This window comes from Aquimarina gracilis (assembly GCF_035285365.1).
GTDB lineage: Bacteria > Bacteroidota > Bacteroidia > Flavobacteriales > Flavobacteriaceae > Aquimarina > Aquimarina gracilis.
This window is the reverse complement of record NZ_JAYKLX010000007.1, coordinates 346,029-403,699: the sequence shown is the minus strand read 5'-3', so window position 1 is coordinate 403,699 and position 57,671 is coordinate 346,029. Positions and strand designations below refer to the sequence as shown.

Below are 57,671 nucleotides of genomic sequence, written 5' to 3'. Positions count from 1 at the left end.
GTATACCCCGTGTCCTTTTGCAAATCAGGAAGACGATAGGATACTTTGTTGTCTGCATTCGTATAGTTAAAAGCAGATTGCTTTTCCTCACCGCTTAGATCAATATACTTCACCTCACTTTTCCATTGGGTATTGTCAAAAAGATAATCTTGTCCCCGCCTCAGTTGGATGTATCCGGTAGTATATTCATTTCTATAGAAGTGTTGTTGGGCTACTACCGGGTATGAATACTGGATGTTATGTAAAGGAATATGATCTGGAGCTGTACCTGTAGTAAAATTACGTTCTTCCTTTTCAATGGCTTTTTTACCATCGACCATTACCGTTTTATACACTCCATTCACACGCTCTTGAAAACTCAACGCTACCAATACTTTTAACTTGGTGTTGGGGGGTAGAATATCTTCAGAAATCAACGTAGCTCTATCGTTCATACGTCCCCATTCGATGTCTGCTACGATTTCTTTTCCGGTTTGATCGGTAATCATAAAGGTATCTAAGATTACTTTATAGGTCTTATCGCCATCATCTTCAGGAATAACAATGGGTTTGTTGACAGGCATCGCAAACGCAGCCTGTGGTGCTGTAAACACATCTATATTATCAGAACCATCTTTTGGAGTAAGATCAGTGATCATTTTAATTCCTCCCAATGGAGCTACATTATCCAATACGCATTCTTCTCCCAAAGTGACTTTTAATCGGAACCTGCCTTTTACCAATCCTCCTAACAAATCGTAATATCCTGCCGCATATCCCTTTAACCAGAAAGGATTTGGCCCCTTGGCCTGCATTAAAACAGCTGCTCCTCCTTTAATGATCGGTATTTTTTTACGTACAAAGAATAGTTTTATGTTAATTCCGAGTTCCCCTTGCAAATACGCATAGGCTTGCCCGTTGGCATACCACCCATTGATACCAATACGATCTCCGGTATTTACACAACGTGCTGATCCATAGTCTTTGACCATGATATCAAAACCTACTCCTGCTCTAAAACGCGCATACAACAATAAAAAGTTAATGTCCCCAGTATCCATCTTGAAGTTTGTACCAAAGGCAAATCCTTTTCCTTCACCCAAAGCACTTTCATCACGCATATAATCAAGCTTTGCCAAATCCACACCTAGAATATCTGCTACTTCTGGAGGTGGTGGCGGACTCCCAGGAATCCTATCCCCGATCATAAAATATGCTCCGGTTTCCAAGCTCACTGGGCCAATACCCATTCGAAGGCCCAGACGATCGGTAGGGGTTCCGATATGGATATACCATTCTGAAGGAGCGAAGTGAAAAACTGCCCATCCCGCTCTGCCTTCAGGGCCAATACCACTGACCATTCCATCAATGAGTGAAATATAGATGTTAGATTCCCCATGTAATGTTGAATTTCGGAAGTCGTAAGAGATATTTAGATCTGCTTTTATACTGGATTTTGCAAATTCCTTTTTAAAATCCACTACTTGTATTTCGGTTTCATCGGGGGTAATCTTATTTAGAAATTCTGGTAATCCCAATGCTTCTTTTAATGCTTTTAAATCCAGTCTTACTGATACATTTGCACCGATCGAAGCAGATGCCATAAACTCACCGGACCCATCAAACCCGATTCTATTTAAACCACCATGTTTATTGAATAACATACTAAACATGATCTTTCCTCTAAAAGCTTGAGTCCCTTGCATGGTTAAAAAAGCCATCGCCCTTAGATCTAAACCGACTTCGTTATTAGGTACATATCGAATCCCCGAAAGGGATAAGCCAATATCCTGAGAAGCCATATTTTCTTGTGAAGTATCAGTAAAAGCATGTTCTGCTCGTTCCATATTATACGATAAGCCTCCTCCAATAGCAGACATGCCCACTGGTGGAATAATGGGCACTGTGGTAGGTAAGACTCCTATAAAATCAACATAGAAATAACGATAGCCATCTTTATTTCCAAATAATCCCTTCGCTTCGATCAAACCTTCAGTATCAAACATATCCAGAGATAGTTTACCCATGAACCCATCATTGTATTCCTGGTCTCTCTCGAACAATGCCAATGCACCAGAGAATCCTACTTTTCCCACTGTGGCATCGATCAAAATCTCAGAAAAATCAGTTTTGTCATATTCCCATCGCTGTCGGTATTGTTCTTCTTTTAATTTTCCATAGATGCCTAATCGAGAGGTTGCTGCAAATCCTTTACTTTCTTTATTCATTAGATTGATCATCAGGTCAAATTCGACACCTACCTGGTAATCATTTCCTGTAAAGGCAATATCGGCTATGGAAACCGGAAAATTGGCAATCTTTACTTCATCACGATACCCAAAATAACCTACCTGAATTACCGGAGATTCTGTTTGAAGTACTAAATTCTGAAATTCAATCCCTTTAAATTGAATGGCATGCTTTTCTTCATATCCTTGCGCATTAGTGACTGTATAGTCTTCACCTTCATGTATTAAAGATTCTTTTTGGCTTGTAGAAATGGCCATACGACCATTTAAAACTGCTACAGGTCTAAAATTACCATCAATAACATTTAATTGTACTCCTGAGTTAGGTAATAACTGCGCCCTGGCTTTGAATATATCAAAAGATACTGTATCCAAGGTAGATACGGTGAGGGAATACTCATCTTCCGAAATGATACCAACATATGTCAATCCGAATTTTTTCTTGCCTTCTTGTTGACCGGATTGTTCTACTTTCTTAGAAATGGGCAGTAATATTCTCCCGGTCAGATCAGCACCTATCAATTTGTTGGAGGCAATCTCGACACCAATTCTATCTACAGCATATTCCTAGGCTTTAGTGGTAGAAGTTCTTCCTTCATCTAGCGGGATTACGTTTTCGGCAGAAAAATATCCCGAAACTCCATAATTATCAATAATTAAGTTGGCAGCTTGAAAACGAACTCGTTGCTTTGTGGCAATGCTATTTTTGGTTTTAAATTCGTCGGGTAATCCAATTTCTAAGGATTGTACATACACCCCTCTCCAGGACTCTGGGCTGGGTACTAGCAAATTTTTATCATGGTAATGTTGCGGAAAGTTGACATTTTCAGTCCTTAAGTCACTAAAATCAAAAACCGCCTGATTTACAGAAAATATAAATTTATCTGGGTGATTAGTCAAAACAAAGGGAGAAAGACTGATATCAACGATCATATCGTTCCAATCGGATGCCACGGCTCTAAATGCTCCGGTAACTCGATTAGGAATCTGGATTGGATTTCGTAAGCCTCCTTGATAAGTGGTGGTTTCAGGTTGAGGCTCTCCGTTGGATCCTACAGGTAAGAGCATATTCCTGGAAAATTGTACTTCACCCTCTATACTCATTTCTTTGACACCATCACAGGTAATGGTTACATAGGTTCTATTAGCCGTTTGCCCTGTTTGATAATCGAACCCTCCTTTAAGAATCATCAGCCAATTTCCAGCATTGAATGGTATAAACATATCGCCTAATAATACCAGATTGGCATCCCCTATGATTCCTCCTTGGTGAGACAGTTTTACATTATTGGCTCCAAAGAATAATTCTATAGGTAACCCTTTTTCATCGGATTGTGGTAGAATTATTTTTACAAATACTGTTAACTCTGTAAAGTCTTTGGTAAATCTTGCCTTTGTAAAACCCAATTGATATTCCACACCACTAACCTCCTTTTTAATCCCCACAGGTAACACCTGGATATTTTCATTTGAAAATGAAGAAATCCATTGTCCCGTACTATCAATCGCTCTAAAACTAGCCTGAGCTTCTGCTCGTGCATCGTTTACCATAGTAGCAACTGGAAATTCTCTATCAATTTGATCAAAGTTAAATTCTGACTCTGAAACGATTTTCATCGATGTTTGTAAGGGAAACTTTTGTTGTAGTTCTGGAAAGTGATTATATGAGGTATATACTGATTCTTTAACGGTATTGCCAGTTGTAACGGCCATAGAATCCTTTTCTGTATTAGGATACAGAAAAGGAATACATAGCAATAACAATATAAGGCTACAAGGTAGTTTTATATTAATAGGCTTTATTCCGAAACCATTGGTTAACAACATTATAAATATACTTTTAACAGTGTTTTAAGGTCAGATAATAAATAATGTAAGTGTAATGTGATTTTTATAATCACACCCAAGTGTTTTCCTTTATTCTATAATTATTTAAAGTATCTTCAGACATATTTCGAACCTGTCCTTAATCCCTTTAATGTTTTGTTAAATACACATAAAAAAAAGAATGTCAGTTTAGAATAAAAATAAAATGGGATAAAACAAGCTAATTATGGGACAACGCCATTTGATTCAATGAACACATAACAACAACAACTTCCTGGGAGGACTATTTTCGTTCATAAAAAGATCGCTGAAATTGCGAAAAACAGTGCCATTAAAACATAATCTTTACTATAGCCAATTACATCAAAAAGGGTATTCTAAATAATTGCCTTGTATAGTAACTTATTACGTTTGGATGTCTTTATAGATGAAATACACAGCAACAGTTTTTATCAAATAAGTTATCTAATCGGTTACCAAGCCAATATCACCAAACGCAACGTTTTGACTATAAAAACATAAAGAGAGAAGCGGGCTTCCTACCACCCCTACTAAAATTAATATTCAAAAACAGAACCTTGTAATTATAAGATTTACAAGGTTTTGGTTTTTTATCCTTATAAAAAATCTAAAAACCCATAATTAGTTTTTAAAAATTATAGAATATCATTTGGATTTATTCTGATAAAAGTACTATTTTTGAAAAACATACTACTTGGTAAGTTATGAAAAAAGGGCAAAATACTCGCTTTACTATACTTCAGAAAGCTTTTGAGATTTCATATCAAAAGGGTTATCAAGCTACCAGTGTTGATGATATTATTCACTTTACAACAGTAACAAAGGGCTCTTTCTTTTACCACTTTAAAAGTAAAGATGAAATGGGGCTTGCTATGATAAACGAGGTTATGTTTCCAGGAATGCGACAAGCACTGATAAAACCACTGGAAAAAAAGGACACGTCTAAAGCCCTACTATTCAAAATGATGAAGTCTATCTTACTCGAAGATCCTAATTTTGATCCTAGGTACGGTTGTCCAGCTGTAAATATTATTGAAGAAATGGCTCCTATTAATCAACATTTTAATAAGGCCATTGGTAAATTAATTGACGAGTTATTATCCAAAATAGAAAGCGTCATTGTTTTAGGTATTAAAAATGGTGAAATCGATAAAAATATTAAACCTAAACAAGCTGCTCACTTCATTATATCGGGTTATATGGGAATAAGAACTTTGGGTAAGTTATATGGCACCAAATGTTATGACATTTATTTAAAAGAGTTAAAAAATTACATTAATAGTTTATAATTTTTTTTGATTAAAAAACATACTAATTGGTCAGTTTATGAATATGTATGATACTGTTTTAGTTTTACATTCAATATTTAAATGGTTAGTGCTTTTGGCACTAAGTGTTTCTGTCCTAAAGTCCTATTTGGGATATGGTAACGACCATATCTTTAATAGTCTGAGTAATGGTTTAAGACATTGGACAGCAACAATTGCTCATATTCAATTAGTATTAGGTATTGTATTATACTCAAAAAGTCCAGTTATAAAATACTTCTGGAACAACTTCGATGAGGCCTCAGAAAATCTGAGTAGTACTTTCTTCGGTTTAATCCATATTATACTCATGCTTCTTGCCATTATTATTATCACCATTGGTTCTGCAAAAGCCAAAAGAGAACAATTGGATAAAGATAAATTCAAAACCATGGCACTTTGGTTTACAGTGGGCCTTCTAATAATCTTTATTGCGATTCCATGGCCATTTTCACCTTTGGCCAATCGACCTTATGTAAGAACTTTTTAAACATGAACATGAAACATTATTTTAACACAAACATAGGCAGGTTGCGAATATTAGCCTTTTTGGAAGGTATTTCTTTACTTTTATTGGTTTTTATTGCTGTACCAATAAAATACATACTTCTAAATCCTACCCTAGTGAAATGGGTTGGACAAATTCATGGTATATTATTCATTCTATTCATTTTTAACACTCTTAAAGTTGGTGTAGAAGAACGTTGGTCTTTTAAAAAAACGACATGGAAAGTAATTCTTGCATGTTTTATTCCATTTGGCACCTTTTATATAGATACAAAAATACTTGCCAAAGTTCACAAACCTAGCGCCCATTAAAAATGAAAAGAGCATTAGTTATAGTGTTGTGCATTAGTCTTATATATGCCTTATACAAATTCTACCAACAGACAAATATTGATCCTAGCCTTAAAAAAATAATAAATAAAGGAGCCATTATTATAGATGTTAGAACGAGTAAAGAATATAGTAATGGCCATATTAAAGAGTCTATTAATATTCCCTTAGGTGAAATAAGAGAACGATACACAGAACTAGACACATCAAAGACCTATATAACATGTTGCTCTCATGGTTTACGAAGTATTAGGGTAAAAAACCTTTTAAAAGAAAGAGGGTTTCAAAATGTATACAATGGTGGTATTTGGAAAGAATTAGAAAAAATAATTAACGAAACAAAATGATTTTAGTTTTTAAAACATCGGTTAACGATATAGAAGATGTAAAAGTTTTAAAGAATCAATTAAATAATTTCTCGTCTTTAATCAAATGGAATTTCGACTTAGAAGATATTGATAAAGTCTTGCGTATTGAGAGTATAAAAGATATCTCTCATGAAATTATAAAGTTATTACAAAATAATGGATTTAAATGTGAAGATATGGATTCTGGTATTATTTTCGAAGATGAATGATCATGTCTACATATGAAAATGAATAATATTAATAGAAAGGCCTTATTTGTAGTGCCTCCTAAAGTACATTTATTAGATATAAACGGCCCAGCACATATCTTTTATGAAGCAAAAGAATACGGAGCTAATTTGGAATTACATTTCATAAGCCCCATAAATGAAAGTAACACCAGCAGCAGTGCCGGATTAAAATTTCATGATTTAGAACTTTTTGAAACATTTCAACTTGGCAAAGAAGACTTTGTTGTTATTCCCGGATTGTATTTTTCTCTTCTCTCAGACAAAGCTTTTTTAAAAAAATGTAAACCATTTTTTGATTGGTTAAGACAATGCGATAAAGTTGGAGTGAACATTTGTTCGGTTTGTACCGGAAGTTTTTTATTGGCAGAAGCAGGAATTTTAAATAACAGATGCTGCACTACTCATTGGAAACGCATAAAATCTTTAAAAGAAAGATACCCCGATATTGATGTTAAAGAAAACCGCCTGCTCGTGATAGACAATAACATTTACACTAGTGCAGGTATTTCATCGGGTATCGATTTGGCAATATTCTTACTTGAAGAAAAATTCAGTCCAAAATTAGCAGCAGATGTCGCCAAAGAAGCTGTAGTCTATTTTAGAAGAGGGGAATACGACCCCCAATTGAGCATTTATCTTCAATATAGAAACCATCTTGAAGAACGTATTCATAATGCTCAAGAATTCATAATAAAAAATCTTAACAAACCATTTAATCAAACTGAAATTGCCGAGAATGTGAACATGAGCGTTAGAAACCTCACCAGACTGTTTAAAAAAGCTACGGGTATAACAATACATCACTATACAGAGAAATTAAGAGTTGAAAGAGCCATCAATTTGCTTGAAGAAAATAACAAGATGGAAATGGTTGCCGAAGAATGTGGTTTTAAAAGTGTTAGCCAATTAAACCTAGTATTAAAGAAGTACACAAAATAAAATCAGGTTCTTCTAATCAATTTCTTTTTTTGTCTTAAAATCACATAATTCTGTCCTTTCATTATAACCGCTACCCTATTAATTTTGATTGGTAATAAAAAATGAAATGGACAAACTTACTTATGCAATCTTAATCATACTCTTGCATGTATTCTCTTTTTCCATCAAGGCTCAAAATGATTTGGTTATATCAGATGAAAATGTTTATGTATGTCCGCCTTGCAATAGAAAATGTGATGATTTAGAATTTGCTCAACGCGGAATCTGTCAACATTGCAATATGAAACTCATTGAAAAAAAAGATTTAGAAAACTATCCTGAAGTGGGTCGTAAAAAAATTGGATTCTATCTTCAATCAGGGGTAGAAATACTTGATTTAGCCGGTCCTATGGAAGTATTTAATTATGCAGGATACGAAGTTTTTACTATTTCAAAAACAAAAGATCCAATATATGCACAAGGCATACTCAAAGTAATACCAGATTATGATATTTTGGATGCCCCAGAAGCTGAAATACTGGTGTTCTTTGGGGGTAATGCTATATTACCCTCAAAAGATAAAGAGCTTATAGATTGGCTTAAGTCTCAAAAACCAAAGTATTACTTCTCGGTTTGTAGCGGTGCCTTAATACTTGCAGAATCCGGCATTTTAGATGGGAAACAAGCCACAACATTTAGATATACCCTAGAAATTTTGGAAGATGAATATCCAAAAATAGCTGTTTTAAAAGGAGCCCGTTATGTCGATAATGGTAATATAATTACAACTGCAGGTGTTTCTGCAGGTATTGATGGAGCTTTGCATGTTGTTGCAAAACTAAATGGTCTGGCAGTTGCGGCTCAGACCGCATTTTATATGGAGTATGATTGGATTCCCAATCAAGTTGTAGCTTACCCCGAAGACGACCCATATATCGCTATGAACATTACCGAAACACTTAAGCAATATGAAGGTACTTTTTATTCTGAAGAGAAGATCGATTTACATGTTATTCTCAATAAAAAAGAAAAACAACTTTATTTAAATAGCGATGAAAAAAAAATCAAGATATATTATATCGAAAAAGATAAGTTCTTAATGTCTCATCCATCCCATATGCTTGAATTCACAAGAGATCAAACCGGGAAAATTATCAGCTTAAAATCAACTGAATACGCAAAGGAATTTAAAAAAAAGTAATGAATCTTATGACACAAGACATTAAGCTGAAGCACCAAAACATTGCTAGAATAACTGGTGTCATTTATTTAGGAATTATAGCATGTGGCATCTTTTCTGAAGCTGTGGTAAGATCTGGACTAATAAATCATTCTAATGGAGCTCAAACCTATAATAATATTTTAGAACATCAATCACTTTTCCGTTTAGGAATCGTAAGTGATATCTTGGTGCTCTTTGGAGATATAATTGTTTCTATTTTGCTTTATTATTTGTTGAAACCTATAAGTAAAATATTAGCTTTAATAGCCGCCTCTTTTAGATTAATCGTTGTAGCCATATCCGGAGCCAATATTTTTAATATGCTGTCTGTGTTATTACTTGTGAGTGGGACACGTTATTTAAACTCTTTTAGTAAAGAACAACTAGAATCGGCAATGTTATTTTTATTTAAAAATCACTCCTATGGATATGATGTAGCTTTGGCTTTCTTTGGTATACATTGCTTACTACTAGGAATGCTTATTATGAAGTCAAAACTCATTCCAAAAATGTTTGGGATTGCATTCATTATAACTGCTATTTGTTACTTCTTATTCAGCTTTGGGCGCTTTATTTTTCCCCACTTTGCGAATAGTTTATACCCATCAATTTTATTACCTCCTCTGGTTACAGAGTTATCATTAGCCTTATGGCTTCTTATTAAAGGAATTAATACCCCAAACATCAAATCTATCACATAATGAAAAACTATATTCTAATATATGCTTTATTAGCTTTTGAATTATTAAATGCTCAAACCAAAGACACTATAAATGTAGCCGTATTTCTTTATGATGGGGTTGAGTTATTGGATTTTTCAGGACCCGCAGAGGTTTTTGCGGCTTCTTCATATTATACTAACAGCTACCATTTTAATGTTTACACAGTAGCAAAAGAACCCCAACTTACATCTCAAGGTTTTTTAACCATTACTCCTAATTATAATTTCAATAACTCCCCAAAAACTGATGTATTAATCTTACCTGGAGGCAACGCTAATGATGCAATAAATGATTCATTAACCAAAAAATGGATTGTTAAAGAGATCAAAAACTCTACAGATGTACTTACTGTATGTTCAGGTATTTTCTTTTTAAAAGACCCCGGGTTTCTCGAGGATATAAAGTTAACTTCGCATCATAAAATAATACCCTTTTTAAAACAAACATTTGATCCGGAAGATGTAGTAGAAAATGTAAAATATGTAGACTCTGGGCAAATTGTTACTTCGGCTGGTGTTTCATCTGGCATCGAAGGAGCTTTTTTGACCTTATCCAAAATAGCGGGCTATGAAGTAGCCAACAGAACCGCAAGATATATGGAGTATCCTTACTGGCATATTTCAAATGGTAAAATGACCTATAGTATTACGAGTTTGGCTTCAAAGTTTCTAGCCAATCAAAATGATAAACCTAAATTTGGTGTTTTAGATGTAGCGGGGCATATTGCTTTAAGAGAAAAAAATCTTGAAGAAGCCATAAAATACTTTCAAAAAAATAAGAGCCTATACCCTTCTAGTGCATTATCCTATTTTAGCTTAGCCTCTGCATTCAAAAGAATTAATAAATGGGTCCCGCCAGTTTATGAAGATTTTATCAATGTCTTAAGAAATCAAGGAGCTAAAGAAGCCTTTAAAATTTTTCAAAAGACCAAATCCGTTTACCCAAACTGGGTACTTTTCACACTAAAGGACATAACGGTTAGAATTGACAATCTAATTAATCAGAAAAACTATAGCGAAGCTGAATTAGTCAGCAAAATGGCGATGGACACTTATCCCGAAAACAGCATTTCCTATGTTCAAAAAATTAAAATTCTTATTGAACTTGAAAAAAAAATCAAAGCACAGAAAACTCTCACTTTAGGTTTAAATAAATTTCCAGACAACAAAGAACTCCTAACATTACAACAAAAGTTAAATTCAAAATAACGGCACAATGAAAAAAGTATCACTATTAATGTTTATTGTATTATTTCAATTCTCCATTTATGGACAAAATAAATCTGATATAAAAAACATAGCCATTTACCTTCAGGATAATGTAGAAATATTAGATTTTACAGGACCTATGGAAGTGTTTATAGTCGCTGGTTTTAATGTGTATACAGTAGCAGAAACTAAGGAACACATGAAATCCATGAACGTATTAACAATCATTCCAGATTATGGGCTGGATGATGCCAATATTCCCACACCAGATATTATTACTTTTGTTGGTGGTGGTGATTTAAGTGAAGCCAAAAATAAAAAAGTAAAGGAATGGGCAAAAAACATGGCATCTGCGGCAGAAATTCAATTTAGCGTATGTACAGGTGCTTTTTTTCTAGCAGAAGCTGGACTATTAAATGGTAAAATAGCAACAACTTTTCATTCTGCTATCGATCTACTAAGCAATGATTTCCCAGAAATTGATGTAAGAGATAATGTTCGATTTGTTGATAATGGTAATGTAATAACTACAGCTGGTATTTCTGCAGGTATTGATGGAGCTTTACACGTTGTGGCTAAACTAAAAGGTACAAAATATGCCCAATGGGTTGCCTCTCAGATGGAATATGAAAAATGGATCCCAAATGAAGGGTTAATTGTAGAAAACACGTTTTTAAATACAATCGCATATAAAGGGTTTGATACTGCTATAAAAAATATAAATGAGTACAGCTTTTATAATGGCGAATTATTGAACCTTGCCAATAAATTGGAAAAGAAGGGAAACCTACAAGAGGCTCAAAAATGTATAGAATTGGCTATTTCAAGAATGGAAAACCCAAGTATAAAAACATACGATAATTTAAGAAGTGTTTTCAAAAAGCAAGGAAAGACTGTCCCTCCAACATCAGATCATTTTGTTATGATTCTAAAAAACAAGGGGATTGATGGTGTAAAAGAATTACACCATAAAGTTTCAAGAGAATTTAAGGGCTGGAAATATTTGGATGCAGATCAAATTATAAGAGTAGCTTATCTTGACTATTATCAAAAAGGTGATATAGAAACTGCTAAAGAGACATTGCATCTTTTGGATCAAATATATCCAAAAGACGCCTATGTAACTTATGTCTTGGGTTTATATTATGAAAGAAGCAATGATTTACCAAATGCAATAAAACTCTACAAGAAGTCCTTAAAAATGAACCCGAATTTATTTATGGCTCAAAACAAAATAAACTCCCTTAAAAAAGAAGGAAAAATCTAATACAGTACTAAAAAACTTATGCACCGAAAGTCTTTCTCTAGTAAACCATTTGTAAAGGCCACTACTGCAAATTATACAAAAACCAGCCTAAAAAGGCTGGTTTTTTTGCATTACATTTGTATCGCTATTTACATACATATGTTTGAACTTTTTTAGATGTTTTATGCCCAAACACCTCCGCCTCCACCATCACCTCCACATTGCACAGCATCATAGATAATAGCTGCACAATTTAGATAATTACCATTATTCAAGCGAGCGGTAGTACCACTACAACTATAGGTACATCGTTGTAACAAAAGGTGCCCTCCCTGTACATTTTTTTGTTCGTTTTTGTTGATTTTTTGAACTCCATCTACTTTTAAAATACTTTTTAACATAACTGTTTGTTTTTGAATTAACTTTCCCTTGATCATTTAAAGACACTCAAGGTTTTTGTCCGCAATCATTCACTTCTATCAAGCTAACTGAAAGAGGTGATAACTACAGGGCTAATGTATATATCCAAAACAAGATGAACGTTATGTTTTTTGAAGTCCTAGTCTATTTTCCGGAAAATAGGTATTGAAAAATTGCTCACCAGGGAACACAAAATAATACTATCATTTTGATCTAAAGTTTCGGCTACTTCAAAATTGCATAAACGTATGACTAGAAGTTTATATTATTTTTACAAACTTCTAGTCTAACTAAAAATCATTCGGATTTCAATTTCTAAGAATTAACCAGAGCATACACCTGGCGTTGATCTACGATTCGCCCAATAAACCATATAAATGGCTCGACTTGCCCCTTTAGTACACAGGTCCCTTTGCAGATATTATGAAGCAGTCCTTGTATGTCAGATGATTGTAAAGCTGCAAATGCAGTCCCCTCTGTAAAAAACAATGAACAGGAAGGTAAGTCAAAATCTACATGTGTCCCCAATGTTACCTTTCCATTTTTGACTAAAATTATAATCGCATCAGATTCTTCAGAAATACTAACAGATATTGCAAGATTTGGTGTTGCAACAGAAGCTTCGGCTATAGATTTGTTCAAATAGTCAGCAAATGTATTGGCCCATACCTTAACATCAGAATATTCTATGCTTAAATATTCCCCTTCATCTAGTGTTATACTAAGTTGTTTATCCACTTCACGTTCGGCTTCAATAAGAGCCTCTAGTGTTTTGTCCACATCTTCGCGTGTATGAGCAGCTGAACAAATAAGTCTTAAACGACCTCGACCACTTTCTACAATTGGATATGTAACTGCCGATGTTTGAATACCGCGTTGGTACAGGCTCTGTACTATGGCATAAAGTTTATCCTTGTCACCAAAATGAGGAGTAACTATAGGTCCATCACCGGTCCCTAAATCATACCCTGCATCTTCAAATCGCTGACGCATGTAACGAGTAGTATCCCATAGGCGTTCCCGCAATGGTTTATCGGTACGAAGACGACGTAATGCAGTGAGTGCTGCCGCCATATCTGCCGGGCTAATCGAAGCCTGAAAAATATAGGCTCTGGAAGACGATTTTAAAAGGTCAACATGTTCCTGGCTGGCTGCAACAACTCCTCCCAAACTACCCAAGGCTTTGCTGAGCGTTGTCATGATAAAATCTACTTCTTCGGTAACTCCTTGTGCAGCACAAATACCAGCTCCATCTTTACCATAAAAACCAAAAGAATGTGCCTCATCGACTAGAACGAGTGCATTGTATTTTTTTGCGGTACGTACGATTTCTGCAACTGGTGCAGCACCTTCTCCCATGCTGTACACCCCTTCTAGAACTACCAAAATAGTACGGTAAGGTGATACTTCCGACTCAAGAACAGCCTCCAAATCAGATACATTGTTATGCTGAAATGTTCTAATAGTTGCTCCGCACAAACGAGCTCCATCAACAATAGACGCATGACAAAGCTGATCAATAACCACAACATCATTTTTTCCCAGAAGTCCCGCAACAGCTCCCACATTAGCCGTATATCCTGTAGGAAACAAACAAGCACTTGGTTTCCCGACTAAATCTGCAAACTCTGCCTCGAACTCAAGGTGTTGATTAGTCATGCCTGAAGCCGCAGCCGAAGTACCCATTCCGGTACCAAAACGCTCCAGGGCAATAGAAGCTTCTTCAATGACTTTTTGATCACGGTTCAAACCCAGATATAAATTAGTGGTCCATATAATCGCTTCTTGTTCTTCGTCATTATAGGCATCTCCCACTATTCCTCTGGTCGCGCTTCCTGTACGCAACACCTTGCTATAAGGGTTTCTGCGATCATCGTTTACCATCTTTAAGACTTCTTGAACAAGTTTACTCTTATCGGTGACATTCCATGCAGATGCCTTTGCTGCCTGAAATGTTGGATGACTAGACTGAATATGTGCTTGGAAACTAGCCAATGAATCTATTGCTACGCCAGGTCTCTCATCAGAAATACACTTATCGGTACCGGTTCCTTTCATATTAAGGATATAATCAACAAGAGCATTGGGAGTAGGGTTTTCAAAAATCGAATGAGGTGACAACTTGTACCCCAAAGCCCTTCCTAGTCGACTACTCAGTTCGAATGTAGTTAATGAGTCCAGACCCATACCATCAAAAGAATGGTCTGGTAGCACTTGTGTGGCATCAACCAAATTAAGAAGATTAGCTACTTCACTTTGAATACCCCTAAGAATAGCTTCTTTTAGTTGGTTGGTTGATCCTACTAGACTTGCTAATAACTTTCTAGAACTATCAACTTGATCCGCGCCTGGCTCAAACTGCACTTTCGTTTCGAGTGTCATAAGTTTTTTACGATCAAGCTTGTCATTGGGTAGAAGAGGAAGTGCATTAATATATTTTACAATTTGAGGAACCATATAATTTGGTAATCGTTGTGATAAATACGACTTTATTTGTGCTTCTGTAACTGTTTTATTTCGGCAAACCACATATACCATGAGTATTTTCTGGCCCATACCACCATCTACGGCCGCCGCGGCCGCAGCATCTACGCCTTGCATCGACTCAAGTGTAGACTCAATTTCTTCAAGTTCAATTCTAAACCCTCTAATCTTTACTTGTTGATCGACTCTACCAAGAAATTCGATTTCTCCATTTTCTGTCCAGGAACACAAATCACCGGTTTTATACAATCGGTTATCTGGGATCAAATCACTAGGTTCGATCTCAATAAAACGTTCTTTGGTTAATACTTCATCGTATAAGTACCCACGAGCAAGCTTGCTTCCAGCTAGATACAATTCCCCTGCCTTTCCAACAGAAACAGGTTGTAAAGTATCGTCCAAAATATATGCACGTGAGTTTGGCACCGAATTACCAATTGTAACAACTTTAGTGCCCTTGGGAACTTCGGCAATAGTTGAATATACAGTATCTTCGGTAGGGCCATATGCGTTGAATACTCGCAAAGTAGGTTTTTGTGCATACACCTGCTCGACCAACGAACGCTTAAGAGCTTCACCACCAAATACCAGACATTGTAAGCTTTCTGGTAATTTTTCGGTAGCAAGTAACGCTTGTACCGCCGATGCAACCATCACACAAGTCCTTACTTGATTTACAGCTGGAAGTTTGTTTAATTCTAGTGCGTTTTTCGCTAAAATAATAGTGCCTCCCAGTGATAAAGTCCCCATAATTTCCATCACCGAAGTATCGAAACAAACAGAGGCTGCTGCAAGTACACCTTTCAAGTCCTCATCACTAAATAATTCGCGCATAGACTGACGTAAGGACATAAATCCCTTATGTTCTACGGCAACTCCCTTTGGTTTTCCTGTAGAACCAGAGGTATAAATTACATATGCCAAATCATTGGATGATGGTATCACAGAGCTATCGGTATACCCCCTAAGTTTATCAATCCATATTAGCTCTTGTACTTCACTACATAAATTTGAAGCAATCTCATTATCTACTATAGCTGCAATAGCCTTTGAATGTTCTAACATATAGCGAACCCGATCTTTTGGATACGCAGGGTCCAACGGTACATATGCACATCCTGCCTGCATCACACCTATAAGAGCAGCAACCAATTCCCAAGAGCGATGCATACATACCCCAACCAACGATCCTGGTTTTACACCACGGTCCACGAGTTCTCCTGCTACCTCACTAGCTCGTTCCATAAGGCTTTTATAGTCAATTTTGGTCTTGCCATCTATGACGGCTATTCGTTTTGGATGAACCAACATTTGTTTCATAATTAGTCCGCAAATTGTGGTTTCCAAATCGTGATTAGTTTTTAGAGTTAGCCCTTTTTCCATTAATTTTCGCAAATCGTGGGTTGTCATTGTTATGATCTCTTCGGTATTTGCAATTCCTGCTGCATTCAACATGCTCCTTCGATTACTCTCGATTTCGGCTTTGTTTGAGCCCGTATTAAAGCTGTCAAATTTGTCTGTGTTGGTTAACAGTTCACTAAAAAACTGAGTTAATTTGTCGTCCATTTTATTTCTTCTTTTTTGTAAAAGTAAAGACCGTATAAGTCTGTAGAATCGAAATTAGGTATACAATAAGTAGACGTAGAGAAATAAGATGTTAAAAAAAAGTGTACAGGGGATAGACAAAACTTTATAAAAACATATAAATCAAATACTTAACACAAAATCCTCATTTATGATGTATAAAAATTCTAATCAACGTATATTAGAATATGTCAAAAAAAAGGGATAGAAACCCCTTGCCTCTATCCCTTTTTCTAAGCGTATAAAATTTATTTTTTCTCTAACACTAACGTGACTTTATTAAAATTTGCAGCACTGTTTATTACAGTTCGATACTCTTCATAAATAGGAAGATCTATAATATTTTGGTTATAATATTCCTTGATCGAAATTACCAATTTGTTATCTTTTATATCATAAGAAGACTTAAACATGAATAACTCTTCTTCATCTTTCTTGTAGGATTCGTCCATATTGATTTTATCAAGGTTCTTGAATTGATACCCCTCGGGTATTTGAACAATTATTTTTCTATCATAACTTCTTTCAAATTCATTCTCTACTGGAAGAACACGAGCTTTTTCTTGATACATCTCTTGTTGCGGACCTAGTAACTCCCCAACTTTAAAAAGATATTTATTACCTGCTTTTTCTACAAATTCTTCAGATTTCATGTTGGCAATAACTTGCAAAGGTTTATTGCCAAAATCTTTGGAAGAATCATTGTACATGGTTTTTTCAACAATTTCGACATTTTCATTAATAGACTTTATAATACCTTCTGCCATTTCATCCTTGTCTTCTTGCTTTGCTATATCCATGAAGGGTTGAACAAATACTGCATAGTATCCATCCATAGTGCGATCCATTTTTAAATTGGTAACGGTAAGATCCTCGCTATCAAAATTTACGTTCATAATGAGATTATAATTTGTCTTATCATAATTAACCGGTTTGATATATTTTACACTCCCAACTCCCGAAGTAAAACCACCCAAAGTAACCTGTTTTATAAATAGACCATAATTATCGGTAAAATAACCCGGTGGAAAGCCCAAACGTGATTCTAACTTTGTTGGAGCCATGTATAGCTTAATTTTAGGAAAATAAATCAAGTAATCTTGTAAGAAATTATAGGCCTCAAATGATTTATCAAACTTAAGCTCTCGACGGTCGCTTGTTAAAACAATTTGATGCTTAATATCTAATGCATTAAAAATAGCACCGTATAATTTCACCGCACCAGATTCGTTGGCGACTTTATTATCTATAATGCTTGTTAAATCTTCTAGATCTTCTCGTTTTACCTGGGTAACAAATACGTTGGTTTTAATGTAATTTTCAATGGCTCTAATTTTTTGAGTCAGATCTTCATCACTCACACCTTCAATAGAGGAAACAAATTTGTTAATCTTAGTTGTTGTTTTGGTATCATTTTCGCCATAAAGGGAACTGTAGACATTCTGGGATACGATACCGTAAGAAACAATTTCATTTGTTGGATTTGCTACATTATGCTTTAATTTATAGATCAAATATTTCATCATAGCTTCGTATGGAGCCTGCTCTTCATCTTCTAACCCTTCGATTTCATCTAAATGTAATTTCCAATGATTTTTTTCTGTATTTGCAGTATCCTTTACCATTTCTGGTAGACCATTATAACTTTTTGATTTGAAGATTAGGTTTGTAGGCGCATACAAATCAAATTCGACATTTTGTTTATCAAAATCAGACTGTAGCATGATCCTTTTTCCAGTATAATCAGGATATTTCTGCACTACATAATAATATTCAATAAAACTTCCTTTTTCTACACCTTCTAGAGCATAATACTTATAGGTTCTCTGTGTTTCGTCATCTTTGGCCGTAAGAACCTTTGAATCATCCAGTTCTTGAATTTTACCATCTGCAGTAATAACACGAGCTTTATTTTTAACAATTTCAGAACCTGTAGTGTAAGGAAGATAAACTTTATTGTATTCTTCGATTTTATCATTCGAGTTTAACCAATACAGTTTGTGAACCAATGAATATTCAACCAAAGCATTACCATCGATAAAAAAGAACTCGTTTACCACCTTATCCTTGAAAGCAACAATATCTTTATCCTTAAACTTATCTAATACTATATTTTCTATAGGTTTTTCTTGCCAGGTATACTCTTCATAAAAAGGTTTTTTTTGAGCAAACACATTACTAACAAGTAAGCCAAATATGACTAAAATCGGTTTTAACACTTTCATTCTATTCTTCGGTTATTTTTTATCTTTTAAAATAATCACTTCTTTGAAGTTCTTTTCTACTTTTTTTACAAGTTTATTTAATTCTTTTTGCTGATCCAGTGTAAGAAGTATAAAATTTTGATCTATATCCATTTCATAAACAATCCTATTTTCTTCTTGAGTATATTTGATAGAACAGCTAAAAAAATCATTAGATGTACTAAAATTTTCTGGGACATACGCTGCTACCATACTATCGGGTATTTCAAGAATTATCTTACATTTTTCATTCAGTTTATAACGGTATTCTCTATCGTTTTTACGATCTTTTTTAGATTTTAATCCGCTAATTCTTCTATTAAGGTTAAGATTAATAAAAGTTTCGTCTTCAAGACTATTCACATAATCATCTATGTTATAAGTATACTCGACAATAAAATCTTTGTCATAATCGTATTTATTGATTTCTTTGAATTCATCGACCAAGAACTTATTGCTTCCTTTTCGCAGCTCTTTGGTATAGACATCTTTGAGACCTTTTTCACTTTTCTCAATTTCAAGTGCATTATAGAAATCAATTTTTGGATATCCTGATAATCTAAATTTCCCTTTACCTTTTATTATTTTATCTTCAATTTTGATCACTGTTGAATCTATTATTGAATTTCTCTTTGCATCTATTACAGGAACTTCTTTGATTACAAAATCTTTTTCATTTATAGAAATTAATGCTTCTTTTCCCTGAATAAATGAAGAAGGCATATCGATAGGTATGTATCGACCTGTGGCGTCTAGAAAATAAGCGTTATCACCTTCTAAATAAGTTAAAATCATATGATTATCTACGGCTGGTGTTGGCACTTCATCGTATTTATAAGGAATGCTTCGTGTACCAATCCAGGTAAGATTACCTTTAAGCCCTGCAATGTCCAACATCTTGAAGAGAATACTGGAGTTATCCTTGCAATCTCCATATTTTTTGTTGAACACATCATTTGCTTCTCTAGGTATAAAACCTCCCAATGCATATTCGAAAGCTATATATTTGATATTTTCTTGCACCCAATAATAAATTGCTTTTACCTTTTCTAAATTGGTTTTTTTATTCTGAGTAAGAATATTTACAATCTTCTTAAGCTCTTCATCTGCCTCTTCTGTATTTACATCTTTTACCAGGGAATAATACCATCCATACAAATCGGATACATTATCCAATAGTTTTACATTATCGTTGCCAGATTTATATTCGGTAATTATTGGAATGATATGAGGAAAAGTATTTCTAAAATTGGGAGCACCACTATCGAGATCATATTCTTCAATATCATTGGCTTCCCAGGTATAAATTCTTTTACCTCTTTTCTCTTTTTCTGTAAAATTAATGTTGACTCCCTCGGTATTAAACTCCTTAAACTTTAAAGAAATATTTTTATCTACGCTAATAGTAACCTTACTTTTTACAATTGGTTTAAAATCTGCAAAATAAAATGAATTTAAAAACCTTGGATTCTTTATCCGTTCTCTGTACTTCAGCTTTGATTTTGCTCCGGGCTGTAGGCTTGGATAAATAAAGTTTATGGATTTACTATCGTCATAAAAAGATTGATCCATTTCATCTTTTTCGACAAAGTCTTTTACTTCTAACTCATTATACTTTCCATTTTCATATAGTAGCGAAGAGGCTTCAACAGATTCTATATCAAAAAACGAAGAATAGTTTATAGATCTCTTGGAACCATATGTGGCTGCTTTATCGAGATATAAATCTTCTTCAAAAATGTCTTGAGTAATCAAGATCTCATTATCCTCGAGACTTATATCAATTTTTCTTTCTTCAAGTAACCTAACGGCATGTGCATCTGGATATTTTTGTTTATATAATTCGTAAACAGGAGATTTCTGAGCAATTGTACACAAAGGAAACATCATAAGGGCTCCTGCAAAAAATAAAATCTTCTTCATAATCAACAATTATTTTTCTTGAATGTCATTGAAATAAGAACGTTCTTCAACAAGATTTCCGTTCTCATCATAATACTTGGTTATACCACTTCGGTTATCATTTACATAGTTTCTTTCTTCTTTGAGTTTACCATTTGGATAATATTTCCTGTATTTACCCTGTAATAAATCATGAAGATAGTTCATTTCTTTTTTAACAGTACCATCAGAATGATAAAAGACGTACACCCCATGGTTATCCCCATCTTTATAATTCGCTTTACGTTCTAATTGTCCTGAATAGTAGTATGCCTTAAATTCATTTATAAACGTTCCGTTTTTAAATTCCATCTGGATAGAGGGCTTACCATTATCAAAATATGCATTTACTTTCCCGGTAAAATTCTCTATTGGAATCATCGGCTTAAGCTTTCCATCGGAATCGTTGTAACTATATCCAATTATTTTATCGTTATGATAATATCTTACTAATTGCAATTTCCCTTCCTGGCTGTAAAATTTTCTTTCTCCATGAAGCTTACCATTTTTATATTGTGAAGTTTGCGTGCGTATACCTTCTTCATTAAATGTTTCAAAAACACCATCCAAGTTATTAAATTGATACCTATATTTCTCCTTTAGGTTTCCATCTTCATAAAATTCCTGCCATTCTCCAACCATATCACCATGATAATAATCCCCTTGTAAACTTACTTGTTCATTGTCGTAATACCATTTCCACGTGCCATGAAACTTACCATTAAAGTATTTACCTTCAATTACTTTTTTACCTCTATAATTATACCTTACATAGTCTCCATGTCGTATGCCATACAAGTAATTGGTAGTAGAATAAACCTTACCATTGTATTGTTTTATAGAAACGTTTTGATTCTTTTTTTTACGATCATAGATAACTTCTTGCAGAATCTCACCATCGGGACTATAAAAAGTTTCAGAAACCAGGTTTCCATATTTGTATATACCTTTACCAGAAAGCTTTCCTTCTACTCCATAATACTCTTGAGTACCATGTAACTGTCCTTTGTAAAAAAAATTCTTCTCTTTTATCTTACCATCATAATAATAGGTGATCCAGGTTCCATGACTTGCATCATCTTTATGCCATCCTTGTTTGGATATAGTACCATTTTTATGATATTTCACATAGTATCCAGTCAAAGAATCGTTATTATATTCGGTAACTGCCTTTTCTTGTCCCGATTTATAGTATTCAAAATATTTACCTTGTAACATATTATCTGCATACATTGCTTTATCTACCAAGACTCCATCTTGATAGTATTTCCATTCTCCCTCTTTTCCTCCTTTCACATCATACATACCTTCGGTTACCAGATCACCCAATGGGGAGTATCCCTGATAGTAAAATTCACCTTTTTTCTTTTCAGCTTCTTTAATAACACCTCCAGATTTATTGAAATATCTATACTCTACAAACTCGTCATTTTTGTACAAAAACTCATAATGTAATTTTCCATCAATGTCGTATTCTTTGTACAAACCATTTAGTTCTCCTTCATTATAAGTAAGCTCATTCATAATGGTTCCGTCTGGGTGATATAACTTCCAGTCGCCATCATAATATCCTTTGTTTGTTTTACCTACCTCAGATTTTGTGCCATTTTTGTGATATGTGTTATAAATTCCTTCAGAAACCCCATCGATATAGGTATATTCTGCCTTTAAGGTGTCATTATCAAAGTAAACCATTTCGGCACCATTAATTTTGCCATTAACGTAACTTCTTTTCTGAAAAAGCTTTCCATTGGCATGATAGTGCTCCAACTCACCATCTGGGCTACCATCTGCGTAATTAACAATATATTTTTGGGCAGATTCTCCTATACGATGATAAGAGCGATATTCACCATGAAGTTTATCTTCTGAAAAAAACTTTTTTTCAATCAAAGCTCCATTTTGATTGAATGTTTTATATTCTCCGTCGAGTTTCCCTTCTTTATAATTACATTCTATTTTTACATTTCCATTATCATAGAACGAGATGTATTTCCCATGTACTATTCCATTCACATAACTTTCTTTATCTGACACATTTCCATGATCATCGTACCACGTCCACTCATCCATTCGTCTTCCTTCTTCATCAAATTTTCCTCTTCCGGTTAGTTTCCCGTATTCATTGTACATTTCCCAGTTCCCAACCTTTTTTCCATCTTTACTAATACCTACAGCCTGAAAAGTAAATCCTTCAAACACATGCGAAACATTTTGCTTCTTTCCCTCGAACATTTGCTCGATATCACTACTCATTATCTCTTTCCATTTGACGTACGCCTGATCAATGAATGTCTTTACTTCTGAAGTATTCTTATCTACTATCTTTTTAAAAACGGGATTTTCTATAGAATATGAAATTGTGTATGTAAAATCATCAAAGTGGTCATTATCAAAAACCCATTTATAAAATGGAACATATTTCTTATCCCAAAAACCTCCATTACCTTCATAATCTTCTAATTGCTCAAAAAGCGCATGATTTTGCTTGGTCAAAGCTATATTGATCTTGTTTTTTATTTTATAATTAGTATTGAGCGCAATTCGATTATTAATGACCAAATCGATATCTTCAAAAGTTTCATCATCCTCGGATATTAAAATTCCTTTAGGTTTAGCCTCACTAGGTTTGGAAACCGAAGTATTTATCGAATTAAGAATAGCAAAAGATTTTTCTCCATCTGGGTTTAACAAAAGGTACATGTTAAAGGCCATCAGTGCCTGACTAATTTTATTTTCTAAATAACATATTTTACCCAATTGCAAATGGCTATCGGCATGAAAAGGATTAAGAATAACAGATTGCATGTAATTTTTTAGTGCCTTATCTGTTTTATCCAATTTTTCAAATACAATAGCGCGATTATAAAATAGCATATGGTTTTTGGGGAACTCCTCTATAGCCACTTTATATACTTCTAACGCTTCTTCAAGTCGATTTGAACGTAAAAAAGCTACTCCTTTGTTTAGCAAAAAAGAATATCTTTCTTCTCCATTTTGAAGTTCTAATCCGGTATTGGCTGTTTTTATGGCTTCATCATATTTTTTATCCTGGAGCAGATAATATGATTTTGTTACAAGAATTGATTCATACAATGAGTCATTAGGATTAATCTTATTGAGGTATTCAATCATTTTGGAATACTCTCTTTTCTCCTTGGATTCAGAAATTTCGTCTATAATATCATAGTAATCGACAAACTCAATTTTTTCCTGAGCATAAAAATTCACAGACGTTAATAACGTCACACATAAAATTATTTTCTTCATAAATTTGATTAAAGCCGAGTTGATGAAGTGTGAACAGAAACCACAATTTTATTCCCCCATAATGTTTCTGTATTAATCTTAATTACACAAACTTAAAATAAAACTACGAGATCACAAAGACTCTGGATCAAAAGCAGTTTTAGTTTTTATTCATAACCTCAGCAAATTATGTTTTAATTAGTATCCTATTTTTGAATTGGCAATAATACTATATCTTAGTTTCATTTTCTGAAACTGGTCAGCTTTCGTTAACAGAATCATGATTTTTAAATTCAATTATCTTTAGTTTCCGATATTTGAGTAAAAACAAATTTTGAAAAACACACTTTTACTTCTATTCCTTTTTACAATCCATTATGGGTTCTCTCAATTTAATGTAACTGGAATCGTTTATGACAACCTTACCAATACCCCAATTGAAAATGTCAAGGTTTTGGATACAACATCAGGTTCAAAAGTAGTAACCGATAAAAATGGTTTTTTTACAACTGTAGCCTCAGGCACAATTGTCGTTTCAAAGGAAGGATACTTCACCAAAGAAATAGAAATTAGTAAAAGTATTGATTTGACTATCGTACTAGATAAAAAAGTTACAAAACTAGAAGAAGTAGTTATCAACGATATTGCAATTCCAATAAAACATAAAGAATCAACTGAAGCAGTTTCGGTACTTTCTTCTCATGAAATTAATAGGGGGAATCTTTTGGAACTGCATCCAATTTTAAACAGGGTTCCCGGTGTTTTTATGCAAAATGGAACACTTAACACCAATAGAATTTCAATACGAGGCATTGGAGCTCGTAATTTGTTCGGCACGGCAAATATTAGGGCCTATTTTGGCGACATTCCTATAACCGATGGTAATGGAGAATCTTCTATCGAGGACCTCGAACTTGGTGCATTATCAAGTATAGAAATACACAAAGGTCCTTCATCCAGCAGTTATGGGGTAGGCTTGGGAGGAACTATTTTATTAAAGCCTGAAAATATTCATGAGCAAAAAACTGCAGGAACATTTTCTTCCTCATTTGGAAGTTATGGGTTAAGAAGGGTCCTCGCCAAGGCTTCACTAAAAAAAGAAAAAAACCATGTCACACTATTATATGGCAACACTCACAGTGACGGATATAGAGATAATAATAAATACGATCGCAATATCATAACACTTATGTCGGTCATAAACTCTGACGAAAAAAATAGTTTTGCTGTACTGGGAAGTTATGTTAATTTAAAAGCAGGAATACCCAGCTCATTAAGTCAAGTTGCTTTTGAAAACACACCCAGACAAGCAGCTTTTACATGGGGACGTTCTCAAGCCTTTGAAGATGTAGATTATGTTATATTAGGAATTACCTGGAAACACAAATACCACCCGAAACTCGAACAACACACAAGTGTTTTTGGGTCTCTTAGAAATAACCATGAACCCAGACCTTTTAATATTCAAAAGGAAAAGTCTAATACTTTGGGCATACGCAGTAGAGTTCTGGGAAATCATCTATTGGCAAAAAAACAACTTAATTGGGCTATTGGCGGTGAGCTTTTTTATGAAACTTATAATCAAAGAACTTTTGAAAATCTTTATGAAGACTTTCCGGTAGGCACAGGAAGTATTCGAGGTGCTCGACTTTCTGATCTTGACGAAAAGCGATATTACTACAATCTTTTTACCGAGGCCAATTATACCATTACAAAAAAACTAAAATTAAATATTGGCATTCACCTCAATCAAACTTTTTTTGATATCGAAGATAGTTTTTTATCTGATGGTGAAAATAACTCTGGATCGTTTGATTTTGACCCAATACTTTCACCAAAACTCGGAATTAACTATATGTTAAACCCTCATTTTTTCCTTTTCGGAAACATCGCTCATGGCTTCTCAACACCAACCACAGCAGAAACACTTTTACCAGACGGTTTATTCAATCCAGATATTAAACCAGAAATTGGTTGGAACTATGAGATCGGTTCGCGATTTTGGTTTCTTGAAAGGCTACATGGCTCACTATCCATATACACCCTTAGAATTGAAGATTTATTGGTGTCTCGAAGAACTGTTGAAGATAACTTCTTTGCTATTAATGCAGGAAAAACTATACATAATGGCATCGAGGCAGAAATCAATTACAGCCTGATTAGAAAAATGTCACATCAATTAAATTTCTTCATTAATACATCTATTAACGACTATAACTTTGATGAATTTATAGACATAGACAATAATTTTTCAGGAAATGATCTTACCGGGGTGCCTTCAGAAGTGATCAACCTGGGACTGGATCTTACTTCGACAAAAGGATTTTATGGAAACCTTAATTTTCAAACCGTGGGTAAAATTCCGGCTAATGATGCTAATACAATTTATAGCAATCGTTACGAACTACTTCACGGTAAAATTGGCTATAAAAGCAGTATAGGAAATCATTGGAATTATAATGTTTCGCTAGGAGTCAATAATATTCTTGACACAAAATACGCTTCTCAACTTCAGATCAATGCCAGAGGTTTTGGGGATAATGCACCAAGATACTTCTACCCTGGTTTGCCCTTTAATATGTATGGTGGGATTAACATAAATTATAGATTATAAAATAAATTTCTTTGTACTTTTCCAAAAAGATTAAACCATTTGAGATGAAACGAGCTATGACAAAGTTTTTGACACACACATCAAAAATGATGATTTAGCGAGTTCCATGTGACTTCTAAAACAATATTTTAAACACATGAAATTATCCTCATTCCTGTTTTTTTTGGTTATTATTTTCTCTGCATGCGCACAAACCAAAGAAAATGACATCACTTTACAACCGGATCCAAAAAACTATACCGTAGAAGTAGTAGTTCCCGAACTGCAAATCCCCTGGGGTATGACCTGGCTGCCAGACGGAAGCATGTTAATTACCGAAAAAAGAGGAGAGCTAATACATTTTAAGAGTGGAGAAAAAATTCTCATTAAAAATGTTCCAGAAGTCTACAATCGAAATCAAGGAGGATTATTAGATATAGAATTACATCCAAACTATAAAGAAAATGGCTGGATCTACATTACATATTCATCTAGAGAAGGAACAGAAAAAGGAGGCAATACAGCTCTAATACGTGCCAAGTTAGAAAATGATCAATTGACCAATATTGAAAAATTATACAAAGGTACTCCCAATACTACACGTGGACATCATTTTGGCTCGCGCATAGAATTTGATACTGAAGGCTACCTATATTTCTGTATAGGAGATCGCGGGAATCGAGACGTTAATCCACAAGATATCACCAAAGATGGCGGAAAAATATATCGTTTACATGATGATGGCAGTATTCCAAAGGATAATCCGTTTATAAATGAAAAAGGAGCAAAAAAGGCTATTTATTCATATGGACATCGCAATCCACAAGGAATGGCGATACATCCCAATGGGGCGATATGGGTTCATGAACATGGTCCAAGAGGTGGAGACGAAATAAATCCAATAAAAAAAGGTGTTAATTATGGATGGCCAGTAATCACCTACGGAATCAATTATAGCGGTACAAAAATTACAAACATTACTCAAAAAAAGGGTATGGAACAGCCACTTTACTATTGGACACCGTCTATTGCCCCTAGTGGTATGGATTTTGTCACCAGCGATAAATACCCTGATTGGAAAGGTGATCTACTGGTAGGATCTTTAAAATTTCAATATTTAGAGTTAGTAGAGTTAACCAAGAACAAAGTAACGGGCAGAAAAAAACTATTAGAAGACATGGGGCGAGTGAGAAATGTAAGGCAAGGTCCCGACGGATTTATATATGTCGCACTTGAAAACAAAGGTATAGTTAAGATAATCCCTAATTAAAATGACTCAATACTTAACAAAAACAGGCATATTCATTGCTTTAATCTTTATTACTTCGGTATCTATAATTGCTCAAAAAAGGTATTCAGAACCAAATTATGAGTCTGATACAAATATACCAACACAAGAACCAAGTTTGAAAGAAAGTATAGCCCGTGGAAAAGAAATTTACAACGATTTTTGCATGCAATGTCATTTACCCGATGGAAAAGGAACACCAAATGTTTTTCCACCATTGGCTGGGTCGGATTGGTTGGTAAATAAGCGTAAAGAAAGTATTCACTCTATAAAATATGGCCTAAATGGTCCTATTGTGGTAAATGGGATGTCTTACAACAGTGCAATGACGTCTCTTGGTATGGAAGATGAAGAAATCGCCGATGTAATGAACTATATCATGAACAGTTGGGGTAATACTCAAAAAAAAATGGTAACTTTAGAAGAAGTTAATAGTATCAAAAAATAATAATTTATTATTTTACGTTACTAATATTATTCTATCTTCAACACACACATGAGGGGCAAACATATACCAACCAAATTATTGTATATGAAGTTTTTAGCATTCTTTATACTGCTATCTACTTCAAAAACAATCAATGCCCAAATAACAGAAGATTCCCCCAATAAATATAGATTTAAGTATAAATCCGAGACCTATAAAGGAACTCGTATGCAAATAACCGATAAACTTAGAGCGCAAAAAAATGATTCTAAGTTTTCTAATATTCCAGATGAGATAGAAGAAGAATTGCACACACTTTTTATTGCTACCAAAAAACAACCGATACCCAAACACTATAAAAAGAATGCTATTATTTTTTTAAATGCTTTGTATAGCTATGAGGATTTTGCCAATGTTTATGAAAATGCACTTTATGAGGTCGTAAAAAAGGTAAAAAAAGACATGTATGTTGTTGATTTCAAGTTTGAGAGACAGTTCACAAAAGCCAAAGTGGTTCTGGATCGTGCCTTGAATGAAGATCTTTCGAACATAGAGAAATTTGATCAACTAAAAAAAGAACTTGTCGATGCACAAACCAAATTATCTTGTCATCGCTGGATGAAAAAGAAGTTTGAAAAATACAGGGATATTGATATCGTTAAGAACCCTGATGAACTTATGAAAGCTTTCAAAAAGTCTGAAGCCGTATATGTTTACAGGTTATACAATGAAAACAGCATTGAAGCGATTAAACCGTACTTGGAAAATCAAATCATCGATTTTTATTACAAAAAATCATTACCCGAAATCAATCCTGAAATACTAGATCTTCAGTATATCACCAAAATATAGTGGCTAGAAAAAGTAGATTGTCAAAATTATTTCCTTAGTTTGGGATTGTAAATGTCTATTCCTCAAAAAACATATAAAATTATTGGATTAATGTCTGGAACATCATTAGATGGATTAGATATTGCCTACTGTCATTTTGAAAAGAACAATAAAACATGGTCTTTTTCAATAGAAAAAACTGCCAGTATTAATTATACTTCAGCGTATAAAGAAAAATTAAAAAACACTGTAAATCTTGAAGCTTCAAAACTATTGGCTTTTCATAATGAATATGGAAACTGGTTGGGTGATCGTGTAAAAGAGTTTATACACAAAAACAATTTAGAAGTTGATTTTATAGCAAGTCACGGGCACACAGTTTTTCATCAACCCGAAATAGGACTTACTTATCAAATAGGGTCTGGGCAGCATATTGCAAATACCTGTAGCCAAAAAGTAATATGCAATTTTAGGGCTAATGATGTAGCCCTGGGCGGGCAAGGGGCACCATTGGTTCCCATTGGTGATCGCTTATTATTTGGTAACTACGATTTTTGTTTGAACTTGGGAGGAATAAGCAATATTTCTTTTGAAAATAATGATAAAAGAATTGCCTATGATATTTCACCAGTTAATATGCTTCTCAATTATATTTGCAAAAAAATCAACCTTGAATATGATGAAGGAGGTAAAATAGCAGCAACAGGCACTATAAATTATAATACTTTAAATCAATTAAATGCTTTAGCTTATTACAAACTCCCCTATCCAAAATCTTTGGGATATGAATGGTTCGAAAAAAATGTAATCTCAATTATTGAAGGTACCGAAGATACAGTGCAAAACATTTTACATACGTCGATACATCATATTGCTACTCAGATAGCGACTGTTATTAAGAATACCCAAAAAAGAGGTACACAATTGTTAATCACAGGCGGAGGAGCAAAAAATGACTTTTTAATCGAAACCCTTAGGCATGAATTACAAAGTGTTGCCAAAATAATAATCCCTTCCACTCAAATTATAGACTTCAAAGAGGCACTTATTTTTGCATTTATGGGTGTGCTAAGAGATCTAAATGAAATTAATTGTCTAAAATCAGTAACTGGCGCCAGTAAGAATTCTTGTTCTGGAGTAGTGTATTACCCTAGTTAGAAAGGATATATTGAATATTTCTTAATAAAAAGCCAAAACTCATATCTTTTACTGCATAATTACTCAAAAACAATATTTAAATTTGCCGAAAAATTAAGAGAGATGCTAATTATCGGTATAGCTGGAGGAACAGGTTGTGGAAAAACCACTGTCGTGAATCAGATTGTAAACGAATTACCAGAGAATGAGGTTTGTGTAATTTCGCAGGATTCATATTACAAAGACACGAGTCATTTAACTTACGAAGAAAGAGTAAAAATAAACTTTGATCATCCGCAATCAATAGATTTCGAATTACTTGGCCAACATCTTACCGCACTTAGAAAAGGCGAAACCATCGAGCAACCAGTGTATTCTTTCGTAGAACATAACAGAACAGGAGAAACAATCGCCACAAAACCTAGCAAAGTTATGATTGTTGAAGGAATTCTTATCCTCACCAATCCCGAAATTAGGGACATGTTCGACATCAAAATATATGTACACACCGATAGTGATGAGCGATTAATACGTAGATTAAAAAGAGACATTGCAGAGCGTGGTCGGGACATGGATGAAGTACTAGACCGTTACCAAAACACCTTAAAACCTATGCATCAGCAGTTCATCGACCCTACCAAAGAATTTGCAGACCTTATCATTCCCAATAATCATTATAACAATGTTGCGGTAGATATCGTTCGCACAATTATCAAAGAACGCTTGAATTAACTTTTGTACCTTTATACCAAACATTACCCTACTTATATTGAAGCTTAAAAGTTATTTTCAGAAACTAAAAAACAAACCGGCGTTAATACCGATATTTGCCATATTTTTAAATAAATATGTGCTCATTGTATTGTTATTTGTGATATGGATGTTATTTCTTGATACCAATTCGTGGCTTATTCATAAAGAATTGGATCAGGAAATTAAGGAGCTTGAAGATAATAAAGAGTATTATATCAAAGAGATCATAAAAGATCAAAAAGACATAAAAGTATTGAAAGATAGTAGCGAGCTAGAAAAATTTGCTCGAGAAGAATATTTTATGAAACGCGATGATGAAGAGATTTACATCATCGAGTACGAAGATAGCGTTCCTAAAACTAAGAAAAATGACTAAATCCTTATTTGATAGTTTTGACGAAGTTTCTACCCAGCAATGGAAACAGAAAATTCAATTTGATCTTAAAGGTGCCGATTACAATGAAGCCTTAATATATAAATCTTTGGAAGGCATAGATATCAAACCTTTCTATAATCAAGAGGATATCTCTGAAGTAAACAGCCCTATCTCCCATCCTACACAGTGGAAAAATTCCATAAAAATTGAAGTAAATGAGGCGATCACAGGAAACAAAAAAGCATTAACCGCTATCAAAAAAGGAGCAGAAAGCGTATTTTTTGTAATTCTGCAAGAAGATGTAAATCCAACTGAACTTTTACAAGATATCGATTCTGATATACCGATTTTTATCGAAACTAATTTTCTTTCTTCAGATTATATTGGTTCATTAAATCAAATTGCCAAGACTAACGAACAGAACATCTCTATATTGACCGATATAATAGGAAACCTTGCTCATACCGGCAATTGGTTTACTAATTTGAAAGAAGATCACAAAGCTTTAGAAGAAATAACAACATGTACAGCCTTAAAAAGTATATTAAGTATTGATACAAGTCTTTATCAAAATGCCGGTGCTACTATGGTGCAGCAATTGGCATATGCGCTGGCACATGTCAACGAATATTTAAACCACTTCGATAACAAAGCCAAAAATCCTTTAAAACAAACAAAGGCCGTTTTTAAAGTGGCAGTTGGAAGTAATTACTTTTTTGAGATTGCAAAACTTCGTGCCCTTAGAATGCTCTGGAGTACTTTAGCATCTGAATATAGTTTGATCGATAAATGCCATATTATCGCATACCCTTCACATCGAAATAAAACAATCCTAGATTATAATGTAAATATGCTTCGCACTACAACAGAGTGCATGAGCGCAATAATGGGAGGAGCAGATACTATTTACAATATGCCTTATGACGACATTTATAATCTTGAAAATGAATTTGGCACCAGGATTTCATTAAATCAACTACTGATTCTAAAAAATGAAAGCTATCTAGATCTGGTAGAAAACCCTGCCTCGGGATCATACTACATAGAAACGCTCACCAAGCAGTTGGCAGAAAATGCATTAGCATTATTCAAAAATATCGAACAAGGTAATGGATTCCTTAGTCAACTTAAGTCAGGAAAAATACAGCAAAAGATAAAAGAAAGCGCTCAAAAGGAACAAGAATTATTCGATAATGAAAAAATTATCTTAACTGGATCCAATAAATATCAAAACACAAAAGAAATAGTTCCCGAATTTCAAAAATCAGTATTTCCAGAGAAAAAAGTAAGAAAAACCCTTCTTGAACCTATTGTAAAAAGACGTTTAAGCGAGTTAATCGAGAAAAACATACGATAAAATGTTAATTTTTGCCAACAAATTGTTAACTTGCACACTAATTAATAATAAAATTCAGCCTATACACTAACATTACTAAATCTAAATCAATGCCCCTCAAGATTAGATTCAAAGCTTTACTTACTATATTGCTTTTATCGTCAACATGTACTTTGTATTCCCAATCAGATATAGATTGCCTTAGCATTGATGCTAGCGGTTTATCCAGAAGAGCATTCGAATCCTTTGAAAAAGATCTATTTTCTTTCTATAAGTTTGGAAACGATTCTATCAAAACATACAGAACCTTTCTAGCCGAAGTTGCAAGTTTATCTTTAGATCTTAGAAAACTTCCTTCTAATAACTCCATTCAATTAACTCGAGAGTTTAAAAAGGCGGCAACAAGCAAAAACTCGCTTTGGATAAAATTAAGTGACTACGAAAACCAAGAAGCAGTAAAAAAATCCTATCCATCAACAGGAAATAGCAAAGAAGAAGAGATTATGATTTTTAATTATCGTGGTGGCCTTATTCAATGTCTTAAAAATACAAGTGAGAGTGACGATTTTAAAGAGATCATTGATACACTTGAAGGAGATGGAAATGTAAGTACATCCCTCATTTCTCAAAGAATATACTATATAACCGACAGAGAATTTAAAACAAGCCAAATAAAAAAATTCATTGCCTTTGATATTTACTATTCAATACTTATGGTAATTGAAAAAGCATTTCCTTAGTTTTTTACAATATTCTCATTAAAGAGTGTTTTTTTTGAATAAAAATCATTTCTAAAAGCTTAATTTTACAGCACTTTTAAATTTGCAGTATAAAATGTCGCTTTAAATAATGAGTAGAAAAGACATACAAGGTATAAAGTTACCCAACCAAAAAAAAACAAAAACTACATCTCAAAAATCTACCTTTGGGACCTCAGAAGGAATAGATATCAAATCTCAATACCATAAGGATGATATTAAGAATTTAAAACATCTTAATTTTTCTGCCGGTACTCCTCCCTATTTACGAGGACCATATTCTACAATGTATGTTCGTAGACCATGGACCATAAGACAGTATGCAGGTTTCTCTACTGCCGAAGAAAGTAATGCTTTTTACAGAAGAAATCTCGCAGCAGGTCAAAAAGGTTTATCGGTAGCTTTTGACCTCGCTACCCATAGAGGATATGATAGTGATCATGAAAGAGTATTTGGAGATGTGGGAATGGCCGGAGTCGCTATTGATACTGTTGAAGACATGAAGGTGCTTTTTGATCAAATTCCTTTGGATAAAATGTCGGTTTCCATGACAATGAATGGTGCGGTATTGCCTATCATGGCGTTTTATATCGTCGCAGCCGAAGAGCAAGGTGTAGATAAAAATTTATTATCGGGGACTATACAAAATGATATCTTGAAAGAATTCATGGTTCGCAACACTTATATCTATCCTCCCACTCCTTCTATGCGAATCATAAGTGATATATTTAAGTATTGCTCTAAAAATATGCCGAAGTTTAATCCCATAAGTATCTCAGGGTATCATATGCAGGAAGCTGGTGCTACTTGTGACATAGAATTGGCATATACACTGGCAGATGGATTAGAATATGTGCGTAAAGGTCTTGAAGCTGGACTGGATATAGACTCTTTTGCACCTCGCCTATCGTTCTTTTGGGCCATAGGTATGAATCATTTTATGGAAATTGCCAAAATGAGAGCGGCCAGAATGCTTTGGGCAAAATTGATAAAACAATTCAACCCAAAAAACCCAAAATCATTGATGCTACGAACTCATTGTCAAACTAGTGGGTGGAGCTTGACCGCACAAGATCCTTTTAATAATGTGGCACGCACCTGTATCGAAGCAAGTGCAGCTGCTTTTGGAGGAACTCAAAGTTTGCATACCAATGCACTGGATGAAGCTATTGCACTTCCCACAGATTTTTCGGCAAGAATTGCCAGAAATACACAGATCTACTTACAAGAAGAAACAAATATTACCCGCACAGTCGATCCCTGGGCAGGAAGTTATTATGTAGAGTCTCTTACAAATGATATTGCCGAAAAAGCCTGGAAATTACTTGAAGAAGTTGAAGAATTAGGAGGAATGACAAAGGCTATTGAAGCTGGAATACCCAAAATGAGGATTGAAGAAGCCGCAGCTCGCAAACAAGCCAGAATAGATAGTGAACAAGATGTTATTATAGGCGTTAACAAATTCAAGTTAGAAGAAGAAGAAGCCATAAGTACACTTAAAGTAGACAATCAGGCCGTAAGAGCACAGCAAATAGAAGGTCTAAAGAAAGTCAAGGCCGAACGAGATGAAAAAGCCGTGCAAAATGCTCTCAATAATTTATCCAAAGCGGCTACAGATGGTAATCAAAATTTACTAGCTTTAGCAGTAGAAGCTGCAAGGCTAAGAGCTACTCTTGGAGAAATTAGTGATGCACTTGAAAAAGAATTTGGAAGATACAAAGCGCAAATAAAAACATTTACAGGTGTGTATGCCAAAGAAATAAAAAATGACGAATCCTTTAATAAGGCACGAGAATTAGCAAATCAATTTGCAGAATTAGAAGGTCGTAGACCAAGAATAATGATTGCCAAAATGGGGCAAGACGGGCATGACAGAGGGGCAAAAGTTGTTGCGACTAGCTATGCAGATGTTGGGTTTGACGTTGATATCGGGCCTTTATTTCAAACTCCAGCCGAAGCTGCAAAACAAGCTGTAGAAAATGATGTACATGTAGTAGGGGTTTCCTCTCTTGCCGGAGGTCATAAAACACTAGTTCCTCAGATAGTTGAAGAACTCAAAAAATATGGCCGCGAAGATATTATGATTATTGTTGGAGGTGTTATTCCTCCTGACGATTATGATTATTTATTCGGGGCCGGTGCTGTAGCTATTTTTGGTCCGGGAACCAAAATTAGTGATGCGGCGATCACCATTTTAGAAATTTTAATATCGACATTTAAATAAAATACTATGCACGCATAGTATTTGAAATATTAATTGTAACTTTCACCAAACATAGATAATCAAGCTTATGAGTTATACAGACAAAATGCTTCGTGACGGGGCATTAAAAGGAAAAAATATAGTTGTTACAGGAGGTGGTAGCGGTTTAGGAAAATCGATGACGAAGTATTTCCTTGAACTTGGAGCCAAAGTTGCCATTACTTCACGTAACCTTGAAAAACTTCAAAACACTGCCAAAGAGCTTGAAGCAGAAACTGGAGGCACTTGTCTGGCATTACAATGTGATGTTCGCCATTATGATCAGGTAGAAACCATGAAAGATCAGGTTTTAAAAGAATTTGGTTCTGTAGATGTGTTATTAAATAATGCCGCAGGAAACTTTATTTCCCCAACAGAGCGTTTATCGGCAAATGCATTCGATACTATCATAGATATTGTTTTAAAAGGCACAAAAAACTGTACGTTAAGTTTCGGAAAGCACTGGATCAACACCAAATATACAAACACTACAGTTCTTAATATCGTTACAACATATTCCTGGACAGGTTCAGCATATGTTGTACCTAGCGCAACCGCCAAAGCAGGAGTTCTTGCAATGACAAGATCACTAGCCGTAGAGTGGGCCAAGTACGGAATGCGTTTTAACGCTATTGCTCCGGGTCCCTTCCCTACCAAAGGAGCTTGGGACAGATTAATGCCCGCAGAGCTTAAAGATAAATTGGACATTACAAAACAAGTACCACTAGGGCGTGTAGGTAATCACCAGGAATTAGCCAATTTGGCCGCTTATCTGGTATCAGATTTTTCTGCTTATGTAAATGGTGAAGTGATGACGATTGATGGCGGCGAATGGCTTAAAGGCGCAGGAGAATTTAACATGCTAGAGCAAGTTCCTGAAAAGATGTGGGATATGCTCGAAGCATCAATTCGCTCTAAAAACAAAAAATAACTAGTTATTAACAATCATAAAAGTAACCAAGACCATTCTCAAAGGGGGATGGTCTTTTTTATGTCTTTCTGTTAACATTTTTCATTTTTATAATATATAATAAATTGTATTTTTACCTCCTAAAATCCAAATCTTCCCCTATGGGTAAAATAATAGCGATTGCCAATCAAAAAGGAGGTGTGGGAAAAACTACAACCTCAGTAAATTTAGCAGCTTCTCTAGGTGTTCTAGAGAAAAAAGTATTACTAATCGATGCCGATCCACAAGCGAATGCAACATCTGGATTAGGCCTTGATGTAGAGAGTATTGAAAAAGGTACCTACCAGATTTTAGAACATACACTAAAACCTGAAGAGGCTATCATGGAAACGACCTCTCCTAACGTGCATATTATACCTGCTCATATTGACCTGGTGGCTATAGAAATTGAACTTGTTGACAAGGATCAGCGAGAATATATGCTAAAAAAAGCGATTGAAGAACTTAGAAACCACTACGATTATATATTAATCGATTGCGCTCCTTCTCTTGGATTACTTACATTAAATGCGTTGACTGCTGCAGATTCTGTGATGATCCCGATTCAGTGCGAATATTTTGCACTAGAAGGACTAGGTAAATTATTGAATACCATTAAAAGTGTTCAAAAAGTACACAACCAAAAACTTGATATCGAAGGATTGTTACTTACCATGTATGATTCAAGATTAAGACTATCAAATCAAGTAGTTGAAGAAGTGCAAAAACACTTCAATGAAATGGTATTTAAAACAATCATTCAAAGAAATATACGTTTAAGTGAGGCACCAAGTTATGGTGAGAGTATAATAAATTATGATGCAACTAGTAAAGGTGCTAGTAATTACTTAAGTTTGGCTCACGAAATAATTAAGAAAAATAGTTAAGGATTCATGGCGAAGGCGACAAAAAAACAAGCATTGGGAAGAGGGTTATCGGCCTTGCTGAAAGACCCGGAAAATGATATCAAATCGGTCGATGATAAAAATGCCGATAAAGTAGTTGGTAATATAATCGAACTTGAACTGGGTAGTATTGATGTAAATCCGTTTCAACCGCGTACCAGCTTTAATGATGAAACACTACGTGAACTTGCTACCTCTATAAAAGAGGTTGGTGTAATACAGCCAATTACCGTTCGTAAACTTGATTTCAATAAGTTTCAATTGGTAAGTGGTGAACGTCGTTTTCGTGCTTCAAAATTGGCCGGATTAAAAACAATTCCTGCTTATATTAGAATAGCCAATGATCAGGAATCATTGACTATGGCATTAGTAGAAAACATACAACGCCAAGATCTCGACCCCATAGAAATCGCTTTATCTTATCAACGTCTTATCGACGAAATAAGCCTTACCCAGGAACAATTGAGTGATCGAGTTGGAAAAAAGAGATCAACCATTGCCAATTACCTTAGATTACTAAAATTAGATCCAATAGTTCAAACCGGAATGCGGGATGGATTTATCTCTATGGGACATGGTCGTGCTCTTATTAACATTGAAGACCAACAGCAACAATTGGATATCTATGAACAGATAATAGGAAAATCATTATCAGTTCGAGACACAGAAAATCTTGTACGATCTTTAAATAACAAAACAGATAATCTAAAAGGAGTTTCTAAACCTTCAGGTCTTCCTAAGCATATTGCAAAAGGAGTAAAAGATTTTTCTGAATATTTTGGCGCAAAAATTGATGTAAAAGTTTCCAGTAAAGGAAGTGGTAAATTAATTATCCCTTTTTCTTCAGAAGAAGATTTTAACCGTTTAAAGAAACTTATCAATAGTGAAGATTAAATGCTGTTACATAGTTTTTGTATTACTTTTTTCTGTTCAAAGTATGTTTTCTCAAGAGGATGAGGAACTAAAAGTCACTACAGAAGAAGTTGCAGTAAAAAAGAAAAAGCAAAAGAAAAAGAAAGAAAAAAAGATTAGACCTTACGAGCCTTTGGCACCGGCACGTGCCGCATTTTACTCTGCAGTATTACCGGGACTAGGGCAAGCTTACACCAAAAAATACTGGAAAATTCCTATTGTCTACGCAGCTATTGGAACTGGAATTTATTTTTATCTAGAAAATAATGGAAGGTATAATGATTTGCGTGACGCCTACAAGCGTAGACTAGCAGGATTTACCGATGATGAATTTCCACAGTTTACTGAAGAACAATTAATCGATTTGCAAGATCGTTTTCGTCGCGATCAGGAATTAGCTTTACTTTTGACAGCTGCCGCCTATCTTTTAAATATAGTGGATGCCAATGTAACGGCGCATTTACAACAATACAACATTACCGAAGACCTCTCTTTTAAACCAAAAGTAAACTTTAATGAGTTTAATACCGGATTTAATTATGGGGTTTCGTTCAACTATAGTTTTTGAGAAAAAACAATATACTTTTACAAACAATCAACCAAAACATGAAAATTGCACTATTAGGATATGGTAAAATGGGTAAAACCATAGAGAAAATCGCCATAGAAAGGGGACATACTATAGTTCTTAAGGTAGATAAAGATGATACCAATTATGACGTTTCTCAAGCAGATGTTGCTATAGACTTTAGTATTCCGGCTGCGGCTGTTAATAATATCACCAATTGTTTTAATGCCAATGTACCTGTTGTTTCGGGTACCACAGGGTGGTTAGATCATTATGAAGCAATGGTTAGCCTATGTAAGGACAAAAAAGGAGGTTTTATTTATGCTTCAAATTATAGTTTGGGTGTTAATCTTTTTTTTGAAATAAACAAAAAATTAGCGAAAATGATGAGTCCTGTTGAAGGATATGATGTTTCAATGGAGGAAATTCACCATACAGAAAAGTTAGATGCTCCCAGTGGAACCGCAATTACACTTGCTGAAGGAATTATTGAAAATACGAATAAGAATAACTGGAAATTAGATAATGGTAACCTGGACACAATAAGGATTACCGCAAAAAGAATCGATAAAGTTCCGGGAACCCATACGGTTACTTATTCCTCGAAAGTTGATGACATTGAAATCAAACATACAGCTCATAATCGTAGTGGATTTGCTTTAGGAGCTGTGATTGCTGCAGAATGGTTGAAGGGAAAATCTGGTGTTTTTAGCATGAAAGACGTTTTAGGATTATAAAAATTGTAACGCTTTACGAATAAGAGGTACTTATACTACAAAATATATTAGAGATGATACTTACAGAATGGTTTATTTTCTTCCTGATATTACAGGTAATTCACTTTTTAGGAACTTGGAAGCTTTATGTAAAAGCCGGTAGAAAAGCCTGGGAAGCTATTGTTCCTGTATACAACGCGGTGGTTTTGATGAAAATTATCAATAGACCATGGTGGTGGGTAATATTACTCTTTATACCGGTAATTAATGTAATCATGTTACCGGTAATTTGGGTAGAAACCATACGAAGTTTTGGCAGAAACTCTACTCAAGACACTATTCTCGCCGTAGTAACACTTGGTTTCTATATTTTTTATGTAAACTACATGCTAGATGTATCGTATCTCGAAAATCGTGATTTAAAACCAAGAACTGCCACTGGAGAATGGATTAGTTCAATCTTGTTTGCAGTAGTTGCCGCGACAATAGTACATACGTATTTCATGCAACCCTACACCATCCCGACAGGTTCCCTAGAAAGGACTTTATTGGTAGGAGACTTTTTGTTTGTAAGTAAATTTCATTATGGTGCCCGCACACCTATGACTGCTGTATCATTTCCTATGGTACATGATACAATACCTTTGGTTCGTACAAAATCTTATATGAGTAAACCTCAATACCCCTATTTCAGGTTACCAGGTTTTCAAAAAATAAAACGTAACGATATTGTAGTATTTAGTTGGCCAGTTGATACAGTAAGTAAATTTAGAGATCGTTCCAATAAAGGCTACTATAAACCTATAGATAAAAAATCCAACTATGTAAAACGTTGTGTTGGCGTTCCTGGTGATTCATTATCGGTTGTAGATGGTTATGTTCATATTAATGGTGAAAAGAATGTATTACCAGATCGAGCACAATTACAATTTTCATATACAGGTACACCAAAAGGGAATAATTTCAATTCACAAAATCTATATGACCGCTATAAAATAAAGCCAGGAGAATTTGGTTTCCTCAGCCCATCAGAATTTGTAGCTGCTGGAATGACAGAAGAAGCAGCTTCCAAGTTTAAGAGTCATCCAAGTGTTGCATCTATACAAAGAGACATCACTCCAAAAGGGAAAGCAGAATATGGAATTTTCCCAAATAATGGTAAAGTTAACTGGAATCGAGATAATTTTGGTCCTATATACATCCCGGAAGCTGGAAAAACAGTAAAAATGGACCTTAAAAGCTTCTCGTTGTATAGAAGAATTATTGAGGTTTATGAAGGCTCAGAGCTTGGTATCGACAACAAGCTTACCGTAAATGGCACACAGGTAATGCTCAATGGGAAACCTATCGACAACTATACTTTTAAACAAGACTATTACTGGATGATGGGTGATAATAGACACAACAGTGAGGATAGCCGAGCCTGGGGATATGTTCCTGCAAATCATGTAGTAGGAAAACCCGTTTTTGTATGGTTTAGCTGGGACTCTAATGCCAGAGGTTTATTTAACAAAATACGTTGGGATCGCATGTTTACTACTGTAGGCGGCAGTGGAAAACCCATTTCATATTTCAAATATTTCTTGATTGCATTGTTTGGCTGGATTGTTTATAGCCAATATCGTAAAAGGAAGAAAGGAGCATAATTACAGTAATAGTTAAATTGAAAAGCACACTACTCCACCCTATGTATTTTGGTTCTGTAGCGCAATATGTAGCTATGGCACGTTCAGAAGTGATCGTTTTTGAGAATGAAGACAATTATCAAAAACAAACCTACAGGAACCGTACCTATGTCTATGGTGCAAACGGAAAATTATTGCTAACAATCCCGATTAAACACACGGGAAAAGAAGGAAGACAACTCTACAAAGATGTTCGAATAGAAAATGACTTCGAATGGCAGATTTTACATTGGAAATCATTGGAAACCGCATATCGAACTTCACCCTTTTTTGAATATTATGAAGATGAATTTGCACATTTATTCAAAAAAAAGAAAGAATTCTTATTAGATTTCAATTATGAATGCATGCAAGCGGTAAATGATTGTTTACAATTAGATAAAACCTTTTCTAAAACTAATGAATACATCAAAACTCCAGAAAATTCCGAAGATCTACGAGTATTGGTAAACGCAAAAAAAGAGAAAACTTATAATTTAGAATCTTACATTCAAGTGTTTTCTGATAAACATGGGTTTCTACCCAACTTATCTATTCTCGACTTATTATTTAATGAAGGTACCAATGCATTAACCTATCTAGAGAATCAATCGATTTTTTAATGCTTCGCTCTGTTATACATTATGGACTTCACTTGGTAATTCCCTTATTCATTGCTATTTTCTTTTTTCCAAAACAATGGAAAAAAACATATATAATCTTTCTTGCTTCAATGATCGTCGATATAGATCATCTTTTTGCATCTCCAATTTTTGATCCCAATCGATGTAGTGTCGGATTTCACCCCTTACACAGTTATTCTGCAATTGCAGCTTATATCACTCTGCTTATCCCTCCAAAAACAAGAGTTTTTGGTTTTGCCCTGTTGTGGCATATCATCACAGATCAGATCGATTGCTGGATGATGTAAATATGGCAAAACACACTCATTTCCAAAATATTGATTACATTTATTACAAAACAGACCATAAATGTTTCATTTTTAACCCCTTTTTGACTATGAATAAATTTCTACTCTGCGTTCTATTTTTGACCCTATTTTCTTGTGGAAAACAAACGAAAGAATCTGAAAAAGACACCAATAAAGAAGTAACACAACTAGATAATAGTCCGGCAAAACCAATACAAAAACATTATACAATACCCTTTGACTCAAAACTCGTTACTAAGCTCTCCAAGAAAGAGATTTCATCAGTTTTTACTAGAAGAAAACAAAACTTATTGGGTATTTCTAATACTATTTATCAAGTATATTCTTACAACGACGAATCTGGACTTCATTATATAGTATTAACCGACCACAGGAAAGCAATAACAGAAGAAAAAGACACATTATACGATAACATATATGCCCTGAAAATACTTAGTAAAAACAATCAACTCAAAAAGAGATCTACAGTCAAAGACAAAATAGATAAAGACTGGGAAACCTCTATTGGTTTTTGGAACAAGTACTCAGACCTATCAGATATAGATGGCGATGGTCTTGTTGACATGATTTTAACGTATGGTACAGAAGGGCAAAATGGATATAAAGATGGTCGTGTAAAAATCATGGCCTATTACATGGGAAAAAGAGTATCTGTAAAACATCAAAATAGCGAAATAGGTGGTGGAAGACTAACCAAAATCAATAAAAAGTTATATGGTTTACCTACACAAATACAAGACGCTGTAAAAGAAAAAATGCGTTTGATGGTTCAAAACAAACATGCAGTTTTCACAAAAGACTGGGAAGAGAAAATGTCCGAAAAGTCTGACCGTATTGAAGGAGAATAAAACAGTAAGAATTTAAAGTTTTATTCTTGAAAATATTGGGTAATGATCTGATAGTTCCATATCGAAGTTCTTAAATTCTAAAACCTCAATGTTATCCTGTATCAGGATAAAATCTATACGCAATGGAAACAAATCAAACTCAAAAGTTTTTCCAAAACCGCTTCCGGCTTCCTTGAATGTATCTTTTAAGTCGTTAGAAATAATTTTATTATACACGTATGAGTATGGTGTATTGTTAAAATCCCCCATCACTATGTTCTTATAAGGAGAAGCATCCATATGCTTGATAAGCATTTCAGCTTGCTCCTGCTGTCTTTCAAAAGAAGTCTGCACTCTTTTGAGTAGTTTTTCAGAATCTTCATTGGCCAATCTATCGGTATTCGAGCTTATTTTATGAGACTGTAAATGCACATTATACACCCTAATCGTGTCACTATTTATGACAAGATCAGAAAATATGATATTATTGGCGGTTTTTTTGAAATGTAACGACCCTTTATTAATTATAGGAAATTTAGAAAACACGACTAATGCCAACTCCCCATTATCATTATTAAAGTTTTCATATTTATAGGGATATTGACTAAAGTTTGTGTCTGGATTATTATAAAATTCTTGTGCACAAAATATATCAGGGTTCTGTTCTTTTACCAAAGCAGAAATATTTTGTGGAATTTTACCTGATCCTATCCAATCAAAACGATCAAAACTCCGAACATTAAAACTTAACAAAGTTACACCGCGCTCTTCTTCATCCCATGATTTACCACTTAGTTTATACAAAGAAGAAACATGAGAAAACCCAAGGATTAACACTAATAAAGACAGGATTAATCTCTTGTTTAATAGAACAATCCAGTAAATTAGGAAAATTAGATTGATTACAATAAAAATAGGAACGGTAAGGCTTAAAACCGATAACAATGGAAATGTTTTAGGAGACACATATGGCAATAAATAAGACAACAACAGTCCAAAAGCGACTATAGAATTTATCAAAAAGACAATCTTATTAATCAATTTCCCCATACTATTATACCTATTCCTCCTTGCCAGCTTTAAATAAAAAGTCTTTTTCCTCTTTGGTTAAGCTATCATATCCACTTTTACTAATTTTATCAAGAATTGCATCTATTTGCTCCTGATTTGGTGTTTTGGTATGTTTTTTAGTTCTCGATGTAGCTGTGGTTTTGGTAGATTTTGTATATGTTTTTGATTTGTGCACTGTTTTCAAAGGACTCTTTTTTTTAGGCTTAAACATACTTACAAGTCCGTCCATTAGTTTTTCGAACCATGAACCGATATCAGTTCCCTTTTTAAGTTGCATCGCATAAAAATATCCAAAAATAGCGCCGCCCATATGAGCAATCAAACCTCCCGCATTACTTGAAGTTGGAATTTGAATAAGATCAGACAACACAACAAAGAGTCCTATTTGCCATAGTTTAACATTAAAGAAAATAATACGAACCGCGGCATTTGGCGTATAAACAGCTATAAAAATCATAATTGCCCTAACCGCGGCTGAGGCCCCAATTAAATAAGCTAAAGACCCAGACAAAACAGGAAAAACATTATAAGCAAGCACAAAAAGTAGTCCGCCGCATATGGCTCCTAATAAATAGATTGTAAGAAAACGTTTTTCGGTAAATAAGTTTAACACATATTGACCAAACCAATACAACACCAGCATGTTCCAGAATATGTGCCAAAAATCAAAATGCAAAAAACTATACGTTAGCACACTCCAAAACTGTATTATCAAAGATCCTGGATCAACGGGCAGTACAAACCAACTCATCAAAGCTCCAGGACTAGATTTAAATATCCAGGAGCCAAGGGTAGCAAACAGAAACAATACTACATTAATAACAATAAGCTTGATAATAATGTTAGCCGTTTTAAACTGATATGAAAGATTATTAGTTGCCATGTTAATACCAACGATGCTGATTAAACGAATTCTTTTTCCAGTACCACATAGTTATAAAACCAATTACTGCGCCACCAATATGTGCCCAATGTGCAACATTAGATGGTCCTAGAATAGCTTGTCCTGTAATACCACCATACAAATCTAATAAGAAATATCCTCCAATTAAATACTTCGCCTTAATAGGAATAGGAATAAAAATTATATACAAAGGTAAGTTAGGAAACAAAACTGCAAAAGCCGCCAACACACCAAAAATGGCTCCAGAGGCTCCAACCATAGGAGTCATATATGCTCCTATCATCCTTTCGGTTACCTCTTGAGGAATATTTGGGTATACTCTAAACTGTCCAGATGCTATGGTATCCTGAATAAACGTATTAATTTCTGTAGGAGAAAAACCTGCTTCAACATAAGCTTGATATCCAGGATTGAACTGAAAATAGGTAAACAAGATTTGAAATCCTACGGCTCCCAACCCTGAGAAGAAATAAATAAACAGAAATTTATTTTTACCAATAGACATTTCCAGATGGCTTCCAAACATATACAGCGCAAACATGTTAAAAAAGATGTGACCTGTACCGCCATGCATAAACATATGCGAAATGATTTGCCATATTTGGAAATTTTCATTTTTTGGAAACCAAAGGGCAAACCATTCAAATGCTTTGTCGCCCAAAGAAGTGGCCCCAATAAAGAAAATAATATTGATAACCAATAAAACCTTAACTGTTTCTGTAATTCTCCCCATGTATACTTTTAAAATTTCTTGTCTATCTCATCTACTGTTAACGTAATGAAAGTTGGCTTATTATCTGGTGTCATGGTAGGTTCGGTACATGCAAATAAGCTATTCGCCATATATTGTTGCTGTTCTGTGGCGAGCTCCACTCCGGTTCGTATTGCAACACTTTTGGCTATTGATTTTGCCAAGAGATCTGTTTGCGAAAACCCACTATCTGGCACTTCATTTTCAAGATCGCTGAGTAACTTTTCTAAGAGCACAGATATTTCTTTTTCTGAAACCACCGATGGTATTGCCGTAATCTCCAATTCTCCCACATGTTCTTCTCCAAACACAAATCCAGTATTTTGAAGTTGTTCTTTTACGGTTTCCAGTAGCGCCATTTCCTTTTTGGAGAATGACAACTTTAAGGGAAACAATAGCTGTTGACTTACAGCACTTGCCATAGTGATATTCCGCAAGAGCTCTTCATACAAAATTCTTTGATGGGCTCTATGTTGATTAATAATCACCATACCACTCTTTATTGTAGTTACAATATATTTCTTCTTTAACTGGTATGTAGTATGATGCCCTACTTTTTTATCATCAGATTCAAACAATGAACCAGTCACTTCTGCACTTTCAAACTCGACTGTTGAAAAATTATTCTCAACAGGCTTAGGGGAATCAATCTCAGATTCGAGCCCTACATAAAGATTTTCCCAACTCCCTGCGGATTCTTTTTTAAAATTCGATGTATAACTGTTTCCTGTAGAACCACCAGAAGCAGAAGAATCTTCTTTGAATGGATTAAAACTTCGATCGACTTCTATGGTTGGAGCTTGAGCCTCTTTACTTTTATATTCATAAGGAGTATCCATAGATGCGTCCCTGTTAAAATCTAACACCGGGGCTACATTAAATTGTCCCAGGCTATGCTTAATTGTAGAACGTAATATTGCATACAAAGCATGCTCATCCTCAAACTTAATCTCAGTTTTGGTTGGATGGATATTAATATCAATGGATTTTGGATCAACTTTCAAATAAATAAAATAGCTAGGATGTGATTTATCTTTTAAAAGTCCTTCAAAAGCTGCATTAACGGCGTGATTCAAGTAACCGCTTTTGATAAATCTATTATTTACAAAGAAAAACTGTTCGCCGCGCGATCGTTTTGCATATTCTGGTTTGCCAACAAAACCACTTACCGTTACAAGATCGGTCTCTTCTTTGATAGGGACCAATTTTTCGTTGGTCTTCCCTCCAAAAATATTGACAATACGTTGTCTTTCATTTGATACCGGAAGGTTAAAAACCTCACTCCCATTATGATACATATCAAACCGAATACCAGAATGTGCCATAGCCACACGATGAAACTCATCTATGATATGACGTAATTCTACTGCATTTGATTTTAAAAAGTTTCGACGGGCCGGAATATTATAGAATAAGTTTTTAACACTAATTGAGGTACCTTTTGGTGTTGCACACGCTTCTTGATAGGTTACCTCACTACCTTCTATTCTAATTTCTGTACCTACCTCATCATTTTTTTGCCTCGTTTTTAATTCGACATGGGCAATTGCTGCAATAGAAGCAAGTGCTTCTCCTCTAAAACCTTTGGTATTCAGTTCAAAAAGATCTTCGGCATTTTTAATTTTTGATGTGGCGTGACGCTCAAAACTCAATCTTGCATCGGTTACACTCATTCCGACACCATCATCTATCACCTGGATTAATGTTTTTCCGGCTTCCTTGATAATCAATTTAATGGTTGTTGCTTTTGCATCAATAGCATTTTCCAACAATTCTTTTACTACTGAAGCTGGTCTTTGAACGACCTCTCCGGCAGCAATTTGGTTGGCAACGTGATCTGGTAATAGTTGTATGATATCAGACATTTATCGTCTTGCAGTAAATATGGATAAATCAAAATCAATTAAATACAAAAAGATAAATATCAGAAATAGTGCTATATAGATTACCCTTTTATTGATTTCACGATTTCCTCGGTTACGGCTTGATTTGCGAGCTTGGGCCCAATGTGATCCAAAATCGATATCATTCGTAGTATCCCGGTATTTGGTAATTCTATTTTCAAAATCATAGATATTACCTTCACTCTTACCTTTATAATACCTCGGAGTATAGTTGAATCTTCGATTCTTTCTTTGTTTGGGAATACTAAATTTCACAATCTGTTTCTATCTTTAGATTATCCAAATATACTTAAAAAAGCATTGTAATGTTAGCCTTTTAGCATTACAATAACACAAGATATCAACAGTATTTATATTTTTTGTTCCCTGAAGTAACCAAACTTATGGTTTGTAAAACTTGGCATCTTTACGCAATTGCGCCATCTTTATTGCTGCGATTGCGGCCTCTGTTCCCTTATTACCGTGCTTACCCCCAGAACGATCTATAGATTGTTGCATTGTATTATCGGTAAGTACGCAAAAGATAACGGGAATATCACTTTGGATATTTAAATCTTTAATGCCTTGTGTAACACCCTCACAAACAAAATCAAAATGTTTGGTTTCTCCTTGTATTACGCAACCAACAGCAATAACAGCATCTAGCATATCATAGGATTCCAGGATTTTTTTACAACCATAAATAAGTTCAAAACTACCAGGAACATTCCATCGCACAATATTCTCTTTAATTGCTCCACAATCAATTAAAGCGTCAAATGCACCTTGAAATAATCCTTGTGTAATGGTTTCGTTCCACTCTGAAACAACAATCCCAAACCGAAAATTCTTCGCGTCTGGGATTGTTGTCTTATCGTATTGTGATAAATTTTTATTCTCTGTAGCCATATGAGTTTTAAGTTTTGTGTTCCACGTTTAAAGTTTCTACAATAAAACTTGAAACTTCAAACTACAAACTATTTTTGCATCGCTTCTGCCTTCCCTAAATGTACATCAACCTGATTAGCTTCTACACTTTTAGGAAATTCTTCTTTAATACGCTCCAAATGAGGAATTGCAGTTTCGGGCTTGTTTAAAGACAATGCCGTTATCGCCGCTTTTAATAAAAACTTTGGAGTTGTATAATCATTAGTCTTTGCATTTGCGGCTTTTTCATAATACCCTAAAGCTTCTTCTACCTGATTAAGTTGAGAAAAAGCATCTCCAATACCTCCTAAAGCCAAAGGGCCAAGCATTTCATCATCGCTTTTAAAATCATCAAGGTAAGTGATTGCTTCTTGATACTTCTTCATATTAAGATAGGAGAAACCAGCATAATAATTTGCCAGATTTGCTGCTTTGGTACTACCATAGTTCTCTATGATCTCCAAAAATCCATATTTACCTTCACCTCCATTAAGCGCTAAAGTATATAAAGAATCACGTACTGTAGAATTTCCATTTACAGCGTTATCAAAATATTGCTGTGCCTGAAACATCTCATTTGCAGCTTCTTGTTCTTTTGGTTCCTGGATAAACTTTTGAAATCCAAGGTATCCTAATATCACTAGGGCAATAAGTCCAACTCCTCCAAGTATATACTTTTGATTAGCCGCAACCCATTCTTCGGTTTTCGAAGCTCCCTCGTCCAAGGTGTTAAATACCTCAGCCGTTGTTGAGTTTTCTTCAACTTGCTCTACTTCTTCAGCTTTATTTTTTGGTTTGTACCCTCGTTTCTTGTAAGTTGCCATAAATTTTCTTTAATGAAGGGCAAAAATAAAATTTTTATTCATAATTAAAAGCACAACTATTTATTATTTTTCAATAATTTGCGCTGATTAATTAAGAATTGCACAAAAGTTACGACTCCCTGATCATCAGTGTTTTATGATTTTAAAATCGCTATCGCTAATCAATTATAAAAATTTTGAATCCATCAATTTTGAATTTGATGACAAGATAAATTGCTTTGTAGGAAACAATGGAGTAGGCAAAACCAACGTTCTGGACGCGATTTATCATTTATCCTTTGGAAAAAGTTACTTTAATCCTATTACAAGTCAAAATATAAGACATCATTCAGATTTTTTCGTAATTGATGGTCACTATGAAAAAGATGGGCGTGATGAGAAAGTAATTGTGAGTGCAAAAAGGGGGCAGAAAAAGGTTATTAAACGTAACGGAAAAGTTTACGAGACGTTTAGTCAACACATAGGTTTTCTTCCTCTAGTGATCATTTCTCCTGCCGATAGAGATCTAATTACTGAAGGAAGTGATACACGCCGAAAGTTTATCGACGGAGTGATTTCGCAAAGTGATCAAAATTATCTAACTACATTATTGAAGTACTCGAAACTCGTATCACAGCGCAATGCGCTATTGAAGTATTTTGCCGCTAATAACACTTTCGATCCAACGCAATTAGAAATCTATGATCAACAACTAAATGAACACGGAAACATAATTCATCAAAAAAGAGACGAATTCTTAAAAACCTTCATTCCTATATTTGAAGATCGTTATCGAGCTATAAGCTCGGGAGAAGAAAGAGTCTCACTTACCTATCAAAGTAAATTGTCTGAAAAAGATTTACTAACCTTGCTTGAAGAAAATCTGGGTAAAGATCGAATGCTTCAATACACAAGTGTTGGGGTTCACAAAGATGATTTATCGTTCGATATCAATGGATATGCTATAAAAAAATTTGGTAGTCAGGGTCAACAAAAATCTTTTTTAATCGCCTTAAAGCTTGCACAATTTGATTTTATAAAAAAACAAAGTAAAGTAAACCCAATACTTTTACTTGATGATATTTTTGACAAGTTAGATGAAAAACGTGTCGAGCATATTATAAAATTGGTAGACGATCAAAATTTCGGACAACTTTTTATAAGTGATACTCATGCAGAACGCACAGAGGAGGTTGTAAAAAAGATTTCGCAATCGTATAAGATCATGAAGTTAGAAAATAATGATATTGAGACATGAAAAAAATCTTTTACTTCGTAGTATTACTATTCTTTGCTTCTTGCAGTAGTCCAGACCCAGAACACTTTAAACAATACATTAATGGGTATTGGGAAATAGAGCTCGTGATTTTACCCGATGGCACCAAAAAAGAATATAATTTTAATCAAAGTGTTGATTATTTTGAAACGAAAGACACTATAGGTATTCGTAAAAAAGTACAGCCAAAATTAGATGGCACTTTTGTAACCAACCAGGATAGCGAGACATTCATACTGAAGGTACAAAATGACAGCCTTAGAATGCTTTATAAAAACTCTTTATCCACCTGGAAAGAAACTGTAATTTCTGCCAAAGAAAACCAGATTATCATTAAAAATGAAGCTGGAAATATGTACTTTTATAAACCTTATCAAAAGATCTCGTTATAATGGCAAAACGTCACCAAGAACATCAGAGTTTAAGCGAAGTTCTAAAGGATTTTGTAAACGACAACAAGTTACAAACCGGATTAGACAAGGTCGCGGTACGTGATGTTTGGGAAAAAATTATGGGCCCCGCCATTACCAAATATACCCAGAACATTAGGTTAGAACGAAATACCTTGTTTGTGCAGCTTACCTCTTCTGTTTTACGTGAAGAACTTAGTTACGGAAAACAAAAAATCATCTCTAACCTTAATCAGGAGTTAGGAAAAGAACTTATTAAGAAATTAGTTCTCAGATAATTCTAACCTATCTTTCACATATTCGATTTTGGTTTTTCCGTGAGGAGTTGGTTTTCCAGATTCGTCCAAGTTAACCATAGTAATGTTTTCTACTCTGATTATCGTTTTACGCGTAAGTTTATTTCTTACCTCACACTTTAGCACCAAAGAAGAGGTTCCAAATTTAACAACATCAATACCGATCTCTACAATATCACCTTGTTCTGCAGAGCTCACAAAATTAATCTCGGACATGAATTTTGTTACGACCCTTCTATTTTCTAGTTGTATGCCTGCATACAAAGCTGCTTCTTCGTCGATCCATTCCAATAATCTCCCTCCAAACAATGTATTATTTGGGTTCAAGTCTCCTGGTTTTACAATTTTTCTTGTATGATATCTCATATTTTGGGTTTACTTTTTATGTAAAATTACCTAAAAAAATAACCCGAAATTATTGTTTAGAATCTTTCTATAAAGAATTATGAGTATGAAAATTTTGGATAGAAAACACTAATAGATTAAAAAATATTGACTTGATATTTTGTCTTATTGATACTTATCAAATTAAGGAACATCGATTGGAACGCAAAACGTATTGGTCGATGTACAACCTTGTACTTCTGCAACTACACACACTTCGTTCGAGGTGCCCGGATCAAACTGAAAAGTAAACATATTATCTCCACCTGCACCTCCGTCACTTTCTTGCGGTTCTCCATTTACGATCCATTCATAGGTAACATCTTGCATTCCAAGAAAATCGGCTGTAAAATCATAAACAGTTGTATTTCCTTGCCGTTCTGCAATAAAAAACGGTTCTGGACACACCGCTATTTCCTGGCAAAATTCTATTCCTTGTGGACATAACAGAGTTTCAGTATTAATACAAACTTCATGAACTCCCGGAGTAAACTGAAACGAAAACATATTATCGCCACTGGTTCCCCCATCATTATCTTCAACAATTTGATCATCGACGATCCAATTATAGGATGTCTCGGTTATTCCAGGAAAATTAGCCACAAAACTATATGAAAATGTATCTGGTTCTCGTTCAAATTCGAATCTTAGCTCAGGACATTCAGGCGCTACAAAAATTTCTATACATTCCTTTTTGCCTAATTGACAATCCGGGGTTTCAATCATTAAACAAATCTTATACGTTCCAGGACCGCCAGGAAGACTTCCATCTAAAATCGCAAAAAAGTCATACTCAAAAGTGTTACTGCTGGCATTGCCCACCAACTCATCATTAATAAACCAGAAAAATAGAGCATCATCTCTTTGTACTTCAGATTTAAATCTATATATCGCAGGGGTCTCGATTATTTCTGATGTAAACTTTGTATCGGGACAACCTACACAATTATTAATAATATTGTAAAACTGAAAATACGAAGAAACCGAGGTTGGTTCAAAGACCGGAGCTACCAAAACGGTTATCGGAAATTTAAAATCTGGCTGATAATTAATTCCTTGATCATTAAGAAAACGACCCAAGGCCTCATCATTCTCAATAATGTTTTCAGATCTATTATTATCAAATAATGTCAACGGGTATTCAAATTTGTAACATTGCCTAAACAGCGCATTAAATTGATCTCTAAAAGTTGTTAATTCACACTCTCTAAGAACCTCAAACAATGCATCTTCATTCTCAATTTTGATTGTAGTTTCACTCTCGGTAAATTTTATCTCTATGGGAAACTGTACTCCCACAATATTAAAATTAGGACTTTGACCGGCTATAGCATCCAATAATCCTGAAAAACTATTTATTCGTATGCTAGAATCTGTATTGTACCCCAAGACAATGGGATAAACAAAACTAAAACACAATTGATTCTCTACAACGAAATCTCCTTTATCATTTATATCATTAAGTAAGGTCACCATTGCAACAGTCGGAGTGATCTGATCACTCGTTTCGTCGGGAAAGAAAGAATCATCATTAACGCATGAGCTAAGAATAGCCAAATGCATCAAAAACAACAACTTACCATATGTCACAACTCTCTTCAATGTAAATTTGTCTTATATATCTATAACGTCTATAACGGCATTTACCCTACCCTTATTTTGGGTTACGTTTATAGCAATCAATGTATAAAAATAAAATCATAATCAAAAAAGCGTTGTTGATAGCAAATAAAAATCCCCGAAAGCATATGGCATATCTTTCGGGGAATTAACCTAATTAATCTAACCTAAACTAACTTAATTATTATGTTGTTATCAATTTTATTTTGGGGTTACTCTGGAATCATGATTTCTTGACAGAGTTTAACACCATTAGGGCAATCTGGTGTTTCGATCATTAAACAGATCTCATAGGTTCCAGGGTTAAATTGATAGTAGAAAGGATCTTGCATACCAGTGCTACTTCCTACATAGTCACCATTTACAAACCATTCTGACGAAACATCTTCTACACCTTCGAAGTTCCCTGGATAGAAATAGTATGCAGGGTTATCACCATCTTGTTCTAACTCGAAAGAAAGTTCTGGACATTGATTTGCTTCTTTTACGGTTATAATCTTGCAAAATTCTTCACTATTACCAATTGGACAATTAGGCGCTTCTATTTGTAAACAGATTTCATAATCTCCTGGCCCACCAGGTAGGTTGCCACTTTGATCTAATAGAAAATCATATTCAAAATAATTACTCCCAGCATCTCCTACTAATTGGCCATTGATATACCAATAAAATAGAACATCATCTCTTTCTACAGAAGAGATAAACGTATATAATCCCTCACCATTACCTTCTTCAACTCTGAACGCTGTATTTGGGCAGTCACCCTCAATTCTTATTTCTTTACAGTATTTTACGCCCTCTGGGCAATCTGGTGTAATTACCTGAATACATACTTTATATACCCCTTGTTCAAATTGATATCTTAATATTCTATTACCTCCTTGTTGATCAGTTGCATTTTCTACAAGATCATCATTTACGAACCAATGTATTTCTGTTACATTATCCGCACCTTCAATAATTGCTTCAAAAATGTAAACACTATCACTTCCTGCCTCCAGTTCTTTCTCAAAAGCAACTTCTGGACAAGCACTATTCACCTCTTCAACTACAATCTCTTTACAATATGATGCTCCTTCTGGACAATCTGGTGTTTCTGCTTTAATACACACTTCATAAACACCAGGTTCTTTGAAATCGTAAATGAAGTAGTTGCGTTCATCGGGACTAGAATCCTCAACTAGTTCTCCATTAATATACCATCCATAACCAATCTCTTCTATCCCCCTAAAATCTGCAAAAAACTTATACGTATTGGGCTCTTCATATTGTCGTGCTTTAAAAAATAGATCTGGACAAGGGTCGTTCTCATCAACCTCAACATCTATTTCTACACAAGCCTCTCTAACCAAATCTCCTTTTATTAATTTAACACAAATTGTATGGGTACCAGATTCAAAAAGATAATCCAGAATCTGATTGATAATATCATTTTGGTTATCACCATCTATAACATTACCATTAACTGTCCAAATTAGTTCGGCACCTTCCATTCCACTGGTTTTTGCTTCAAAACTATAGACAGCACTACCTTCTTTGTTATCAACAACAATTTCTACTTGTGGTTCATTATCGAACTCTTCGGTCTGCTCACACGAAGTAAATCCAAGCATAAGTATAAACATCGATATAAACCAAAAACTAAGTTTTTTCATTGTATTCTATTTTAGGGTTATTTTTTTCAAACTTTTTCTAGAGCTCTCTGTTACTGAAACGACTTAAAAAAAGATTACCCTACCCCCTATACTTTTATTTTATTTTTGATTGCACGAAAAAAAAATCTAGATTTGATCATATATTTCAATACCCCAGATGTCTCAAAACAATAATTCTACATGTAACGAAAAAGCATTTGATCGGTTTTTCAAAAGTCACTCTAAACTTTTGAGAAACTACGTGTATTATAAATTTGGAGACCTTGATCAGGCAGAAGATATTGTTCAAGATGCATTTATTAAACTATGGAATAATTGCTCTAAAGTGCCCTTGGATAAAGCCAAAAGTTACATCTATACTATCGCTACCAATTTAGGGATTAGTAACACGAGGCACCAAAAAGTAAAGTTTAAGTATCAGGATTATGTTGTTCAACGTAATACTGATGTTAATAATGAATCTCCAGAATTTATAGCTCTTGAAAAAGAATATATGGAGAAATTGAAAAATGCTATTGCCGCATTACCTGAAAGACAAAGAGAGGTTTTTCTTTTAAGTAGAATTGACAAAAAAACGTATAAAGAAATCGCCGAATTATCTAATGTTTCGGTAAAAGCCATAGAAAAACTGATGCATAAAGCATTGGTTGCACTAAGGAAGAAGCTTGGAAATATTTAATTAATAGTAAATAGCAATCAAAACAAAAAACTAAGAAACTTAAAAACAAGGGTAGGGTAATTAAATAATAAAACGTTCTCAATATATAGGAACTTGATTATGCGAGACGATAAAAAAGATAACATATTCTTATCACGTTGGATAAATGGTGAACTTTCTGAAGAAGAGCTTCGAGAGTTTCAGTCTCATCCCGAATATGAGCATTATGTAAAAATTAAAGCTGGTGCAGATGCGTTGGATTTGCGTCGTTATGATATCGAGGAACAATTAATCTCTTTAAAATCTAAACGTAGTGACAAAAAATCAAGAGGTATTATCAAATTATGGCCATACTTTGCAGCAGCAGCATCTATTGCGATCATATTAGGGTTATTTTTATTTGGGCCTAATCAATCCTATACTTCCGATTATGGTGAAAAGTTGATCGTTACACTACCAGATGGTTCTGAAATGACTCTAAATGCTAAATCTATTGCACGTTTTGACAAAAAAAATTGGAAAAACAATCGAACTGTAACCCTTGAAGGGGAAGCATTCTTTAAAGTAAAAAAAGGAAGCAAATTTACTGTAATTACTGACAATGGTGACGTTTCTGTCCTTGGAACCCAATTTAATGTACATTCACAAAACTCATTATTCGAAGTAAATTGTTTTGAAGGAAAAGTGAGTGTTACAAATAAGAACAACAAAGAAATACTTACTGCTGGAAAAGCCTATAGAAACTTGGGAAAAACTTCAGAAAAATGGACCTTTAATGCCGCTGGCCCTTCTTGGCTCACCAACACGAGTTCATTTCGAAGTATTCCTATTCGCTATGTATTAAAAGAGCTTGAAGAACAATACAACATACAAATCAAAGAGGAAGGATTGAACCTGGGATACAAATATACTGGGACATTCCCAAATGATAATATAGAAGTCGCTCTTAAAACGGTTTTTAGTACCTTAGACATCGAATATACTCTATCACAAGATGGTAAGACTGTCGTACTAGAAAAGTAATAGCATGATAAGACTGTTGTGTGCATGTATTTTTTTATGGAGCATGTCTGTTTTTTCGCAAGAAAAAACCAGTAGTACTATCGTGTTGGAAGACATTCCTTTACCCGAAGTTATCAATGCAATAGAACAACGGTATGATGTTAAGTTTTCTTACATCGATTCTTTATTAGATGAGAAAAAAGTTTCTATTGTTGTAGACCCCAAATTACCTCTAAACGACCTTATAATAAAACTTCAGGAAAGAACAGGTTTAAAATTTAAAATCACTGGTAATAATTATGTGACTATTAGCGCTTTTAGTAAAAAGGACAGCGTTTCTGTTTGTGGGTATATTTTGGATGATGAAGAAAAGCCACTAAAGGATATCAGGATTTTTTTTAAAGCCTCAAGAACAAATATAAGTACCGACAAAAATGGTTATTTTGAAAGAGCCAATGTTCCCTATAACTCTGCCATTTTGGTGAGTGCTCCAGGATTTCGGCAAAAAGTTTTAAAATCTGAAGACTTTTTAACCAAAAAATGCCCAAAAATATACCTTTTGCACGTTCCTGAAGAAGTACTTGACGAAGTCTTCATACAAGAATACCTTGCCAAAGGAATTACTCAAAACAAAAAAGTAATCAATATTGACCTCAAGGATGTCGAAGTACTACCGGGAAGAACCGAACCTGATATTCTTCAAAGTATTCAGCTCACTCCTGGAGTAAACAATCCATACGAA

Annotated in this window: 52 protein-coding genes (2 of these 52 cut by a window edge); 35 read left to right on the top strand and 17 right to left on the bottom strand. The window is 34.5% G+C overall.

The annotated features are described in order from the left end of the window. Positions 1-2,750, bottom strand: the 5' portion of a protein-coding gene (locus tag U6A24_RS16630) for a hypothetical protein (RefSeq protein WP_324181119.1). Its footprint begins 793 nt before the window's first position; only the first 2,750 of its 3,543 coding nucleotides appear in the window; it begins with the start codon at positions 2,748-2,750; its stop codon lies off the left edge, out of view. Between the two features lie 45 nt (positions 2,751-2,795). Further along, positions 2,796-4,055 carry a hypothetical protein gene (locus tag U6A24_RS16625; RefSeq protein ID WP_324181118.1) on the bottom strand — a complete coding sequence of 420 codons (1,260 nt, stop codon included), beginning with the start codon at positions 4,053-4,055 and terminating at the stop codon, positions 2,796-2,798. Positions 4,056-4,780: 725 nt separating this feature from the next. Between U6A24_RS16625 and U6A24_RS16620 the strand changes: the two genes are divergently transcribed. The 10 genes from U6A24_RS16620 to U6A24_RS16575 all read left to right on the top strand — a co-directional run bounded on the left by U6A24_RS16620 (position 4,781) and on the right by U6A24_RS16575 (position 12,155). Next, positions 4,781-5,365 (top strand): TetR/AcrR family transcriptional regulator, encoded by a 585-nt coding sequence (locus tag U6A24_RS16620; protein ID WP_324181117.1) that lies wholly within the window; start codon positions 4,781-4,783, stop codon positions 5,363-5,365. Between the two features lie 37 nt (positions 5,366-5,402). After that, the gene (locus U6A24_RS16615; protein WP_324181116.1) at positions 5,403-5,873 is read left to right on the top strand and encodes a hypothetical protein; all 471 of its coding nucleotides are present in this window, start codon (positions 5,403-5,405) and stop codon (positions 5,871-5,873) included. Between the two features lie 8 nt (positions 5,874-5,881). After that, complete coding sequence (locus U6A24_RS16610; RefSeq protein ID WP_324181115.1) at positions 5,882-6,202, top strand: DUF3817 domain-containing protein; 321 nt, start codon at positions 5,882-5,884, stop codon at positions 6,200-6,202. A gap of 2 nt (positions 6,203-6,204) precedes the next feature. Next, positions 6,205-6,567 carry a rhodanese-like domain-containing protein gene (locus U6A24_RS16605; RefSeq protein ID WP_324181114.1) on the top strand — a complete coding sequence of 121 codons (363 nt, stop codon included), beginning with the start codon at positions 6,205-6,207 and terminating at the stop codon, positions 6,565-6,567. Next, positions 6,564-6,797 carry a hypothetical protein gene (locus U6A24_RS16600; RefSeq protein WP_324181113.1) on the top strand — a complete coding sequence of 78 codons (234 nt, stop codon included), beginning with the start codon at positions 6,564-6,566 and terminating at the stop codon, positions 6,795-6,797. Before U6A24_RS16605 ends, U6A24_RS16600 begins: the two co-directional genes overlap by 4 nt. An 18-nt stretch (positions 6,798-6,815) precedes the next feature. Next, the gene (locus U6A24_RS16595) at positions 6,816-7,757 is read left to right on the top strand and encodes a GlxA family transcriptional regulator (RefSeq protein WP_324181112.1); all 942 of its coding nucleotides are present in this window, start codon (positions 6,816-6,818) and stop codon (positions 7,755-7,757) included. A gap of 106 nt (positions 7,758-7,863) precedes the next feature. Beyond that, positions 7,864-8,937 carry a DJ-1/PfpI family protein gene (locus U6A24_RS16590; RefSeq protein ID WP_324181111.1) on the top strand — a complete coding sequence of 358 codons (1,074 nt, stop codon included), beginning with the start codon at positions 7,864-7,866 and terminating at the stop codon, positions 8,935-8,937. Between the two features lie 8 nt (positions 8,938-8,945). Beyond that, a complete protein-coding gene (locus U6A24_RS16585; protein WP_324181110.1) occupies positions 8,946-9,659 on the top strand; it encodes a DUF4386 domain-containing protein in 714 nt (237 codons plus the stop codon). Beyond that, entirely contained in the window at positions 9,659-10,888 is a 1,230-nt protein-coding gene (locus U6A24_RS16580; protein ID WP_324181109.1) for a DJ-1/PfpI family protein, read from the top strand. Before U6A24_RS16585 ends, U6A24_RS16580 begins: the two co-directional genes overlap by 1 nt. Before the next feature lie 7 nt (positions 10,889-10,895). Next, the gene (locus U6A24_RS16575) at positions 10,896-12,155 is read left to right on the top strand and encodes a DJ-1/PfpI family protein (RefSeq protein WP_324181108.1); all 1,260 of its coding nucleotides are present in this window, start codon (positions 10,896-10,898) and stop codon (positions 12,153-12,155) included. A 161-nt stretch (positions 12,156-12,316) separates the two neighbouring features. On the opposite strand, the gene U6A24_RS16570 is transcribed toward U6A24_RS16575, so the two are convergent. From U6A24_RS16570 to U6A24_RS16550, 5 genes are all read right to left on the bottom strand, one after another. Continuing rightward, positions 12,317-12,535 carry a hypothetical protein gene (locus U6A24_RS16570; protein WP_324181107.1) on the bottom strand — a complete coding sequence of 73 codons (219 nt, stop codon included), beginning with the start codon at positions 12,533-12,535 and terminating at the stop codon, positions 12,317-12,319. Between the two features lie 334 nt (positions 12,536-12,869). Then, positions 12,870-16,604, bottom strand: a complete 3,735-nt coding sequence (locus U6A24_RS16565; protein WP_324181106.1) for an amino acid adenylation domain-containing protein — start codon at positions 16,602-16,604, stop codon at positions 12,870-12,872. 266 nt (positions 16,605-16,870) lie between these two features. Continuing rightward, positions 16,871-18,847: a DUF3857 domain-containing protein gene (locus U6A24_RS16560; protein WP_324181105.1), complete on the bottom strand. Its 1,977-nt coding sequence runs from the start codon at positions 18,845-18,847 to the stop codon at positions 16,871-16,873. A gap of 12 nt (positions 18,848-18,859) precedes the next feature. Beyond that, positions 18,860-20,788, bottom strand: a complete 1,929-nt coding sequence (locus U6A24_RS16555; protein ID WP_324181104.1) for a DUF3857 domain-containing protein — start codon at positions 20,786-20,788, stop codon at positions 18,860-18,862. A 9-nt stretch (positions 20,789-20,797) separates the two neighbouring features. After that, positions 20,798-24,076 (bottom strand): tetratricopeptide repeat protein, encoded by a 3,279-nt coding sequence (locus U6A24_RS16550; RefSeq protein WP_324181103.1) that lies wholly within the window; start codon positions 24,074-24,076, stop codon positions 20,798-20,800. A 313-nt stretch (positions 24,077-24,389) separates the two neighbouring features. On the opposite strand from U6A24_RS16550, the gene U6A24_RS16545 reads away from it, so the two are divergent. The 19 genes from U6A24_RS16545 (at position 24,390) to U6A24_RS16455 (ending at position 43,310) form a co-directional block, all read left to right on the top strand. Further along, positions 24,390-26,669, top strand: a complete 2,280-nt coding sequence (locus tag U6A24_RS16545) for a TonB-dependent receptor (protein WP_324181102.1) — start codon at positions 24,390-24,392, stop codon at positions 26,667-26,669. 136 nt (positions 26,670-26,805) lie between these two features. After that, positions 26,806-27,918 (top strand): PQQ-dependent sugar dehydrogenase, encoded by a 1,113-nt coding sequence (locus U6A24_RS16540; RefSeq protein WP_324181101.1) that lies wholly within the window; start codon positions 26,806-26,808, stop codon positions 27,916-27,918. A gap of 1 nt (position 27,919) precedes the next feature. Continuing rightward, positions 27,920-28,384 carry a c-type cytochrome gene (locus tag U6A24_RS16535; RefSeq protein ID WP_324181100.1) on the top strand — a complete coding sequence of 155 codons (465 nt, stop codon included), beginning with the start codon at positions 27,920-27,922 and terminating at the stop codon, positions 28,382-28,384. 84 nt (positions 28,385-28,468) lie between these two features. Beyond that, complete coding sequence (locus tag U6A24_RS16530; RefSeq protein WP_324181099.1) at positions 28,469-29,215, top strand: hypothetical protein; 747 nt, start codon at positions 28,469-28,471, stop codon at positions 29,213-29,215. A 51-nt stretch (positions 29,216-29,266) separates the two neighbouring features. After that, a complete protein-coding gene (locus tag U6A24_RS16525; RefSeq protein ID WP_324181098.1) occupies positions 29,267-30,352 on the top strand; it encodes an anhydro-N-acetylmuramic acid kinase in 1,086 nt (361 codons plus the stop codon). Between the two features lie 102 nt (positions 30,353-30,454). Further along, positions 30,455-31,063, top strand: a complete 609-nt coding sequence (gene udk / locus U6A24_RS16520; protein WP_324181097.1) for a uridine kinase — start codon at positions 30,455-30,457, stop codon at positions 31,061-31,063. A gap of 37 nt (positions 31,064-31,100) precedes the next feature. Continuing rightward, positions 31,101-31,460, top strand: coding sequence for an FtsB family cell division protein (locus tag U6A24_RS16515; RefSeq protein WP_407654058.1), 360 nt, complete (start codon positions 31,101-31,103; stop codon positions 31,458-31,460). Further along, positions 31,453-32,817 (top strand): methylmalonyl-CoA mutase subunit beta, encoded by a 1,365-nt coding sequence (locus U6A24_RS16510; RefSeq protein ID WP_324181096.1) that lies wholly within the window; start codon positions 31,453-31,455, stop codon positions 32,815-32,817. The genes U6A24_RS16515 and U6A24_RS16510 overlap by 8 nt, the downstream gene beginning before the upstream one ends. 89 nt (positions 32,818-32,906) lie before the next feature. Next, entirely contained in the window at positions 32,907-33,536 is a 630-nt protein-coding gene (locus tag U6A24_RS16505) for a hypothetical protein (protein ID WP_324181095.1), read from the top strand. A gap of 109 nt (positions 33,537-33,645) precedes the next feature. Then, positions 33,646-35,778, top strand: a complete 2,133-nt coding sequence (gene scpA / locus U6A24_RS16500; protein ID WP_324181094.1) for a methylmalonyl-CoA mutase — start codon at positions 33,646-33,648, stop codon at positions 35,776-35,778. 67 nt (positions 35,779-35,845) lie between these two features. Continuing rightward, the gene (locus tag U6A24_RS16495) at positions 35,846-36,727 is read left to right on the top strand and encodes an SDR family oxidoreductase (RefSeq protein ID WP_324181093.1); all 882 of its coding nucleotides are present in this window, start codon (positions 35,846-35,848) and stop codon (positions 36,725-36,727) included. A 140-nt stretch (positions 36,728-36,867) separates the two neighbouring features. After that, entirely contained in the window at positions 36,868-37,632 is a 765-nt protein-coding gene (locus U6A24_RS16490) for a ParA family protein (RefSeq protein ID WP_324181092.1), read from the top strand. Positions 37,633-37,638: 6 nt separating this feature from the next. Beyond that, positions 37,639-38,544 (top strand): ParB/RepB/Spo0J family partition protein, encoded by a 906-nt coding sequence (locus U6A24_RS16485; RefSeq protein WP_324181091.1) that lies wholly within the window; start codon positions 37,639-37,641, stop codon positions 38,542-38,544. Between the two features lie 43 nt (positions 38,545-38,587). After that, positions 38,588-39,130, top strand: a complete 543-nt coding sequence (locus tag U6A24_RS16480; protein WP_324181090.1) for a DUF5683 domain-containing protein — start codon at positions 38,588-38,590, stop codon at positions 39,128-39,130. 38 nt (positions 39,131-39,168) lie between these two features. Next, positions 39,169-39,867, top strand: coding sequence for a 4-hydroxy-tetrahydrodipicolinate reductase (gene dapB, locus U6A24_RS16475; protein ID WP_324181089.1), 699 nt, complete (start codon positions 39,169-39,171; stop codon positions 39,865-39,867). A 53-nt stretch (positions 39,868-39,920) separates the two neighbouring features. Beyond that, a complete protein-coding gene (lepB, locus tag U6A24_RS16470; RefSeq protein WP_324181088.1) occupies positions 39,921-41,492 on the top strand; it encodes a signal peptidase I in 1,572 nt (523 codons plus the stop codon). Between the two features lie 17 nt (positions 41,493-41,509). Then, complete coding sequence (locus U6A24_RS16465; protein ID WP_324181087.1) at positions 41,510-42,133, top strand: WbqC family protein; 624 nt, start codon at positions 41,510-41,512, stop codon at positions 42,131-42,133. Beyond that, positions 42,133-42,441 carry a DUF6122 family protein gene (locus U6A24_RS16460; RefSeq protein WP_324181086.1) on the top strand — a complete coding sequence of 103 codons (309 nt, stop codon included), beginning with the start codon at positions 42,133-42,135 and terminating at the stop codon, positions 42,439-42,441. The genes U6A24_RS16465 and U6A24_RS16460 overlap by 1 nt, the downstream gene beginning before the upstream one ends. Positions 42,442-42,530: 89 nt before the next feature. Next, complete coding sequence (locus U6A24_RS16455) at positions 42,531-43,310, top strand: M949_RS01915 family surface polysaccharide biosynthesis protein (protein WP_324181085.1); 780 nt, start codon at positions 42,531-42,533, stop codon at positions 43,308-43,310. Positions 43,311-43,322: 12 nt separating this feature from the next. On the opposite strand, the gene U6A24_RS16450 is transcribed toward U6A24_RS16455, so the two are convergent. From U6A24_RS16450 to U6A24_RS16420, 7 genes are all read right to left on the bottom strand, one after another. Continuing rightward, positions 43,323-44,339 (bottom strand): endonuclease/exonuclease/phosphatase family protein, encoded by a 1,017-nt coding sequence (locus U6A24_RS16450; RefSeq protein WP_324181084.1) that lies wholly within the window; start codon positions 44,337-44,339, stop codon positions 43,323-43,325. Positions 44,340-44,349: 10 nt separating this feature from the next. After that, positions 44,350-45,243 carry a rhomboid family intramembrane serine protease gene (locus U6A24_RS16445; protein WP_324181083.1) on the bottom strand — a complete coding sequence of 298 codons (894 nt, stop codon included), beginning with the start codon at positions 45,241-45,243 and terminating at the stop codon, positions 44,350-44,352. A 1-nt stretch (position 45,244) separates the two neighbouring features. Further along, positions 45,245-45,997: a rhomboid family intramembrane serine protease gene (locus tag U6A24_RS16440; protein ID WP_324181082.1), complete on the bottom strand. Its 753-nt coding sequence runs from the start codon at positions 45,995-45,997 to the stop codon at positions 45,245-45,247. An 8-nt stretch (positions 45,998-46,005) separates the two neighbouring features. Further along, complete coding sequence (mutL, locus tag U6A24_RS16435; protein WP_324181081.1) at positions 46,006-47,880, bottom strand: DNA mismatch repair endonuclease MutL; 1,875 nt, start codon at positions 47,878-47,880, stop codon at positions 46,006-46,008. Further along, positions 47,881-48,174, bottom strand: a complete 294-nt coding sequence (locus U6A24_RS16430; protein ID WP_324181080.1) for a hypothetical protein — start codon at positions 48,172-48,174, stop codon at positions 47,881-47,883. 126 nt (positions 48,175-48,300) lie between these two features. Then, positions 48,301-48,807 carry a 6,7-dimethyl-8-ribityllumazine synthase gene (ribH, locus tag U6A24_RS16425; RefSeq protein ID WP_324181079.1) on the bottom strand — a complete coding sequence of 169 codons (507 nt, stop codon included), beginning with the start codon at positions 48,805-48,807 and terminating at the stop codon, positions 48,301-48,303. Between the two features lie 68 nt (positions 48,808-48,875). Next, positions 48,876-49,649, bottom strand: a complete 774-nt coding sequence (locus U6A24_RS16420) for a tetratricopeptide repeat protein (protein WP_324181078.1) — start codon at positions 49,647-49,649, stop codon at positions 48,876-48,878. 136 nt (positions 49,650-49,785) lie between these two features. On the opposite strand from U6A24_RS16420, the gene recF reads away from it, so the two are divergent. From recF to U6A24_RS16405, 3 genes are read left to right on the top strand one after another with little or no spacing between them, the layout of a single operon-like run. After that, positions 49,786-50,886 (top strand): DNA replication/repair protein RecF, encoded by a 1,101-nt coding sequence (gene recF / locus U6A24_RS16415; RefSeq protein WP_324181077.1) that lies wholly within the window; start codon positions 49,786-49,788, stop codon positions 50,884-50,886. After that, positions 50,883-51,296 carry a hypothetical protein gene (locus U6A24_RS16410; protein WP_324181076.1) on the top strand — a complete coding sequence of 138 codons (414 nt, stop codon included), beginning with the start codon at positions 50,883-50,885 and terminating at the stop codon, positions 51,294-51,296. Before recF ends, U6A24_RS16410 begins: the two co-directional genes overlap by 4 nt. Beyond that, the gene (locus U6A24_RS16405) at positions 51,296-51,592 is read left to right on the top strand and encodes a DUF721 domain-containing protein (RefSeq protein ID WP_324181075.1); all 297 of its coding nucleotides are present in this window, start codon (positions 51,296-51,298) and stop codon (positions 51,590-51,592) included. Before U6A24_RS16410 ends, U6A24_RS16405 begins: the two co-directional genes overlap by 1 nt. Here the strand turns inward: U6A24_RS16405 and U6A24_RS16400 are convergent. From U6A24_RS16400 to U6A24_RS16390, 3 genes are all read right to left on the bottom strand, one after another. Next, positions 51,578-51,976, bottom strand: coding sequence for an acyl-CoA thioesterase (locus U6A24_RS16400; RefSeq protein WP_324181074.1), 399 nt, complete (start codon positions 51,974-51,976; stop codon positions 51,578-51,580). The two genes, U6A24_RS16405 and U6A24_RS16400, sit on opposite strands and share 15 nt — an antisense overlap. Positions 51,977-52,138: 162 nt before the next feature. Continuing rightward, on the bottom strand, positions 52,139-53,596 hold the full coding sequence (locus U6A24_RS16395; RefSeq protein ID WP_324181073.1) for a hypothetical protein: 1,458 nt from the start codon (positions 53,594-53,596) through the stop codon (positions 52,139-52,141). Positions 53,597-53,826: 230 nt separating this feature from the next. Next, entirely contained in the window at positions 53,827-55,269 is a 1,443-nt protein-coding gene (locus U6A24_RS16390; protein WP_324181072.1) for a hypothetical protein, read from the bottom strand. Positions 55,270-55,426: 157 nt separating this feature from the next. Here U6A24_RS16390 and U6A24_RS16385 point away from each other — a divergent pair, with 157 nt between their 5' ends. From U6A24_RS16385 to U6A24_RS16375, 3 genes are all read left to right on the top strand, one after another. Then, on the top strand, positions 55,427-55,948 hold the full coding sequence (locus tag U6A24_RS16385) for an RNA polymerase sigma factor (protein ID WP_324181071.1): 522 nt from the start codon (positions 55,427-55,429) through the stop codon (positions 55,946-55,948). A gap of 99 nt (positions 55,949-56,047) precedes the next feature. Next, the gene (locus tag U6A24_RS16380; RefSeq protein WP_324181070.1) at positions 56,048-56,950 is read left to right on the top strand and encodes a FecR family protein; all 903 of its coding nucleotides are present in this window, start codon (positions 56,048-56,050) and stop codon (positions 56,948-56,950) included. A 4-nt stretch (positions 56,951-56,954) separates the two neighbouring features. Next, a protein-coding gene (locus U6A24_RS16375; RefSeq protein WP_324181069.1) for a TonB-dependent receptor domain-containing protein crosses the window boundary here: on the top strand, positions 56,955-57,671 show its start. Its footprint extends 1,839 nt past the window's final position; 717 of the gene's 2,556 nt are visible here — the first part of the coding sequence; it begins with the start codon at positions 56,955-56,957; its stop codon lies off the right edge, out of view.

Coding starts and splice junctions, on each gene's coding strand:
- U6A24_RS16625 (WP_324181118.1), bottom strand. CDS start 4,055: ATGTTGTTAACCAATGGTTTCGGAATAAAGCCTATTAATATAAAACTA.
- U6A24_RS16620 (WP_324181117.1), top strand. CDS start 4,781: ATGAAAAAAGGGCAAAATACTCGCTTTACTATACTTCAGAAAGCTTTT.
- U6A24_RS16615 (WP_324181116.1), top strand. CDS start 5,403: ATGAATATGTATGATACTGTTTTAGTTTTACATTCAATATTTAAATGG.
- U6A24_RS16610 (WP_324181115.1), top strand. CDS start 5,882: ATGAAACATTATTTTAACACAAACATAGGCAGGTTGCGAATATTAGCC.
- U6A24_RS16605 (WP_324181114.1), top strand. CDS start 6,205: ATGAAAAGAGCATTAGTTATAGTGTTGTGCATTAGTCTTATATATGCC.
- U6A24_RS16600 (WP_324181113.1), top strand. CDS start 6,564: ATGATTTTAGTTTTTAAAACATCGGTTAACGATATAGAAGATGTAAAA.
- U6A24_RS16595 (WP_324181112.1), top strand. CDS start 6,816: ATGAATAATATTAATAGAAAGGCCTTATTTGTAGTGCCTCCTAAAGTA.
- U6A24_RS16590 (WP_324181111.1), top strand. CDS start 7,864: ATGGACAAACTTACTTATGCAATCTTAATCATACTCTTGCATGTATTC.
- U6A24_RS16585 (WP_324181110.1), top strand. CDS start 8,946: ATGACACAAGACATTAAGCTGAAGCACCAAAACATTGCTAGAATAACT.
- U6A24_RS16580 (WP_324181109.1), top strand. CDS start 9,659: ATGAAAAACTATATTCTAATATATGCTTTATTAGCTTTTGAATTATTA.
- U6A24_RS16575 (WP_324181108.1), top strand. CDS start 10,896: ATGAAAAAAGTATCACTATTAATGTTTATTGTATTATTTCAATTCTCC.
- U6A24_RS16570 (WP_324181107.1), bottom strand. CDS start 12,535: ATGTTAAAAAGTATTTTAAAAGTAGATGGAGTTCAAAAAATCAACAAA.
- U6A24_RS16565 (WP_324181106.1), bottom strand. CDS start 16,604: ATGGACGACAAATTAACTCAGTTTTTTAGTGAACTGTTAACCAACACA.
- U6A24_RS16560 (WP_324181105.1), bottom strand. CDS start 18,847: ATGAAAGTGTTAAAACCGATTTTAGTCATATTTGGCTTACTTGTTAGT.
- U6A24_RS16555 (WP_324181104.1), bottom strand. CDS start 20,788: ATGAAGAAGATTTTATTTTTTGCAGGAGCCCTTATGATGTTTCCTTTG.
- U6A24_RS16550 (WP_324181103.1), bottom strand. CDS start 24,076: ATGAAGAAAATAATTTTATGTGTGACGTTATTAACGTCTGTGAATTTT.
- U6A24_RS16540 (WP_324181101.1), top strand. CDS start 26,806: ATGAAATTATCCTCATTCCTGTTTTTTTTGGTTATTATTTTCTCTGCA.
- U6A24_RS16535 (WP_324181100.1), top strand. CDS start 27,920: ATGACTCAATACTTAACAAAAACAGGCATATTCATTGCTTTAATCTTT.
- U6A24_RS16530 (WP_324181099.1), top strand. CDS start 28,469: ATGAAGTTTTTAGCATTCTTTATACTGCTATCTACTTCAAAAACAATC.
- U6A24_RS16525 (WP_324181098.1), top strand. CDS start 29,267: ATGTCTATTCCTCAAAAAACATATAAAATTATTGGATTAATGTCTGGA.
- udk (WP_324181097.1), top strand. CDS start 30,455: ATGCTAATTATCGGTATAGCTGGAGGAACAGGTTGTGGAAAAACCACT.
- U6A24_RS16510 (WP_324181096.1), top strand. CDS start 31,453: ATGACTAAATCCTTATTTGATAGTTTTGACGAAGTTTCTACCCAGCAA.
- U6A24_RS16505 (WP_324181095.1), top strand. CDS start 32,907: ATGCCCCTCAAGATTAGATTCAAAGCTTTACTTACTATATTGCTTTTA.
- scpA (WP_324181094.1), top strand. CDS start 33,646: ATGAGTAGAAAAGACATACAAGGTATAAAGTTACCCAACCAAAAAAAA.
- U6A24_RS16495 (WP_324181093.1), top strand. CDS start 35,846: ATGAGTTATACAGACAAAATGCTTCGTGACGGGGCATTAAAAGGAAAA.
- U6A24_RS16490 (WP_324181092.1), top strand. CDS start 36,868: ATGGGTAAAATAATAGCGATTGCCAATCAAAAAGGAGGTGTGGGAAAA.
- U6A24_RS16485 (WP_324181091.1), top strand. CDS start 37,639: ATGGCGAAGGCGACAAAAAAACAAGCATTGGGAAGAGGGTTATCGGCC.
- U6A24_RS16480 (WP_324181090.1), top strand. CDS start 38,588: ATGTTTTCTCAAGAGGATGAGGAACTAAAAGTCACTACAGAAGAAGTT.
- dapB (WP_324181089.1), top strand. CDS start 39,169: ATGAAAATTGCACTATTAGGATATGGTAAAATGGGTAAAACCATAGAG.
- lepB (WP_324181088.1), top strand. CDS start 39,921: ATGATACTTACAGAATGGTTTATTTTCTTCCTGATATTACAGGTAATT.
- U6A24_RS16460 (WP_324181086.1), top strand. CDS start 42,133: ATGCTTCGCTCTGTTATACATTATGGACTTCACTTGGTAATTCCCTTA.
- U6A24_RS16455 (WP_324181085.1), top strand. CDS start 42,531: ATGAATAAATTTCTACTCTGCGTTCTATTTTTGACCCTATTTTCTTGT.
- U6A24_RS16450 (WP_324181084.1), bottom strand. CDS start 44,339: ATGGGGAAATTGATTAATAAGATTGTCTTTTTGATAAATTCTATAGTC.
- U6A24_RS16445 (WP_324181083.1), bottom strand. CDS start 45,243: ATGGCAACTAATAATCTTTCATATCAGTTTAAAACGGCTAACATTATT.
- U6A24_RS16440 (WP_324181082.1), bottom strand. CDS start 45,997: ATGGGGAGAATTACAGAAACAGTTAAGGTTTTATTGGTTATCAATATT.
- mutL (WP_324181081.1), bottom strand. CDS start 47,880: ATGTCTGATATCATACAACTATTACCAGATCACGTTGCCAACCAAATT.
- ribH (WP_324181079.1), bottom strand. CDS start 48,807: ATGGCTACAGAGAATAAAAATTTATCACAATACGATAAGACAACAATC.
- U6A24_RS16420 (WP_324181078.1), bottom strand. CDS start 49,649: ATGGCAACTTACAAGAAACGAGGGTACAAACCAAAAAATAAAGCTGAA.
- recF (WP_324181077.1), top strand. CDS start 49,786: ATGATTTTAAAATCGCTATCGCTAATCAATTATAAAAATTTTGAATCC.
- U6A24_RS16410 (WP_324181076.1), top strand. CDS start 50,883: ATGAAAAAAATCTTTTACTTCGTAGTATTACTATTCTTTGCTTCTTGC.
- U6A24_RS16405 (WP_324181075.1), top strand. CDS start 51,296: ATGGCAAAACGTCACCAAGAACATCAGAGTTTAAGCGAAGTTCTAAAG.
- U6A24_RS16400 (WP_324181074.1), bottom strand. CDS start 51,976: ATGAGATATCATACAAGAAAAATTGTAAAACCAGGAGACTTGAACCCA.
- U6A24_RS16390 (WP_324181072.1), bottom strand. CDS start 55,269: ATGAAAAAACTTAGTTTTTGGTTTATATCGATGTTTATACTTATGCTT.
- U6A24_RS16385 (WP_324181071.1), top strand. CDS start 55,427: ATGTCTCAAAACAATAATTCTACATGTAACGAAAAAGCATTTGATCGG.
- U6A24_RS16380 (WP_324181070.1), top strand. CDS start 56,048: ATGCGAGACGATAAAAAAGATAACATATTCTTATCACGTTGGATAAAT.